The following is a 49,772-nucleotide window of genomic DNA, read 5'->3' as shown; positions in this document are numbered from 1 at the left end:
TAAGCGCTATCAGCGCCGATGGTACTACATTAGGGGAGCGTAGAGTCGTTGCCTTTTTTAATCCTCAACATTTATTTGTTGAGGATTTTTTTTTGACCTATATTTAAGTTGAAATGGAATAACTTAGGCTAAACACTAACTCTGGCAGATAGCTGCGGGAGCGATAGAAACGGCATCCTTTTTATGGTTGGCGTGGTAATTTGCCTGGTGTATAACCAAAAGTTGTCTAGGGGAACGACGTTTTAATTCTAAATGAAACTAATAAAAAGATATAGTGGATAGCGCGGTTTTAATTTTTCTTTAAAACCCGCCATAATAATAATTCAATATTAGTATCTTAAACCTTTAAAATTTTAATTGTTTGATGAGTGAAAATAAGGAATTAGATTTGGCTTGGTCGTTTGTTAACGATACTAACCGATCCATTTTTTTAACGGGTAAGGCGGGTACTGGTAAAACTACGTTTTTACATCGTTTAAAAATGAGTTGCCTAAAGCGTTTAGTAGTAGTTGCGCCTACAGGTGTTGCGGCTATAAATGCAAAAGGTGTTACTATACATTCTTTTTTTCAGATGCCTTTTGGTCCTATTTTGCCAAACGAAGATTTAAATGCTGGTAAAGGTTTTAATAGGCGCTTTAACAAAACTAAAATTAATATTATTAAATCGATGGACCTTTTGGTGATTGATGAGATTAGTATGGTTCGCGCCGATTTGTTAGATGGTATTGATAAAACGTTACGTAGGTTTAGGGATCGTAATAGGGTTTTTGGTGGTGTTCAAGTTTTAATGATTGGAGATTTACAACAATTATCGCCTGTGATAAAGGAGCAAGAATGGGAGTTGTTAAAACCGTTTTATGCTAATGGTTTCTTTTTTAGTAGTTTGGCTTATAGGCAGTGTAACGCCGTAACCATTGAGTTGAAGCATATATATAGACAGGAAAACCCCAAGTTTATTGAAATTTTAAATGAAATTAGAAACAATAGGCTAAGTGAAGCTGCTGCGGCGGAGCTGAATAAACGTTTTGTTCCTGATTTTATGCCAAAACCGGATGCTGGGTACATTGCTTTAACAACACATAATAATAAGGCTGAAGCAACAAATAGGGCGGAGTTAGCTAAATTAACCACTAAAATCCATACTTATAATGCTGTGGTTGATGGTAAATTTCCGGAATATGCTTATCCTAATAATGTGGCATTAGAGTTAAAGGTTGGGGCTCAAGTTATGTTTGTAAAGAATGATAGCAGCCCCGAAAAGCGTTATTTTAATGGTAAAATAGGTAAGGTTATTTTGTTGGATAAGGATGAAGTGGTTGTGCATTGTCCGGATGATGATTTTAACATAAATGTTACTCCAGAGATTTGGGAGAATATTAATTATACTGTTGATGCCGAAACTAAAGCTATAACAGAAGAAAAGATAGGGAGTTATACCCAAATGCCTTTGCGTTTAGCTTGGAGTATAACCATACATAAAAGCCAAGGGTTAACTTTTGAAAAGGCCATTATTGATGCCCAGGGTGCTTTTGCACATGGGCAAACTTATGTAGCGCTTAGTAGGTGTAAATCGTTAGAGGGTTTAGTGCTTAAAAGCAAAATTAACTCAAGCCAAATTATAAGCGATGGTAATGTTACCACATTTAATGAAAATGCAGAGCAGAATGCGCCAGATGATCTTGTTTTAGTTGATTCTCAAAAGAGTTTTCAGTTAGATTTAATTGCTGAAGTTTTTGGGTTTTACCCATTTCTATATCCTATAAATAGGATACTAGATATTTTTTATAAAAATAGAACTGTTATAAAAGGTGCTATTGATGATGCTTTTGTACCTATAAAAGACACCGTTACTAATTTTTTAAAAGTAGCAAATGGGTTTAATGCGCAATTAAAAACACTTGCAGAATCTGACACTTTACCGGAGCAGAGTGCTATTATACAAGAACGATTTAAAAAGGGTGTGCACTATTTTTTAGATATTTCGGAATCAAAAATAGCTAAGCCTTTACAGAGTTTTACTTTTACTACCGATAACCAAGCTGTAGGCAGCGAAATTACAAAGCATCTAGATGCTTTAGAGGATTTATTGGCTGTAAAATTGTATTACTTTAAAGGGCTGTCGTCTGGTTTTACCGCAAAAGAAATTTTAGAGCTTCGGGCTAAATCGGTATTTATTGGTAAAGAGAAGCCCAAGAAGGCTAGAAAATCGGTTGTTGAAGGGACTAGTAATGTTGCGCTTTTTGAGAAATTACGAATCCTTAGAAATGATATTGCTAAAGAGAAAGACTTAATTCATTACCAAATATTTGCTCAAAAAACATTGTACGAAATGTGTGAAGTTTTGCCTACTAATACTGCAGAATTATTGAAGGTTAACGGCATGGGTAAAACCCGTGTTGATAAATATGGAGCTGCTATTTTAAAGGTTATTAAAGCCTATTGTGATGAGCATGATATTGAAACTTCTGAGGAAGTAGATTTGTTTGAGGAATCGAAACCAAAGCGAGTAAAGGGCGATACCAAAAAGGAATCTTTACAGCTTTTTAAATCGGGTAAAACCATTACTGAAATTGCTAATAGTCGTGAATTGAATGAGAACACTGTTTTTGGACATTTAGCGAGTTTTATTGATACCGGTGAAATTAAGGTAACCGATTTAATGTCGATAGAATTTTATAACGAACTAAAAGCAATAATCCCCAAAACTAAATTTGAAAACCTATCTGATTTAAAACATCAGTTAGATGATAAATATAGTTATGGAGAGTTGCGATTGGTTATTAACGATATATCTAAGTAACAGATTTTATTTTTGCAAACTGAATGTTTCTGGTGGTTTTGATTTTTACCGCTTAATTATTAATTTTTTTGAGATTTCTCCTTTATTAGAAATGATATTTAAAAGATAAACACCATCTGATAAGTGACTAACATTAATAGTATTATCGTTATTTAGGCTAATCTCTATTTCTTGTCCTGATACATTATACAAAGTAATAGAAGTAATACTAGTCTGCTTATTGGGCTTAATATTTACAATGTTACTAGCTGGGTTAGGGTAGAGTAGTACATCCATCTCTATAAGTTTCTCAATGATATCGAGAGTGAGTGCAGAGGTTAATTTGTTTACTGCAAAGCCATCTCCGTTACCACCATTGTAAAGTGTTAGCATAAGCCCAGATAGATAATTGTTAGAACTTAATAGGTTAGCAAAACCATCGCCGTTGCCACCATTAAAAATTTGTAGCATAAACCCTTTTAGGAATAGATTTTCTTTAACCAAAAATGTTGAGCCATCCCCACTATTTCCTGTGTATAGAATACTTAAATCGTTACCATTTAATATGGTTTGATATCGTTTATTGGAAAATCCATCGCCGTTATTTCCTGTGTATAGACTTGCAATTAAGCTTCCTTTTAATACCAAAGCAGCTGTTTTACTAGAAAATCCATCGCCTGTATTACCATTGTAAATTCGGAAATTTGAACTTGATAGTACCATTTGATTCCGTTGACTATCAAAGCCATCTCCCGAACTTCCTTGGTACAGCACCGAAAAAGAGGCGATTTCTCCGGAAAGCTTACTACCAATAAGGTAAGAGTAGTCACTGCCATCATCTATTCCACCTGTATATTGAGCGTTAAGTTGATGCCCTAGTAGTAGCAATGCGGTTATTGCAAATAATTTTTGAATTGTCATGTTTCCAATGAATTAATCTTCTGTTCTTACCCCACGAAATCCAAGTCTATTATTAGACCCTGTAAGTGATGAAGCTGCATCATATCGATCGGATACTCTAATAATTGCAATACCATTAAAAGATGAACCACCTCTATATCCTATACCTGTATTGTCTGTGGGCCAAGAGGTAACATTGGCTAGTCCGTTTACTAATATTTCGCCATCTCCGTGTACGGATGTAAAAGCCCTACCTTCTGGGTTACCAACCGTTATACAACGCTCGTATAAATTTCCGGTTAATTCCATTATACCGTAATAACTACCACCTGTCTCTTCTCTTGTTTTATTTAAAGCACTTGCAGCTAAAGCTCCCACTCTTTTAGGGCCAGATGTAGTACCATTGGTACTACTATAATGAGCATTTCCGGTGTTTACTGCTGGATTTGTAACTAATTCATTGGGCTGAGATATATTAACTATATTATAAGCAGTGTCTGCAATATTACTATTTCCCCAAGCAAATTCATCGGCTTTTGGGGTAATAGGGCCTCTACAGGATTTTTCATATTCTAATTCTGTCATTGGTCTAAGTCCAGACCAATCTAAATAAGCATATAATATATAATTGTTTACATAATTAAGTGGTAGGTCTGGCGATGTTGTTGTTGCCGTAGTACTGCCTTCTTCCCAAGCAATTGTATTCCGGTAAACCTCAGTGTCTTGGTTTTTACCGGAAGCTCCCGTAATATCATTTTCAATTTTCTGTGCAGGGGTTAACGTGTTAAAAAAACTAACATATTGGCCTTGAGTCATTTCATATTTCATGCAATAAAAGGATTGGTAACCTTTTGGGAATGCTGCCGGAATAGGACTTAATTGGTCACCAGGATTTGATCCACCTGCAGGATTGTTATAATAAAGGTTCCCTAAGCCTCCATTTACTGTTATTGCATTTTCGGATTCTACTCGATATGGATTATTGGTGGTCCATGAATAAAATTTGCCAACCTCTGTTCCTGGGCTTCCTAGAGAAAATGGTCCTTCTGGTACGTATACCATCTCTAGAGCAAAAACTTGTATGTCTATTATATCGTTCGGGTCTATTGAACCGTAGTCCCAACGCAGTCTTATGCCTTGTAAATCTAAATCGCCACTACCATCGCTATCTCTATAAATAAAGGCACCAACACCATCTTCGGTGATATCAATAGTACTGCCGGATGCAGCCACAAAATCTGTTTGTGCTAATTGGGCGTGCTGCCAATCTCCACTATTTACTCGGTATTTAATAAATACCCATGCGGCATCCCAATTAGAAGGTCCTGCACTTAGGCGCCAAGAGTTCTCCCAACTTAAATCGAACTCGATTTGCACCCATTCAGGTTCGTTAAGATTTTCCAAAGAAATATTACTTACTGTAATATTGTTAGCATTACTTAAAAAGCAAAAAAGCAATGCTAATGTTAATGTAAATTTTAATTTCATTTTAATAAATTTATTTGATTAATTTATATTTGAATATTAAAAAGTAGACTAGGGAGAGATTTGGAGCAAAAAAAGTGTTGTTGGTTTTAATTTTAAAAAAGGGAATAAATCCAACGGTTACATCTTCATTATCCCCAATTTCCTCACTTGATTAATAGCATCTTTATTTCTTCAATTTTATCGATTTTATAATTTTATTGTTAAGCATGATATTTAATAAATATTGTCCTTTTTTTAAATGATCTATACTTAAATAGATGTTTTGGTTGTCATCTGTATTTAAATCATTGGATTTATTAGTCATCACTATTATTAATTCATTTGTAAAAAAGCAATGATGTTAAAGACATCTTGATTGTAAAATTATAAGGAAAGTAAATGTTTGGATATCAAATATGTAACAAAGTATGCTACATATGTAACATGGTCTTAAAACCTTTGTTATTGCTGGCTTGAAACGTATTCTGAAGGTGTACAATTATACGTATCTTTAAAACATTTTATAAAATACGACGGTGTATTAAAACCAATTTGATAGCCAATTTCTGAAATAGATAGGTCTGAATTTAGTAGTAATTCTTTACCAAGTTTTAAGCGTTCGGTTCTAATTAGTTCGGTGGTTGATTGTCCTGTGAGCGCTTTTAATTTTCTATGAAGTTGCATTCTACTCATAAGCATTTTGTCGCTAAAAACTGCCGATGTAAATGCTGGATCTGTAATGTTTTCGTTTAAAACGTTTTTAAGTTTAATTAAAAATTTTTCTTCAATTGTTGTGGTTGCAATATCTTTTAACTCTAAACTTTTGGTATAGCGTTGTTGCAGTTGTTGCCTTAACGTAATAAGGTTTTTTACTTTAATTTTAAGGGTTTCGGTGTTAAAGGGTTTTACAACATAATCGTCTGCTCCAGTTTTTAAACCTTCAATTTCATTGTCGTTTCCACTTTTGGCGGTTAGTAGAATTATTGGAATATGGCTTGTGCGTTCGTCTTGCTTTAAGGTATTACATAATTCTATACCGTTTGTTTTAGGCATCATAATATCACTAATAATAATGTCTGGTACAAATTTAATAGCTTTTTTAATTCCAGATTCGCCATGTATAGCATCTTCAATGGTATATAAATCGTTAAATATGGATTTTAGAAATATGCGGATATCTTCATCATCTTCAACAATTAGCATTAATGGTTTGTTAGATGGTTTGGTTACATTATTTAAATGAGAGGTTGGTAATGTTTCATTTTTAGAAGGAAGACTATCGTCTACAATTTCAGAAGAATTAAAGAAAGAACGCTCTACCGGAAGGGTGATTGTAAATTGAATGTCGTCTTTGTTTAAAGCATTTGCAACAATGTTACCGTGCGATAGTACAATGAGTTCCTTTACCAAAGATAAACCAATACCAATGCCATCGGAAGATTTACTATTTTGGTAGTACCGCTGAAAAAGTTTGGCAATGTCTTCAGTCTTTATAGTATTCCCATTATTTATAACTGTAATAATAATTTGTCCTTTTTGAATAGAAACATCAAAATTAATAGTGCCTTCCTTTGGTGTATATTTTATGGCGTTTGCTAATAAGTTAGTTACTATTTTTTCGATAACATCCTTATCATACCAAGCATTTTCGATGGGCATTATATTATAGGAGAAATTAATATTTTTTTCTTTGGCTTTAAATTGAAATGCTTTTACTAATTGTTTTAGAAAAACACCTAAATTACCTTGACTTACCGATAAGGTTAAGTTGCCTGTTTCTAGTTTAGATAAATCGAGTAGCTGGTTAACTAGGTTTAAAAGACGTTTAGAGTTTCGTTGTACTAATTCTAATTCTGTTTTATCGGACTTTGATAGTTTTGGATTGCCTAATTGTTTTTCAATAGGGCCAGTTATTAAGGTAAGCGGTGTTCTAAACTCATGAGAAATATTTGTATAAAGTTTAGTTTTAAAGCCGTTTAATTGTTTTAAGCGTGCGGTTTCTTTATGTTCAAATTGCAATTGCATTTTAATAAGCCAGCGCCATTTAAGATATTTATAAACTGCAAACGCTATTAAAACACCTAAAACAACATATGCTATAATGGCTAAGTTGCTTAAATACCAAGGTTTATTTATGGTGAATGAATAGGTTGCAGGTTCGTAATTCCAAATGCCATCATAATTACTCGAAATCACTTGAAAGGTATACGTGTTAGGAGGTAAATTGGTATAATGCGCTATATTAGTGTTTCCTGAAGCTATCCAGTTTTTATCATGATTTACGAGTTTGTATTTAAAGGCATTTCGTTCGGGTTGCGAAAAATGCAGGCTAGAAAAAGTAAACGTTATGGTATTATCGTTATGTTTTAATTTTAAACTTTCAGTGAGGTCTCTAGGTTTAGAGAAGATTTCTAATTTAGAAATTATAGTTTTAGGTTTTACCGTGTTAAAAGTTAGTTGCCCAGGGTGAAACCAATTAATGCCTTCTAAGCCACCAAACATTAAAGTACCTTTTTTGTCTAAATAGTAAGCACCTGTATTAAATTCTTTAGCCTGTAAGCCATCATAAGAACTAAAGTTTTCGAATTGTACTTTACCATTAATTGTTTTTAATTGGCTTAGGCCATTATTTGTACTTAACCACAAATTTTGGTGTTTATCGGGTAGAATTCCGTAAATAACATCGTTAGGTAGTCCTTCTTTTTCAGTATAAGTGGTAACGGTATTTTTTAAGATATTATATTTTTTTAATCCATCTCCAAATGTGCCTACCCAAAGTATACTACTGTTGCTGTAAAGTGATTTTATTTTGTTAGATACAATTGGTATTTTATTAATTTCATCTGTTTTGGTGTTCAGTTTATATAAGCCTTTGTCATCTGTTCCAATCCAAATATTTTTTTTATCATCGATAGTTAAAGCTCTTATATTGTTGGATTGTAATTTTGAGTTTTTAGTGTTGTATTGTTTTAAAATGCCTCTGTTTTTATCAAATAATAAAACACCATGACGTTCTGTACATAACCAAGCTTGGTTGTTAGTTGTTTTAATAATACGCCAAATTGTAAAATCTGAAATTTCGGGGTAGTATTTATAGTTCCCGTTACTTTCAATAATATTTAGTCCGTATCCTTGATGCCCAATCCAGAAATTTTTATCTATAAAATTTAGGCTAATAATTCTGTTACTTGCCAAAGGAGTGTTAGCTGTTGTATAGGTTTTATAAGTGTCCGTTTTTAGGTTTACTACGGTTAAACCTTTACCCGAAGTTCCAATCCAGATGTTATCAAGACTATCCGTGGTTATAGATCTAACCATATTTACGTTTACGGTTTTTGGAACTTGGTTATTAGTTAAAATATTAAATTTTATTAAGTGCGTATCGTAATAACTAGCCCCTGTACCATCGGACCCAAACCAAATAATTCCTGTAGCATCTTCGTATAAACATAGCATATCGTTGTAATGAATTGCAAACGGATTGTTTTTATTAGCTTTAAAGTTTTTAATGGTATTCGTTTTAAAATCTATAAGATATACGCCGTTGCCGTAGGTAACAATCCATAGCCTATTTCTGCTATCAATTAATAAGTCTTCAATATTTAGGTTATTGGGAAGCTCTGGCGATGTATATTGGGTAAATGAGTCACTGTCTTTAGATTTAAAAAATAGACCTGAGCCAAAGGAACCCAGCCAAATGTCGTTCTTTTCGTTTGTTTTTAAAACGCTAAAGTTTGTAGATCGAGTGGTTGTAACCTTTATGTTGTTATAGGTGTTATCTTTATTTAATTTATATACACTACCAGAGGTGGCAACATATAAGCTGTTTTCATGCTCGAGGATGTTGTAAACGGTTTTGTGTACTTCTTCATTTTTAAAAACTTGAATGGTATCTTTAGTTTTTGCATCAATTTTATAAAGACCTTTATCATAAGAGCCAATAAATAAATTTAAGTCTTTATCTTGAAAAACGATACTCGCTTCAAATGGTAGTTTTATAGGTTTAAAATCGTCGGTTTTAGGTTGGTAAAGTTCTAATTTACCTGAGTGTGTAATAATCCAGAGTCTGTTTTGCTTGTCTATGTAAATTTTACCAAGCCTGCTAAATGTCGCTCTGGTAATATCTTCAAACTGTTTGTTGTAATGTTTAAAATCTCTACCATTGTATTTATTTAAACCATCTTGGGTAGCCATCCATAAATATCCAATACTATCTTGTGCGATACTTATAACGCTATTTTGTGATAAACCATTATTAATAGATAAGGTTTTAAACGAAAATTGCTTTTGAGGGTAAACAGGATCTATATAAGAGCTAATACTATCTTGTGCATTTAGAAAACAGTAGTAAAACAATAAATATACAAAGGGAATATAAAAGGTTTTATAATAACGACGTACCAAACTAGAGTTATAATTAGAATATTATTATATTATTTAAATTAAAACAAGGTAGTGATATTTTTTATCTAATTAAAATTCAGGGTTTTAAAATTTTGTTGTAAGGAAATCGTAGAATCAAGACTAAAAATCCTTAGTTTATTTAAATTTTTTTTAACTATTTTAGTGTTTATGAACGTTATTATTGACTCTACTTTAAAAACCCTTCAAAAATCTAGGATTTTATTAGATAACTTGTCTAATTTACAGCTCTGTGATGCTTCAGTACCACCTTATCATTCTAGTATAGGTACACATATTAGGCATATTTTAGATTTTTATGATTGTATTTTTAATGAAAATCCTGAAAACGGGATAGATTTAACATCAAGAAGTAGAAATAAATCTGTGGAGTCCGATTGTTGTTGTGCACGAGATTACCATAGTTTTATTGTTGATAAATTGAATACTATAGCTTTTAATATAACGGATAATGTTATTGTAATTGATGATTTAGGACTAGGAAAAACAGAAATAGCTTATACTTACGGCGCATTATTAGCACAAGCTAACAGCCATACTATACACCATTATGCTATTATAAACTATATTTTGGATAATTTAGGAATTGTTTTAAATGATAAGGATTTTGGATATAACCCAACAACCCCTAAACAGGAAACCTTGAAATAATTTATAGAAAAAGTATGTTTTTTAAACGTATTAATCCAAACCAGATTATAAATCGAGATTATTTCTTCTTGAACATACTGTTCATTATTAATTTGATGCCTTTAAAAATTAGAAAAATAGCAAAGGCACAAATTAAACACCCCACAATTAAAAGCGGCATGTAAAGTTTATCATCCGGTTTACTAAAAGCAAAACTTAGTAAAACAGGTCCCATAAGCAGACTTAATGCTGCAAACACTAATGTTTTTATTCCTTGAAACAATACGGTTTTATCTGTTTTATGCTCTTCCATCATTATAATATTTTACTGCGTTTCTTACGCTTTTATGTTCGTTTAATAGTTTTAAAGCTTCGGCTTTAGACACGTTAATTTCTTTCATAATCATTCTAGCACCTCTGTCCACAAGCTTGTTATTGCTTAGTTGCATATCTACCATTTTGTTGCCTTTTACATGACCTAATTGAATCATGGTTGAAGTGGTAATCATGTTAAGTACCAATTTTTGTGCTGTTCCGGCTTTCATTCTAGAACTGCCTGTTACAAATTCTGGACCGACAACCACATCTATAGGGAATTTTGAAACATTAGAAAGTGGACTATTTTTATTACAAGAAATACAACCAGTAATAATGTTGTTTTCATTACATTTTTCTAAAGCAGAAATAACATAGGGTGTTGTTCCTGAGGCAGCAATACCAATTACTACATCTTTAGAGTTTATTCGATGTTCCTGTAAATCTTTCCAACCTTGAGTTTTGGAATCTTCAGCAAATTCTACCGCTTTTCTTATTGCCAAATCGCCGCCAGCAATAAGCCCGATAACTAAGTCGTAAGGCACTCCAAATGTAGGAGGACATTCTGATGCATCAACAACCCCAAGTCTGCCACTTGTTCCGGCGCCCATATAGAATAAGCGTCCGCCATTTTTTAGTTTATCTACAATTTGAACAACAAGGGCTTCTATTTGCGGTAATGCTTGCTCAACAGCATACGGTACGGTTTTGTCTTCTTTGTTGATATTAATTAGCAATTCCGAAACACTCATTTTTTCTAAATGGTTGTGGTTGGAATCTTGCTCGGTGGTTTTTATGAAATTCATGGGTTAAAAATACATAAAAATTTAGTGGACTAAATAGGAAATGGTTATAGTTTTATACAAGGTTATTGAACAACGTAGTTGAATGTATCGACTCTTGAAACTCTAAAATAACCCAATGGATAGTTATCCGGATTGGTTTGATTTATGCAATTACCTCTTACAGTTGCAGGTTGGGTTTGAAAAGGATCTCCAGAATCATCATCGGTTTGTTGTAATAGTATATTAAAAAACTCGTAGGTACGTTGAGAAATACCGGAATTTCTAATAACAAGGGTATCCCCGGCTTTTAAATCTTCATTAGAATAAAAAGCGAAAATTTCATTACCATCTGTAAACTCGTCATCATAAACTTCAATAGACGCTGTTTCTCTATCTACAACAAAAAAGTCGAATAGGTAGTAGTTTTGTACCTCTGCCGGATCTTGATAATAGGCTTTTATTTCTATTTCTTCTCCAGAAAAACCACCATCGTTTTTTTGCTCTACATATTCAATAGGCACAACCGAGGTCATGGTTTCTGTGGCCGTGTAAGTTTCGTTGTTATAAAGGATGGTTAGGGTATAGTCTTCGTTTTCTTTGGGCGTAAATTCAATATTTATATATTTTCCAGTGGCGTCTTCTTCGGTAAAATTAAATACTTCATTGCTTGAATCTGTAACTGTTACTGTGGCTCCGGTTGCAGGAGGAATAGTGTCGCTAAAATAAGGCGCTGTTAGGCTAAGTTGTATTAACTGTGTACTTCCTGTTGTTTCAGTATTCCAGAGTATGGACGCATCAATTACTAATCTTGGGTCGGCTGTATTTAAATTAACATCAATTACATCTTCACAGGATGTAACTAGTAAACTAATAATGAATATTATAACTATTTTTCGCATATTCTTAAAGTTTAAAATTATATGATATTGATGGAACAATACCAAAAATGGATAATCTGGTTGCTTCATTAGCATTTGTAGTCTCGTTTTGTCCAAATGAAATGGAAGCCGCATTTCTTCGGTTATAAATATTATAAAAGCCAAATACCCATTCGCCTTGCCAACCTTTAGTTTTATTAGGTTTAGGTTTGTAATTTAGAGCTATATCAAGTCTGTGGTATGCCGGAAGACGATCTGAATTTCTGTTACTGTAATTGGGGATGCTTAATCCGTTGTAACTATATTGGCCATTCGGAAATGTTGCAGGCTGTCCTGTTTGAAACAGAAAATTACTACTTATTTTCCATTTTTCATTCCATTGATAATTACCAGTTATGGAAATATCATGGGTTTTATCAAAAGGTGTTTTGTACCAATTTCCGTTATTTATACCTATTTCGTTAGCTGTTCTTCCTGGAGTTTGTTGCTCAGACCTAGATAGTGTATAGGCCAACCAACCTTTAAATCGACCTTCGTTTTTTCTAAGTAAAAGTTCCAACCCGTAGGCTCTAGATTTTCCATTTAGTATAACCTGCTCAATAGCATTATTAGCTATTAAATTTGCGCCATCAATGTAGTCTATTCTATTTTTAACATCTTTATAGAAGCTTTCCAGTTCTAAAGAATAGGCGTTATCGTTAAAATTTTTAAAGTACCCAATGGCATATTGGTCAAGTAATTGCGGTTTTACATATTTACCACTTGGTGTCCAAATATCCAAAGGAGTAGGCGAGCTGGTGTTAGAAAGCAGGTGTATATATTGAGCCATACGGTTATAGCTCAGTTTTACCGAACTTTTAGTATTTAGTTGGTAGGATAAAGACCCTCTAGGTTCAAGATTATAGAAGCTTTCAATAACATCGCTACGTTCATAAGTTTCTGTTGCTATAGGTTCTGCTTTTTCATAAATTTTAAAATCGTCATTAAATAAAACAGCTTGGTCATTCTCGTATATATTTAATTCATCCTGTCCTAAACGCGTAAAACTACTAAGTCTTAGGCCGTATGATAGGGCTAATTTATCTGAAACCTTATGTTCGGCATCTAAATAAAGCGCATTTTCAAAGGCGTATTTGTCTGTTAGCTTAAAAGGATTAATTCCTGAAGATTCTACTGTTGGAGTAATTTCACCTGGATTAAAACGGTAATAAATACTGTTTAAACCATATTGTAGTTTAATTTTATTGCTTAGGTAATGCTTAAAATCATATTTTAAATTGAAATTCTGAATGCCAGAAACCCAATCGAATTCAACAAAATTCAATCTTAAATTATAGTCGTAATCCGAATAAATTAACGAAAGGTTTGAAAATAATTTATTAGAAAATAAATGATTCCAACGAAAGTTTATAACCGCATTACCGTATGTATTCTCAAAAGTATCTTCAATTTTAAAAACATCTCTTCCAAAGTATCCAGAAAGGTAAATGTTATTATTATCGTTTAATTTATAGCTAAGTTTTGTGTTAAGGTCATAAAAGTAGGCTTTGTTATCAATATCGAAAAGTGGTAAAAATAAGTGTGCGTAACTAGAGCGTCCGCCTAAAAGAAAGGAGCCTTTATCTTTTTCTATAGGACCTTCAACAAGTAATCTGCTAGATACAATACCAATACCACCGTTTGCATGAAACTCTTTGCTGTTACCTTCTTTTTGATAAATATCTAAAACCGATGAAACCCTACCGCCATAACGCGCAGGAATACCACCTTTATAAAGTTTTAAATCTTTAATAGCATCCGGATTAAAAACAGAAAAGAAGCCAAATAAATGGGAAGAGTTGTAAATGATAGCCTCGTCTAATAGAATTAAGTTTTGATCGGCTGCACCACCACGAACATTAAAGCCAGAGGCACCTTCGCCGGCAGAAGTAACTCCGGGTAGTAAGGTAATGGCTTTTATAATATCGGATTCGCCAAGAACAACTGGAATTTCTTTAATGGTACCAGAAGTGAGCTTGTTAACACTCATTTGTGGCGTTCTAATATTTAGTTTTTCAATGTTTTCTGTAATAACAATTTCGTCTAAGCTCTCTAAGGCATCAGCAAGATTAAAATTTTTAGTAATGTCTTCTGTTAAGGTTATGGTTTCAGATATTGTTGTATAGCCAAGGTAACTAATGACTATAGTGTAGGTACCTTCGGGAACGGTAATGGAGTAAAATCCATACTCGTTTGTGGTTGTTCCAGCAGAAATTTCGGGAAAAATAATATTTACACCAATTAGGGTTTCATTGCTTTTTTCTTCGGAAATGGTTCCGCTTAAGGTATATTTTGATTGCGCATTAAGAGGATTGATAGCTAAACTTAGTGCGCAAATACACCAACAAAAGAAGTATTTCATTTAACAGCTTTTTTTATAAAAGTATAAAAAAAGCTCCTAAAAGGAGCTTTTTTGAAATTTCATTAAGATTAAATTAACTTAAGATAGCATTAAATGTCTTGCTAGGTCTCATTACATTGTTAATTAAATCTTCATTTGGTTCGTAATAACCACCAATATCGGCAGGTTTACCTTGAATACCGTTTAGTTCTTTAACTATTGTATTTTCGTTTTCTACCAGTTGTTTAGCAATAGGTGTAAACTCAGCTTTTAAATCGGCATCATCGTTTTGATTTGCTAATTCTTGAGCCCAATACATCGCAATGTAAAAATGACTCCCTCTATTATCTAACTCGCCTGCCTTTCTTGATGGGCCTTTGCTGTTTTCTAATAATTTATCGGTAGCATCATCTAATGTTTTACCTAAAACTTTAGCTTTTGCGTTGTTGTTTACTAAACTAAAATGCTCTAAAGAAACGGCTAATGCTAAAAACTCCCCTAAAGAATCCCAACGTAAATGATTTTCTTCTACTAACTGTTGTACGTGTTTTGGAGCAGATCCACCAGCACCAGTTTCAAATAAACCACCACCATTCATTAAAGGCACAATAGATAACATTTTTGCACTAGTACCTACTTCTAATATTGGAAATAAATCTGTTAAGTAATCGCGTAATACGTTTCCAGAAACAGATATAGTATCTTGTCCTTTTATTAATCTTTCGCAAGTAAACTTAGTTGCTTCAATAGGTGTTAAGATTCTTAAATCTAAACCAGAAGTATCATGGTCTTTTAAGTATGTGTTTACTTTTTTAATAATTTCTGCATCATGAGCTCTTTTTTCGTCTAACCAAAATACAGCTGGAGTTTCAGAAGCTCTTGCACGAGTAACTGCTAATTTTACCCAGTCTTGAATTGGTGCATCTTTAGTTTGGCACATTCTCCAAATATCACCTTCTTCAACAGTATGTTCTAACAGAGTATTTCCAGAAGCATCAATTACTTTAACAGTTCCATTTGCTGGAATTTCGAAAGTTTTATCGTGAGAACCATATTCTTCGGCCTTTTGCGCCATAAGACCAACATTAGGAACAGTTCCCATGGTTGTAGGATCGAAAGCACCATTCTTTTTACAGAAATCTATAGTTGCCGAGTAAATACCAGCATAACTACTATCTGGGATTACAGCTTTGGTATCTTGAAGTTTACCATCGGCATTCCACATTTGCCCAGAAGTACGAATCATTGCCGGCATAGAGGCATCAATAATAACATCGCTAGGTACATGCAGGTTTGTTATACCTTTGTCTGAGTTAACCATGGCTAAATCTGCTCCATGATCTAAAGCATATCTTATATCTGTTCTTATTTCGTCGCGTTTATCTTCAGGTAAATCGCTTAATTTTTCAAGTAAGTTGCCAAAACCATTATTAACATCTACTCCAATTTCATCGAAAGTTTTTCCATGCTTTTCAAATAAATCCTTGAAGAAAACACGAACGGCATGACCAAAAATAATTGGATCACTAACCTTCATCATGGTTGCTTTCATGTGTAATGAAAACAATACACCTTTATCTAGAGCATCTTCTACTTGCTCTTCTAAAAAATTAAGTAATGCTTTTTTATTCATTACTGTTGCATCAATAATTTCTCCTTTTAGTAAGGTAAAACTATCTTTTAAAACAGTAGTGTTTCCTTTAGCATCGGTATGCTCTATAGTAATGCTAGTGGCATCGTTTAATGTAACCGACTTTTCGTTATGTGCAAAGTCACCTTCGCTCATAGTTGCAACATGGGTTTTAGAATCGCTGGTCCAAGCTCCCATAGAGTGTGGATTTCTTTTAGCGTAATTTTTTACAGCTTTAGGAGCACGCCTGTCACTATTACCCTCACGCAATACAGGGTTTACAGCACTTCCTTTAATTTTGTCGTAACGCGATTTAATATCCTTTTCTGCATCGGTATTAGCCTCGTTAGGATAATCAGGAATGTTAAATCCTTTATCTTGTAATTCTTTTATTGCTGCTTTTAATTGCGGGATAGACGCACTAATATTTGGTAATTTTATAATATTAGCCTCTGGTTTTTTGGCAAGATCGCCTAGTATGGCTAGATCGTCCGGAACACGCTGGTCTTCATTTAAAAAATCTGGAAACACAGCTAAAATTCGTGCTGCTAAAGAGATATCTTTAGTTTCAATATTAATACCCGAAGATTTAGCAAACGCTTGAACAATAGGTAATAAAGAGCGGGTTGCTAAAGCTGGAGCTTCATCAGTTTTTGTGTAAATGATTTTAGACATTGGTGTCGCTTTTTTTTGAATTATTATTTTAGTTAAGTCTCGAAAACGTCCTACGATAACGTTTTCGCGTGCGAATATACAAAAAATGACCTTTTAAAATGGTCAATTTTAAGTTGAAAAATAAAGAAAGTAATAACTTTTAGAGTAAAATCAATATAGCGTAGTGTGAGTGCTAATTTAATAAAAAACAAAAGCCATATCACTGCAGAAGTTAATCTCCTTTGATATGGCTTTTTAGAAATAACTTTATAAGTCCTATTAAGTATTACTACTTAAGTGTGTTTAAAATATTCATCTAAACCCCTTCGGTACAAATAATTGTTATTTCAATGAAACACAATTGTAATTTTCAAAATGTATTGATCTATTACTACTATGTTTCTGTAATTGTTTTCTTGATGCTATTAACCTATTCTTCACTTTCGTGTTAAATCTGCTATTAGCATTGCTTGCATTACAGTAATCACTTTCGGTTTTACTGCTTTTTAAGCTTTCCATTATACTAGTTTGCATCTGCTTGTACGAATGCCACTTTTTATAATGTCATGGTTTTTTTTACAGTCTCACGCATACACGTGGTATAATTAAACCTCAAAAACAATTTTATAAGAACGTTACCTTATTTAGAAAGTTATGCAAATTCGTTGTTGAAGCGAAACCAACCAAGGTTGTCATTTATTTCTGTAGTAAATATACCATCACAATGCAATAAAAACAAATTATTAAGGGTTTAGATATCAACTAGTTATCAACCGTAGTTATTAACAATAGTTAATAAAAAAAGCCTTGAGAGGTCTCAAGGCTTTTAAATACTGCTAATGCAGGTAAACTGTTATTAACGTCTACGCTCTGTAATTCTAGCTTTTTTACCTGTAAGGCCTCTAAAGTAGAATATACGTGCTCTACGTACTTTACCACGTTTGTTAACTTCTATTTTTTGTAATGCAGGTAAATTAACTGGGAAGATACGCTCTACACCAATAGATCCTGACATTTTTCTAATTGTAAAAGTTTCTGAACTTCCAGATCCTCTTCTTTGTATAACTGTTCCTCTAAAAAACTGAGTACGCGTTTTGCTACCCTCTTTAATTTCGTAGAATACCGTTATTGTATCACCAGCCGAAAATTCTGGTAAATCTTTTCTTGTTACAAACTCGTCTTGTACAAATTTTACTAAAGATTCCATATCTTTAAATTTAATTATAATTAATTCAGAACAACATTCACGATTCTCGCCAGAGGTTAACCCGAAATTGGGTGCAAAAATAACTATTAATTAGTAACCTGCAACGTTTTATTTATATTTTTTTTGGGGTGTTTCTTTTTGCTTCATAATAGGTGTAAACTTTATGTTTGGTAAAAGCAAAAAGTCAGGCTATCCGCTATATCTTTTGGTTTTTTAGTAAACCAAAAGGATGCCGCTACTATCCTTAACACAGTGTAGTACATAAAAAAAAAGCCTTTAGGTGCTTAGATAAGCCTGTCTGTACTCTGCTTAACAAAATGATTTAAAGCTAACAGTAATAAACCAACGCCAAAAATAAAAATAGAAAAGGCGTTAAAAAAATGCAGGGTAACTTGGGCATTAAGTATGGCTTCTGTTCCGTTTTGGGCGGCAATTGCATTATAAATGTATCCGCCAACAAAACCAATAATATTAAGTAAACTTCCAACACATAACAGTACCGTTGCTATACTCTTTTTTTTAACTAGTATAATTATGCTTGCTACTAGTATAATAAATTGTACAAGACCATTAATTATGCCTGCTATAGCAAATTGCGTTTGTATATTATCCATGGTTTCTGGTTGGTTTAATCGTCCAATAAATCTGGTCTGCGCTCCTTAGTTCTTAGGTAGGCTTGTTCTTCCCGCCATTTTTCAATTTTTGGTAAGTTACCGCCAAACAATAATTCGGGTACTTTCCAACCTTTATAGTCTCTAGGTTTTGTATAAATAGGTGGTGCTAATAATCCATCTTGAAACGAATCGGTTAGGGCAGAGGTTTCATTACCCAATACACCCGGTATTAAACGTATAATAGAATCGCACAATACAGCAGCTCCTAACTCGCCACCAGATAACACATAATCGCCTATAGAAATTTCGCGTGTTATAAAATGATCGCGCACGCGTTGGTCCACACCTTTATAATGACCACATAAAATAATTATGTTTTCTTTCATCGATAAATGGTTGGCAATACCTTGTTTTAAAGTTTCGCCATCTGGAGTCATATAAATCACTTCGTCGTAATGGCGTTCTGCTTGTAAAGCCGAAATACATTTATCAATAGGCTCCACCATCATTACCATACCAGCGCCACCACCAAATTGTGTGTCGTCTATAGATTTATAGTTGTCTGATGCGTAATCCCTTAAGTTGTGAAAATGGACTTCTACCAAACCAGCATCAATAGCACGTTTTAAAATAGAAGCTTCAAACGGACTTTTTAGTAATTCTGGTAAAACGGTTATAATATCTATGCGCATGTTTGCTTTTTAAAAAGGCAAAGATAATTTAATTGTTCTATACCTATTATAATTTGAATTGAGATTACTCGAAAAAGTACGTTTTATTGGGCTTTAGTTTACTCTAAAATTTCATAATCTATATCTAATTTTCGTAAAGCTCTTAACGCAGACCCCGAGTTTTTATCCTTCACCTCGATATCAACTGCGTCGCCTTCTAAAAGGATGTCTGTAAGTTCATGTGATAAAGACGCACCTATACTTAATGAAATCTCTTCAATACATTTGGCTATTGCTCTTTTATCTGGCCTTAGCGCATCGCATGACAGTAAGTTTAATTTCATAAGAATAGTTTATTTGTTAGTCTTTTATTTAGTATGAATCAGAGATTCTTACCACGTTTTTGTATAACATAATTTTAATTATTTAAAGGGAATGTAATCCCAAGAGCAAATGCTCCAACAAACTGTTTAACGTTTGGCTGAAAGTAGTATGTAAATCCTAAATCAACATTATTTTCTTTTCCTAACTCCAGTCCTATTGCAAAGGGGATGTGATAATCAATACCGCTTTTTTCAATATTATCAAAAGCTGTAAATGTTTCAAACTTCCCAATGGAAGCCCCCATTCCTAATTCAAAATATGGCGCTACCCATGGAATAGGAGCGCGTACTCTTACTTTTCCACCAAGTAAAAAGGCTTTTGTTTCTGCTTTTTCATTAGTAGGGTTGTTATTTAGGTCTTTTCCGTTTGAACTTGTAGAAATGAAACCTGCATAGGGTCTAATTTCAACCCACGATTTAATCTTTAGTACCAATTCTCCTTGCGCGAAAAAGCCATCATCAGCTATGTCGTCAATACTATTGTAGGGAACACTAATACCGTATCCAATTTGAGCATTTATTGATTTTTCTTTTATAAATTGTGCTTCAGCTAAGTTAGACGTTAAAACTAGTATTAATACTATAAGAGTATTTCTCATGCTTTGGTAATGTGTATTATGTGTTTGAAATGGCTTTGGGTTTTTTTATATTTCAGATTAAAGGATGGGATTGTTTCATTTTACAAAACCAAGTTATCCTATTATTTGATGGGTTTCAAAGCCACCAATTCTGCAATTTTACAAATCACTTCGGTTGCTTTTATCATACTTTCTACTGGTACATACTCAAAACGTCCATGAAAATTATGTCCGCCAGCAAAAATATTAGGACAAGGTAAACCCATATAACTTAGTTGAGAACCATCGGTACCACCACGAATGGCTTTAATTAAAGGCTCAATGTCTAGTTGTTTCATGGCTTCTTCGGCAATATCAACAATATGCATTACAGGTTCTACCTTTTCGCGCATATTAAAGTATTGGTCTTTAATTTCGGTAAAAATAACTTCTCTGCCATATTGGGTATTTAGCTCGGTGGTGAGTTTTACCATAACCTCTTTACGTGCCTCAAAATGTTCCATATCATGGTCGCGAATAATATAATGTAAGGTGGTTTCTTCAACATCACCTTCAATATTATGCAAATGGAAAAACCCTTGGTAGCCTTCGGTATGTTCTGGGGTTTCCAAGCGAGGTAAGGAATTTATAAACTCGGTAGCAATATACATGGAGTTTATCATTTTATCTTTGGCATAACCAGGATGCACAATTTTACCTTTTATTTTTACAACCGCTCCTGCGGCGTTAAAATTTTCGTATTCTAATTCACCAATTTGACTACCATCCATGGTGTAAGCCCAATCTGCGCCAAATTTTTCAACATCAAATTTATGTGCACCTCTACCAATTTCTTCATCTGGAGTAAAACCAACTTTAATGGTACCGTGTTTTATTTCTGGATGCTGAATTAAATATTCCATAGCCGAAACTATTTCGCAAATACCAGCTTTATCATCGGCACCCAATAGCGTAGTCCCATCGGTAGTTATTAAGGTTTGTCCTTTATATTGTAGTAAGTCTTCAAAATAATCTGGCGATAGTACTATATTTTCAGCTTCATTTAAAATAATATCTTTTCCATCATAAGTTTCAATAATCTGAGGGTTTACATTTGCCCCGGTAAAATCTGGCGACGTATCGAAATGAGAAATAAAACCAATTGTTGGCACATCGTGGTCTACATTACTTGGTAAAGTAGCCATTATATAGGCGTTCTCATCTATATTTACATCTTGCATGCCAATAGCCTTAAGCTCTTCGGCAAGTTTGTTTGCTAAATCCCATTGCTTTTCTGTGCTTGGTGTTGTTTGGGAATTTGGATCGGATTCTGTATCAATTGTAACGTAACTTATAAAACGTTTTATAATGTGTGCTTTCGAAATCATGTACATGAATTTTTTAGTAAGAAAAGAGTTGTTTTTCAAGCAACTAATTTACAATTATTACGGTTGATTAACTTCGTGTTGTCTAATTTTTTATTTAGAAGATTTCAACCTATTTTTGCATGAAATTATCTTGGTTTTTGTGTTTCTGCAAAAGGAAGATACCTTCAAATAAATACATTGATGTACAAATTATTACTTCGCCCTCTGTTTTTTGCTTTCGATCCAGAAAAAATTCATCATTTCACATTCGATTTAGTAAAGTTTACGTCTAAAATTCCGGGTTTTAAAAGTCTTTTTAGACGCTTATATGTGGTTGAAGACGAAAGATTAGAGCGAAAATTATTGGGACTTACTTTTAAAAATCCAGTAGGACTAGCAGCAGGATTCGATAAAAACGCAGTTTTGTACAACGAATTAGCCAATTTTGGTTTTGGTTTTATTGAAATTGGTACGGTAACCCCAAAAGGACAAGCCGGAAACCCGAAAAAACGATTATTTAGATTAAAAGACGATCAAGGTATTATAAACCGTATGGGTTTTAATAATGAAGGTCTTGATGCCGCTATTGTTCAGCTTAAAAAAAATAAAGGCAAGCTTATTATTGGAGGTAATATTGGTAAAAATACCGATACCAAACCAGAAGATTACACCAAAGATTACTTAACGTGTTTTAACGCCCTGCATCCTTATGTAGATTATTTTGTGTTGAATGTTAGTTGCCCAAATGTTGGCAGTCATGCTAAACTTAACGATAAAGATTATTTACTAGAGTTAATTGGTGCTGTGCAAAACGCAAATAAAACGTTTAGTAAACAAAAGCCAATTGTGTTAAAAATAGCTCCAGATTTAAATAATATTCAGCTAGACGAAATTATCGATTTAGTAAAAGAAACGAGTCTTGATGGTGTTATAGCAAGTAACACATCTACCGATAGAAGTGGGTTAAAAGCATCAAAAGAAAGATTAGATGAAATTGGAAACGGTGGTTTAAGTGGACAACCGGTAAAAGAAAAAAATACTCGAGTAATAAAATATCTTTCAGAAAAAAGTAATAAGGCTTTCCCAATTATAGGTGTTGGTGGTATTCATTCGGCAAAAGATGCGCTTGAAAAAATTGATGCTGGTGCAGATTTAGTTCAGGTTTATACAGGCTTTATCTACGAAGGACCAAGTCTTATTAAATCAATTAACAAAGCACTACTTAATAGATAATTATTTAATAAATCTTTTAATTACTCTAGATTTAGAATCCTCTAAAATTATCAAATAAGCTCCTGCAGCTAGTTCGTTTACATTAATGGCTTTATTAGACGTGATGCCCTTAGCAAGGATTTGTCCTTGATAATTACTAATTTGATATTGGAGTGCATTATCATTAAGAGCCCCTTTTATAAAAATAGAGCCGTTAGCCACTGGGTTTGGGTATAATGTAACTTCCGATAATGCATTTATAGTGGCATCGTTAACAGGGTTTAAATCTGTTATAGGTGTTGTAATTCTATCTTTAATAAGCTTGTAATAGGCATGCATTCTGGCAAATTGCTGTTCGGTAAAATGATTTCTGCAACCTCTTCGTGAATAGGACATAATGTTTCCCGTATCTGGTTTATAATAATCACCATTTGCATCGGTAAGGTTGCCGGTGTACTCACAAAAATTATTAATAGTGTTACTAGAGAGTTTTGGGTCTGCAGGTGTGTCGCATATACCATCGCCATCGGTATCACAGTTGCTACCATCCACTAATTCGGTAGTTTGTTTGCTATTACTAGTACCATGTGTATGCTCTAAAGAGAAAAAATGTCCCATTTCATGAGCCAAAGTAGAATTGTTGCTGGCACAACTGTTTTTAATAACAATTACGTTGTTTTTTCCAATACTATTGGTGTAACCACAAAGACTTTCTTCTATCTCGTTTTCAACATAGTCAATAAAATATATATTAATAATGTTAGAAACATAATTTGCTTCTATTAAGCTTTTCTCATTTTTCTTATTAAAATGTTCTAATGCATTGTTATTAATAAAATTAATGTCTTCATATAAATAGAACTGCATGTATGCTTTTGCATAGATGTTGTTAAGATTAGCAATTGTATTTTCAAGACTAGAACTATCTAGTCCGCCAGAACCATCAGAATTTCTAATAATATGGACTTTTATGGGAATTAAGTTTAAGAGCTCTTTTGAAGATTCTTTTTTACTTAATTTCTTTTGAATGAAATCTTGTTCTAATGCCTTTAGTTGAGGTTTTATACTGTTATAAAAGTTTATAGATTCTGTTGTAGAAACAGTTCCACATTGATTTTCTATCTCATTTTGAGTGTATGCAATAGACGTAAGCAGAACTATTGAAAGGAATACGAGGTAATTTCTATGGACTAAAAGTTTCATTGGGGCAAAACATTTAAATCAAATGTATGTGCTCCTTCCGTTACCAAAGAATAAAAACGGTGAACGCTAATTTATAATCGTTTAGGTTAATAAAAACTACAAAAGATATTAGTTAATTATCAATTTTCGAGTTGTATGGTTACCATTAATATTAGTTACTCGTACTAAATAGATACCTTTTTTTAAGTTTGATAAGTCGAATTCTAGTTTTGATGGACTATTTTCAACTGTCACGTTCTGTATTATACTTCCCAAAACACTGTAAATTTTTACCGTACTAATTTCTAAATTTTGAATATTAGAAATGGTGATTTTTCCTTTGGAAGGATTTGGGTATATTTTTATGTTTTCAGGTAAAGCTTTTTGTGTACTGCTTAAAGTGGATGTATTATATTGAAACGTTATACTAGCCATTCTATTACCATTAATAGGATAACCCGAAAGCATAGAGATTGGCTCTCTTGGGTTTGTAATGCTATTATTTGATGTGTATTCTGTTCCAGAATCGGTACCAGCATCGTAGGCAAAAACATCTAAGGTAAACGTGTCTTTCCAACCATTATTAATACTGTTGTTCCCAGAGCGCAAGTTTAAACTGTTAATAGCAATAAACCAATCGGGACTAGGTGCAACCATAGATGCTAAGGTAATTAACGGGAAATCTTCACTAATTTCAATATTACTTAAAGAAGCCGTACTAGTATTACCAGCAAAAGGAGCAAAAGCCTGTTCTATATATTGATTAGCATTTCCGGCGGAAATTAAGGTGTTTATTTCATTTTCAAAATTAGTGTTTACTCCAATTTCGGCAACATCTTTTATACCGTTTGTTGAAGGCGCAGGAATTCCAAACTCTATAATAGCATTGGGGTTTTTATGGGTAGCACCAACCAAAGGCGACCAATGCGCATTATTGGGTAATGTGGTATGTTCGGTAGTATTCCAAATGGTGGTTATGGAAATATTAAAATTTGCTACCGACTGCCCAAAGGCATCATGTAGGGTAATTAAAAAAGGTATTAGTAAGAGTATAGTATTTCTCATAAAATGAGATTTTAGTTGGTGTAACATAATATTGAGTCGTATTTATAGTTTAAAACTTGCATTCTTAAAAATAATAGTATTTTTAACCGTTGAATTCTGATAGTAAATAATGAAAAAACCAGTAAAAATAATTGAATGTCCTAGAGATGCTATGCAAGGTATAAAGCAATTTATACCCACAGCTAAAAAGGTGCAGTATATTCAATCGTTATTGCGAGTAGGTTTTGATACTATCGATTTTGGCAGTTTTGTTTCGCCAAAAGCCATTCCGCAAATGGTCGATACGGCTGAGGTTTTGGCACAATTAGATTTAAGTAAAACAACCAGTAAATTACTTTCAATTATAGCGAATACGCGTGGTGCTAATGATGCTTGTAAACATCCTGAAATCGACTTTTTAGGGTATCCGTTTTCCATTTCCGAAAATTTTCAGATGCGTAATACCCATAAAACCATTGCCGAATCTGTACATACGCTTCAAGAGATCTTAAACATTGCAGATGCTTCAAATAAGCAAGTGGTTGTGTATATTTCTATGGGATTTGGAAATCCTTATGGCGATCCATGGAATGTAGACATAGTAGGCGAGTGGACCGAAAAATTAGCAACTATGGGTGTTAAAATTTTGTCTTTAAGTGATACTGTTGGCACCTCTAACCCAGAAAGTATCGATTATTTATTCTCTAATTTAATTCCTAAATATCCAAACATAGAATTTGGGGCACACTTGCATACAACGCCAACAACATGGTTTGAAAAAGTTGATTCCGCCTACAATTCCGGTTGTTATCGTTTTGATGGTGCTGTGCAAGGGTTTGGTGGCTGCCCAATGGCAACCGATGAGTTAACTGGTAATATGCCAACCGAAAAACTACTTTCCTATTTTACGTCAAAACATAACAATAGTTTAAATGCTATGAGTTTTGAAAGTGCCTATAACGAAGCTTCTAAAATTTTCAAGAATTACCATTAATTAAAAAAAACATTACAAATAAGTTTAATTTACTGATAATTAGTAAGATACTTATAATTTTGAATTCTTATTTTAATTTATTCTAAATAAAATTTGATTAATTGTATTTTGAGATTTATATTTGCAGCTGTAAAATAAAATTATTTATAATTAGTCTAAATTAAATAGGACGATAAATTACATAAAATGAAAAAAGTATTATTAAGTCTATTTGTAGTGTCAGCTTTATTTCAATCATGCTCAAATGACGATGATGGAAATGTAGAAACTAAAGTAACAGCGCCTTCAACTTACGAGTTTACAAGAGAAGGTAATTCAACGGTAAGTTATAGTGGTCAAACTACTAGAATTAAAATGGCAGAAGAAGTAGTAACTGCATTAAAAGTAGAAACTAATACCGAAGCAACAATAGATGCTATGTTTGCTCACATTGAAAATGCAAACGATTTTAGCGATGCAGATTTAAACGCTTCAGATAAAAGTGTAAGAAGTAAAGTAGCAGCTTCAACCGATTATTTTTCAGCAAATACAACAGAGGCAAATGAAATTAAAGCCGATTTTGATACTTGGATTGAAGAACAAGTAAACGATGTTTTTCCTAGCTGGAGTGTAACTGCCGAAGTTGGAGTTGCAGGAGCTTTACAGCAATCAGGTGGTGGAACAGTACGTTATATAAATGCGAAAGGATTAGAATATAATCAAGCTTTTGCCAAAGGTTTAATAGGTGGTTTAATGATCGATCAAATAGTAAATAACTATTTAAGTCCAGCGGTTTTAGATGCAGGCTCGAATGTTGAAAATAATACTAATGGTGTTTTAGAGGAAGGTAAATCATACACCACAATGGAGCATAAGTGGGATGAAGCTTTTGGATATTTATATGGAGCTGAAGCCGTTGCAACAAACCCGGTTTTAGGTGTCGATCAATTTTTAAACGAATATTTAGATCGTGTTGAAGCCGATGAAGATTTTACAGGAATTGCATCTACTATTTACGACGCCTTTAAATTAGGTCGTGCTGCCATTGTTGCCGGAGAATATGATGTTCGTGATGCACAAGCAGAAATTATTAAAGGAAATATTTCGGTAATACCAGCTGTAAGAGCCGTGTATTACTTGCAATCTGGAAAAAATAAATTAGGTGTAGATGATGCTTCTGCATTTCACGCTTTATCTGAAGCTTACGGATTTATTTATAGCTTACAGTTTACAAGAAAACCAAATACAACTGTACCATATTTTACAAAAACAGAAGTAGATGCTTATTTAGCTCAACTTATGGAAGGTAACGGTTTTTGGGATATAACAGAGGAGACTTTAGATACCATGTCCGATGAGATTTCTGAAGCATTTGGATTTACAACAGAAGCAGCGGCTAATTAATATTCCTTATTTTTACAACCGTTTTTAATTTAAAGCAAAACAAAATGATTAAAAAACTTTTTTTAGCAACAGTAGTTCTTGCGCTTGTAGTAGCTTGTAGTTCATCGTCGTCTGATGATAGCCCTACGGTAACAGATAATTTTAATCGTGGTGCCTTATTAACCAATTTGGCCGATAATATTATTATTCCAGCGTTTCAAGACTTATCACTAAAACTAGAAACTTTAAAAACGGATAAAGATGCTTTTATAGCAGATGCAAATCAAACGAATCTGGATGAATTAAGAGCATCGTGGCTAGAGGCTTACAAAGTTTGGCAACATGTTGAAATGTTCAATATTGGTAAGGCTGAAGAGCTTTTGTATGGTTTTCAAATGAATATTTACCCAGTTTCAACAACCGATGTTGAAACCAATATTTCTAATGGCTCTTACGATTTAACACATGCTAATAATAATGATGCCGTAGGTTTCCCTGCAGTAGATTATATGATAAATGGTGTTGCCGGTAATGATGCAGATATTTTAGCTAAATATGAAGATGAAAAGTACAAAATGTATTTATCAGATTTAGTTAATCAAATGGAAAGCTTAACGAATATCGTTTTAACCGATTGGACGTCTACATATCGTTCAACCTTTATTAGTCAAACGTCTAATACAACAACAAGTGCTGTAAATAAGTTTGTTAACGATTTTATTTTTTATTTTGAAAAAGGACTAAGAGCTAATAAATTTGGAATTCCAGCAGGTGTATTTTCTACAGATCCTTTAGCGGAAAAAGTGGAGGCTTTTTATAATCAAGAGGTTTCAAAAACACTGGCTTTAGAAGCTTTATTGGCAACTCAAAATACATTTAATGGAACATACTATTCCTCAAGTGTAAAAGGTGAAAGCTTTAGCTCTTATTTAAATGAGTTAGATAGAAGTGATTTAGCCGCCCTAATAAATACTAGGTTTGATAATGCTAGAGAAAAAATTAATCTCTTAGATAATAATTTTTATAGTCAAGTTACTACAGATAACACTAAAATGACTGAAGCTTATGATGCACTTCAATTAGCAGTTGTATCTTTAAAGGTTGATATGCTGCAAGCATTTAACATTAGTGTTGATTACGTTGATGCCGATGGCGATTAAATAAAACATATACATTATTAAAAAGGTTGTCTATTAAAAAAGGCAACCTTTTTTTCTAATTTCATAACCTGTAAGGCTTCTAAAATCTTGTAGGCTTCATTTTATAAAAGCGTGTTAAACATAAAAACATATCTAAACAAAACTACAAATGCAGCTCCATTGGCTGTATTTCGTGTTTTATTTGGTGTTATGATGTGTTTTAGCATAATTCGTTTTTGGTATCATGGCTGGATAGAAACACTTTACATCCAACCAAAATTTCACTTTACGTATTATGGTTTCGAATGGGTTAAGCCACTAGGTTTTTACACTTATGTGGTTTTTATTATTTGTGGACTTTCGGCTTGTTTTGTGGCACTTGGTTTAAAGTATAGGTGGGCTATAATCACGTTTTTTTTGAGTTTTACTTATATCGAGTTAATGGATAAAACCACGTATCTAAATCACTATTACTTTATATCTTTATTAAGCTTTTTAATGATTTTTTTACCGGCCAATGCCTACTTTTCGGTAGATAGTTTGTTACGTAAAAAGAGCTATAACAATATCCCTAAATGGACAATTGATAGTATAAAACTCTTATTAGGCATAGTCTATTTTTATGCAGGTTTAGCCAAATTAAATAGCGATTGGTTGCTAAAAGCACAGCCTTTAAAAATCTGGTTGCCATCAAAATACGATTTACCTTTAATTGGCGATACTTTAATGCATCAAAATTGGTTTCATTATGCCATGAGTTGGAGTGGTGCTTTATACGATTTAAGTATTCCGTTTTTATTACTTTACAGAAAAACACGCGTTTTTGCCTTTGCTTTAGTGGTTATATTTCATGTGTTTACTCGGGTGTTATTTCCAATTGGCATGTTTCCGTTTATTATGATTGTGTCTACTTTAATTTTTTTCGATGCCGGTTTACATCGTAAAATTATCAGCTTTATAAAACGTATTGTGCCGTTTAAAAATTCTAAATATTCAATTGTACAACACAGTGTTTATAATTATAATTTCAGAAAACCCATAACTGCAGTTTTAGGTTTGTTTTTTATTGTGCAGTTAGTGCTCCCTTTTAGGTATGCGCTATACCCAAACGAATTGTTTTGGAGTGAGGAAGGCTATCGCTTTTCATGGCGTGTTATGCTTATGGAAAAAATGGGTATTTCAACATTTAAAATTGTAAACTCAGAAACGGGCGAGTCCTTCTACGTGAATAACAAAGATTTTTTAACTCCATTTCAAGAAAAGCAAATGAGTGCCCAACCCGATTTTATATTGGAGTACGCACACTACTTAGGCGATCATTTTACGGCGCAAGGGCATAAAAATGTACAGGTGTTTGTAGAAAGTTATGTGGCTTTAAATGGCAGATTAAGCGCGCCTTTAATAGATAAAATCGTAAATTTGTACGCCGAAAAAGAATCATTTAAACCAAAACATTGGATTTTACCATTTAAGGATGACATTAAAGGACTTTAAAATTATAATAGCACTACTTTTTAGTGTTTCTGTGTTTTCTCAACAAGAAGTTTCAGGAACGGTAATTTTTTCAGAAACAAAGCAACCCATTACCGATGTTAAGGTTTACGATAAGGCTTCAGGTGTGTTAGCAACAACCAATGCTTCAGGCTATTTTCAGTTTCAAACCAATAAAAAAGAATTAACTCTAGTGTTTTTTTCTTTTGAATATGAGGTTGAAGAAATTACAATTACTCCCGAAACCACTTCAGAATTACAAATAATATTAAAGGATTTAACCCAAAGTTTATCCGAAGTTGAAATTACTGCAAGAAAGCAACGTGTTTTCGAATTACAACGCTTAAAGGATGTTGAAGGAACGGCTATTTACGCAGGTAAAAAAACCGAGGTGGTTTTGGTAGAGCAATCTATGGCTAATTTGGCGGCAAATAATGCGCGACAAATATACAGTCAGGTAGCAGGTTTAAATATTTATCAAAACGACGATGCCGGTTTACAACTTAATATTGGTGGCCGTGGGTTGGATCCTAACCGAACTGCAAATTTTAATACCCGCCAAAATGGATACGATATTAGTGCCGATGTTTTAGGGTATCCAGAAAGTTATTATACACCAGCTTCTGAGGGGTTATCGGAAATTCAAGTTATTCGTGGTGCAGCATCTTTGCAATACGGTACCCAGTTTGGTGGCTTAATAAACTTTAAAATGAAATCGCCTAACCCAAACAAACCTTTAGAGGTTATTACCCGAAACACACTAGGGAGTTTTGGGTTGTACACTAATTTTACGAGCTTTAGTGGTACACAAGATAAATTGAGTTATTACGCCTTTGTTAATTATAAGAAAGGTGATGGTTTTAGACCTAATTCAGAATTCGAGTCGGTAAATACCTATGCGCATATTGGCTATCAATTTAACGAGAAAACAAAATTAGAAGGCGAAATTACTTATTTAGATTACTTAGCGCAGCAAGCAGGTGGTTTAACCGATGCTATGTTTAATGAAAATCCTTTACAAAGTAACCGCGAGCGTAATTGGTTTCAGGTAAATTGGCTACTTTATAATTTAAAATTTGCCCACGAATTCTCAGAACAAACAAACTTTACCTTTAACTTTTTTGGTTTAAATGCGTCTAGAGATGCATTAGGTTTTAGAACCAATAGAGTAAGTCAAGTAGATTCTGGTACCGAACGCGATTTAATAAAAGGCGATTTTAATAATTTTGGTTTCGAGTCTCGGTTACTTACCAAATACAAAGCGTTTAATAAGGATGCCACCTTTTTAATTGGTGCTAAATTTTACAAAGCCAACAACTATCAGCAGCAAGGTCCAGGAACAGATGGTAGTGATGCTAATTTTTCGTTTGCTTCAGATGAGTTTCCTAATTACCCAAGCCAATCGCAATTCGATTTACCTAACTTGAATACCTCTGTTTTTGGTGAAAACATTTTTTATGTAACCGATAAGTTTTCGGTAACCCCAGGTTTTAGATTCGAATATATAAAAACGCAAAGTGAAGGCTTTTATAAAAACATAAATACCGATGCGCCTGGCAATGTTATTTTTGAGGAAACGGTTGAAGATAATCAAAACTTCGAGCGTTCCTTTGTTTTATTAGGCCTAGGACTAAGCTACAAGCCTAATACCAATCTTGAAGTCTATGGTAACGTGTCTCAAAATTACCGTTCGGTAACCTTTTCAGATATAAACATTGATAATCCTGCATTTTTAATTAGTCCAGATATTACAGATGAAGAAGGGTTTACCGCAGATTTGGGCATTCGTGGAAACTATAAAAATACTGTGTCTTACGATTTGGGTGTTTTCGGACTTTTCTATAAACAAAGAATAGGTTTTGTAACTATTGTTGATACCGATGATAGGATAAAAAACGAGCGTGGTAATATTGGAGATGCTGTTATGTATGGTTTAGAATCTTTATTTGATTTTAATTTGAAGAAAATTATAGGTTTAAATAACCATTTTAAACTTAATTATTTTGTGAACACCTCGGTTATAAACTCGGAATATACAGCTTCAGAAAAAGGAGGCATTAAAGGAAATAAAGTAGAATTTGTTCCAGATTTAAATTTAAAAATGGGACTTAACGGTGGCTATAAAAATATCTTAGCCAATATTCAATACAGCTATTTAGGTAGCCAATTTACCGATGCTACAAACTCGGTAACGGCTAGTGAAAGTGGCGTAGTAGGCGAAATTCCAGAATACGATATTTTAGATGCATCGGTGTCTTACAGCTACAAAAATTTCAAACTAGAAACGGGAATAAATAACCTGTTAGATAATAGTTATTTTACAAGACGAGCAACCGGTTATCCAGGTCCTGGAATTATTCCTTCGGCACCAAGAAACTGGTATACTACTTTGCAAATAAAATTCTAAATCGCTTTAAGTTTTTTTTAACATAATTAAGGTTAAACCTTTACTTTCTGTTTTGGTCTAAAATTACTAACCATTACAACTAAACCAGCTTGAAGAATTTTTTAATTTTATCAGTATTATTCTTTTCCACCACTTTATTTGCTCAAAAATTTACGGCCGAAGGTATTGTTAAAGATCAATCGGACTATGTACTTGAGGGCGCAACCGTATACTTTCAAAGTATAAAAGATAGTGTGCCTATAGCTTATGGTATTACTAATAAAGACGAAAAGTTTTCCATAAATGTAAATACCTAAGAGGACACTAAAACAATTTTTAATATTGCATATTTAGGTTATAAACCCTATAAGACGGATATTAATGTTCCTACAGAAGATGCTTTAAATATGGCTATTAGAACTCTAGAAGATCAAGCCGAAAGTTTAAATGCCGTTTCCATAATTACACTTAAAAACAATAATAATTTTAGTTAAGAAAATGGTTAAACAGTACTCTTATTTTAAATAAAATTATAATTTTTAGTTGACATGTATTTGGAAGAAAGCGAGGTAATAAAGGGGGTAAAACGAGCTTGAAAAAACTCATGTAAAACTTAACATAATTTCTTATTATTTAGTCGTATATTTGCATGCAATTATAACTATAATTGCAACATGACTGCACACGAAAACAAAATTGTCGGAGAAGGTTTAACTTATGACGACGTACTATTAGTTCCAGCTTTTTCTGAAGTACTTCCAAGAGAAGTAAATATACAAGCAAAATTTACACGAAACATTACTATTAATGTACCAATTATATCGGCTGCTATGGATACAGTAACCGAAAGTAAAATGGCTATTGCTATGGCGCAAGAAGGTGGTATTGGTGTATTACATAAAAATATGTCTATTGAGGCTCAAGCACAAAAAGTTAGAAAAGTAAAGCGTGCAGAAAGCGGAATGATTATAGACCCTGTTACTTTACCGCTTACAGCAAAGGTAAAGCATGCCAAAAAGTATATGGCAGAATATAGTATTGGTGGTATTCCTATTGTGGATGAAGACGGGACTTTAAAAGGTATTGTTACCAATAGAGATTTACGTTTCGAGCACGATAACAAAAGACCAATTGTTGAGGTAATGACAAGTGAAAACTTAGTGACTGCATCCGTTGGGACTTCTTTACAAGATGCCGAATTAATTCTACAAAAACATAAAATTGAAAAGTTATTAATTGTCGACGATAGCTTTAAATTATCAGGTTTAATTACCTTTAGAGATATTACAAAATTAAGTCAGAAACCAAATGCTAATAAAGATCAATTTGGTCGTTTACGTGTTGCAGCAGCATTAGGTGTTACAGCAGATGCAGTTGAAAGAGCTGAAGCCTTAGTAAATGCAGGTGTAGATGCTGTTATTATCGATACAGCACACGGACATACCAAAGGTGTGGTTGATGTTTTAAAGGCCGTTAAAGCGAAGTTTCCTAAATTGGATGTTATAGTTGGAAATATAGCAACAGGTGCAGCAGCTAAATATTTAGTTGAAGCAGGTGCCGATGCGGTTAAAGTTGGTATTGGGCCAGGATCTATCTGTACAACTCGTGTAGTTGCAGGTGTTGGATTCCCGCAGTTTTCTGCAGTGTTAGAGGTTGCTGCAGCTATAAAAGGCAGTGGTGTTCCGGTAATTGCAGATGGAGGTATTCGTTATACAGGAGATATTCCTAAGGCTATTGCAGCGGGTGCAGATACCGTTATGTTAGGATCGTTATTAGCAGGAACAAAAGAATCTCCTGGAGAAACTATTATTTACGAAGGTAGAAAGTTTAAGTCGTATCGTGGAATGGGATCGGTTGAAGCTATGAAAAAAGGTAGTAAAGACCGTTATTTCCAAGATGTTGAAGATGATATTAAAAAACTAGTACCAGAAGGTATTGTAGGACGTGTACCTTATAAAGGTGAATTGAACGAAAGTATTCACCAATTTGTTGGCGGCTTACGTGCCGGAATGGGTTACTGTGGTGCAAAAGATATTGAAACTCTTAAAGAAAAAGGACAGTTTGTAAAAATTACTTCTAGTGGAATTAATGAAAGTCACCCGCACGACGTTACTATTACAAATGAATCGCCTAATTATTCTAGATAAGGTATTATATTTATATGAAAATAAAAAAAAGCTACACCAAATGGTGTAGCTTTTTTTTTGAAAAATGTTTTCTATTTATATAGAAATAGGAATCTGAATTTTACTCTACTGCGATGTTAAATACAGCTTGAATATCTGTTTCTCCTCCTGCATTTGTAATATCGCCATCACTAACGCCTGAAGCACTTTTATTAGGTTCGTGTCTTAAGGTAATAGTTAAGGTTCCTGTTCCTGGTGTTGCACTAGTTGTTAAAGTAAACGCTAAACCAACAGGGTTGCTATCTTCATCAAAATCTTCATAATCAAAGGTAGCAAGGCTATTAGTTGTTTCGAAGAAAAACTGGTGTTCTTCATCTTCTTCTTCAATTTCTTCAGTTATCGATTCGGCAGGAGATTCTGTCTCATTTAACAAAGCAAGTGTTCCGTTATAAGTAGTATTAACTGCAAAAGTTCCAGATACAGTTACCACAGGGGCGTTTGGTCCGTCGCCATCTAAATCTCTTGTTTGTAATGTAATAGTAGAACCATCTGTAGTTGGAACTAAAGTAGCTGTTAGGGTTGTTATTACCTCTTCTTCGTTTACTGGTTCTGGGTTGTCATCGTCGTTAGAACATGCAGTAAATACTAATACTGAGATAAATAATACTGATAAATTTTTTAAAGTTTTCATTCTTGTGTTTTTTAATTATTAATAATTTATTTTTAATTGTAACATAAAATTTCTTCCTAAATCATCGGCAAAATATCTTAATCTGTTAAGGTATTCTCTATAAGAAGTGTTAAAAATATTTGTAATATTAAGACCTATATTTAAATCTGTTTTCTCAGAAAGTTTTACTGTAATATCACTTTCAAAATGCATTAAATGATAGGTAGGAGGTGGTGTGCTTATATCTAATAATACAAATTCTTCGGTGGGTGGAATAAACACCTCAAAATTATTATCAGGATAATCGTTTTGCTTTAAAACCAACTCGCTTTGTAATTGGGCATTAAAATTCAGCCATTTTTTATTTGAGTAGCCTAGGGTATTAACCGTTTTAAAAGAAGGCATATCAATTAAGGCTTCTTTTTCGGTAACATCTCTACCTTTTATAAAAGCAGTTTTGTTATTTAAAAACCAGTCATCATTAAATTTATAATTAGCACTTACATCTAAGCCATATAACAAGGCATTAGTTTGTTCGTACTCCCAAACAGGAAAAGCACCTCTTATGGTTAACTCTGTGCCTGTAGGTTTTATAAAAATATAATCGTTAATTTGATTTAAATAGCTTTCTATATTTAAGGACAGTGTCTCATTTTTAAATAAATACGACGCACCAATACGGTTAGATGTTTCTTGTTTTACACGCAAGTCGCCTAATTCAATTCGTGCAGCAGAGTGGTGTAAACCATCGCTAAACAACTCGGAAGGGTTTGGCGCTCTGTTTGCTAATCCGTAATTAAAAATCACAGAGTTATTAGCATTAAATTGATGCGTAATTCCGGCGGAAGCCGAAACATTATGATACGTAAGCACAGGGTTTGCTAAGAGTTGTGTACCTAAATCGTCAATAACAATATCGGCAAAATCCTCATCGTAACCACGTTCTTCCCAACGGCTTGTTATGTAAAACTTTTTGGCGTCTATTTTACTAAAGTCGTAACGTAAGCCAAAATCTAAATTGGTATTATCGCCTAGTTTAAAATCTGTAATAGCATAAACTCCAAAATCATATTTGTCATAATCTGGGATTAATCGTCTCACACCAGTTTCTGGGTTTGCAAAGTTGTTTTGAAAACCAACGTTTATACCAAACTTATAAATAGCATTAGTGTTAGAATCTATTTTTAAATCAGATTTTAAGGTGTGCGTTTTTAACGTTAAATCTAAAGCAGCTTTATCTCTATCGTCGCCAACACGAATATCATACTCAAACCTTTGGTTGTTTTGGAAATCGTATTGCACCTCTAAGCGTCCAAATGTTTTGAAACGTTTAAAAAAATCAGCTTTAACAACCTGATGCGTTATCTCTTGTCTGGGTGCGCTAATAGCATAACTAAAATCGTCTTGAACTAGTGGTTGTTGGTTGTTTATAGCATTTACCAAATCTTCTACACTACCAATATGCGAGGCTCTTAAAATGCCTATTTCATTATTTAAGTAACTGTAAAAAATATTGAATCCTTTTTCGAAAGTTTTAAACCCTGTATTTAAGGATAACCCTTTTGAGTTCATACCTGTATTGGTTAAGTAATAATCTGGAGCTTTAAAATCGCCAAAGCGTTTGTACGATGCTTGCCCTGTTGCATACCATCCTTTTTTCCATGATTTAGTTAACGAGGAGGATACATTATAACCGCGACCATTACTTTGGGCGCCCAAAATTGTTTTTCCGAAAAGAGAATCTTTTAAACTAATGTTTTTAGGTTTTAGCACAATAACACCGCCAATAGCATCGCCACCATAGGCTAAAGCATTGGCGCCTTTAATAACGTTTATTTGTCCTGCCGAATTTAAATCGATGTTTGGTGCATGTTCAATACCCCATTCTTGATCTTGTAGGCGTACATTATTAGTCATAACAACAATGCGACTACTATGCAAACCATTAATAACGGGCTTTACAATGGTATTACCAGTATTAATAGACGATACACCACTTACTTGTTTTAAGGCATCACCAAGACTAAAAGCACTAAAGCGTTCAAGCGTTTTTGCTTTTAACTGTGTTTCTTGAGACGTTTTTGTTAACCTAGAGCTTCCACTGGCATCAATTTTAATTTCATTGAGTTCCTCAATATGGTGTTCCATATTAATTTCATATTGTGTATCGCCATTAATTTGAACCTCTATTCTTTTAGTTTCGCATCCAAGATGGGATATTTCGAGCGTTAAAATTCCGTTACAAAGATTGTCAATACTATAGTTCCCCTCAATATCAGATGTTGTATATCTGTCTAGGGTTTCAATATATATGGCAGCACCAGTTATTGCAGAACCATCATGGAAATCGTGCACGTTACCAGAAAGCTTGTAATTACAATTTTGACCATAAGCAATGCCGAATAAACAACAGGCTATAATCAGTATATAGTGTTTCATTACTAAATTTTAGTTTAAAATAAATGCTATCGCCATGTCTTATTTTATAAGTTTTTAAAATGAGACATGATATGATTTTTAAACTAAAGCTGGTGGACCTCTAAGGGAGAAAGATAAAGGCCGATAATTATTAAGAAATTTATATGTTACGTTGAAATTGCAAGTAGGAGTTAGCGTTTTAAAAAACTCAATAAATTCTACCGTTAATTTAAAGTGGTGGGTGATACTAAATTTTTGAAACTCACAATCTAAATCTACCTCATGAATGTGTGTGCTATTTTCACCTAAACAAACTTTGTGGTTATGGTGTTCAAAAACGTGAGCAAATTTTACAGCAGCCGGAATCAATAGCGTTAGTACCAACACAACGGTTAGTAATTTAAAAACGATATGTTCCTTAAAAAGTTTCATTAATCTACAAAACGTTTTAAGCCCAATCTGCGTAGCATTTTCTTTTCGAAATTCCAGAAAAATTTATACTGGCCAAACACCCAACCAAAAAATACAAGTAAAAATTGATAGACTATAAAAAGTAAAACAATACGAATAACCCAATAGCCAATGCTACCATAACTTTCGGTAGTTATATTAAGAAGGCTTAAAACGGGCTTGCCAATATAGGACGCTGTTGATCCGGTAATAGCAAATACACAAAAAATGACAACAACTTGCCAATTATGCTCAATACCCCAACGTTCTTTTAATTTTTCCAAGTTTGCAATTTTACGCAAAAATATTAAAACGGATTTAAATACGAGGAACAAATACGCCTAATCTTTGGTTATAGGTTAATTGAAAGTAAATAAAATAGTTATATAGCATGTAATTAACCTCGTAGCCGTAATCTATATTAGACTGATAATCGATTTGTAATTCGTATAGGCTAGTATCGAACCTTTGCGGCTGTGTTACGCGCTGGTTCCATTCTAATACATATTGGTAGTTGCGGGTTTCTAAATAGGTTTGTGAGTAGTACCCACGCTGTCTCGCTCTGCTAGCTAACCAAAAGTTAAATCCGGGTTCTATTATTATGATTTCGTATTCTATATCGTCGTTAGCAATTTTTACGGTATCGTTGGTTTTAAGGTTTTCCAAACGCTCGTCGGTATTTGAAGATGCAGTTTTAGAGCTGTTACAAGCGCAAACGAAAACGGTTGCTAGTAATACAAAGATTATATTTTTCATAATGGACACTTAGTTTTAATGATTAAAGTAAAAGTAGTACCGATTACTTTTTAATAAAAACCAGAATGAGTTAACACGAGGTTTCACATAGTATTATTGGTATTTAATATTATAAACTTACAAAAATGGATAAGGAGTAATGCAGGTTTTTTTACTATTTAACAAAAAAAGAGCCAAACATAAGGTTTGGCTCTTTTACTATTTTATATGTATTAGGAAACTTATTTTCCAAAAAGACCTCCTAAAAGACCTCCAATACCACCTTTTTTGCTGGCATTTCCAAGAACCATTCCTGCAACATCATCAACAACACTACCATCGCCATCTGCATCAAGAATTTTTTCTAAGAAACTTTGTTCTTGAGTCGCTGCGCTTCCGCCTAACATACCACCTAATAAATCGCCAATACCGTTTGAAGCACTTACGTTTTGTTGTTTGGCTTGGTTACCTAAAACACCCATTAAAATTGGTGCAGCAACTTTTAATATGTTAGCAACAGAACCTGCATCTAATCCGGATTTTTCACCTATTATTTTTTCTACACCTTGTTGTTTTGCTCCTAAAACGTGTCCTAATATTTTTTCGCCGTCTTGTTTAACGTTATCGTCAACTCCACCACCAAATAATCCACCTAGATTATTTAAAATACTACCATCGTGTTTTCCTTGAAGTGCCCCCATAAGTCCTGCTGCACCTTCTGGTGTAGAAGCATTACGTTCCATAGCTTTCATTAATACAGGCAACGCCATTGTTAATACACTACTTGTTTTACTTGAGTCGTTTCCTGTAGAACCCGCTACTCCGCTAATAATAGTTTTTCCTAGGTCGCTGTTTAATAAATCTAAAATTCCTGCCATGATGTTTTGTTATATTATGTTAATTGTTAATTCTGAATAAAAATTGGAAGCTTAATGTACAAAAAAAGTCCCAACTTATACAGTTAGGACTCTAATATTATGTTTTGGTCACAATTTGTTTATTACTAACCTAAGATGCTAATAATTTGTGAAGCTAATTCTGTACCAATTCTATCTTGAGCTTCGTTAGTTGCAGCACCAGTGTGTGGTGTTAACGATAACGCAGGATTCATTAATAATTGCATTTCTGGCTTTGGTTCTTTTTCAAAAACATCTAAAGCAGCTCTGGCAACTTTTCCGCTTTCAATAGCTTTTACTAATGCTACTTCATTAAGAACACCACCACGAGCAGCGTTAGCAATAATAACACCATCTTTCATCATGTTAAATTCTGCTTCGTCAATAACGTATTCTTTTTGAGCAGGCACGTGAAGTGTAATAAAGTCAGATTGTTTTAAAACTTCTTCTTTTGAAATGGTTTTAATTTCGAAACTTACTTTTTGTCCATCAAAGAACTCTAATTCTAAATCTGTTTTTTCTAAAAACGGATCGAAAGCTATAACTTTCATTCCAGCACCTAAAGCTACTTTTGCAGTAGCTTGACCAATACGACCAAAACCTAAAACACCTAAAGTTTTTCCTTTAAGTTCGGTTCCTTTAGCATAAGCTTTTTTAAGCCCTTTAAAGTTGTTATCTCCTTCTAGTGGCATATCTCTGTTAGAGTTATGTAAAAAACGTGATAAACCGTAAAGGTGTCCAAAAACTAATTCGGCAACAGAGTGAGAAGATGCTGCAGGCGTATTAATAACACTTAAACCTTTTTCGCGAGCATATTCAACATCAATATTATCCATACCAACACCACCACGACCAATAATTTTTAATCCTGGACATGCATCAATTAAATCTTTACGTACTGTTGTTGCACTACGTACTAATAATACAGCAATGTCTTTTTCGTTAATGTAGTTAATTAATTGTTCTTGCGCTACGGTTGTTGTAATCACTTCGTATCCACCTTTGGTTAAGGCATCGATACCGCTTTGTGAAATCCCGTCGTTTGCTAATACTTTCATTTATCTAAGTTAAAAGTTAAAAGTTAAAAATTAAAAGTTCTGTGAACAATTAATAAATCAACTTATAATTAAATTTTATGTTTTGGTTTGAGTAAGCACTTAAAACTGCTATTGCTTACTGCAAACTATCTTTAAGCCTTACTTTCTAATTCGCTCATTACTTCTACCAATGCTTTTACACTATCAATAGGCATAGCATTATACATAGAGGCTCTGTAACCACCAACACTTCTGTGTCCGTTTACACCACTAATACCAGCTTCTTTAAGCATTGTTTCGAAAGTGTCTTTTAAGTTTTCGTTTTCAAGCGTGAATGTTGCATTCATGTTAGAACGATCTTCTTTACTAGCAAAACCTTTAAATAATGGGTTTAAATCTATTTCAGAGTACATTAAACGTGCTTTCTTTTCGTTTTCCTTTTCGATAGCTTGAATACCACCTAAACCTTTTAACCACTCTAAAGTTAACATGGTTGTGTATATTGGAAATACAGGAGGTGTGTTAAACATACTTCCTTTATCAATATGTACTTTATAATCCATCATTGATGGTATTTTACGAGATACTTTTCCTAAAATATCTTCTCTAACAACAACTAAAGTAGTTCCAGAAGGGCCCATGTTTTTTTGCGCTCCAGCGTATATTAAACCAAATTGAGTAAAATCTAAAGTACGAGAAAAAATATCGCTACTCATGTCGCAAACTAAAGGAATATTAGCTTTTGGAAACGATTTCATTTGTGTACCATAGATGGTGTTGTTTGATGTACAATGGAAATAATCATAATCATCAGGTATTTCGTAACCTTTAGGTATATAATTGTAATTAGCCTCTTTAGAAGATCCTACTTCATAAACATCGTCGTAAATTTTTGCTTCTTTAATTGCTTTTGCTGCCCAAGCTCCAGAATTTAAATAACCCGCTCTTTTTTCTAAAAGATTCAAAGCGACCATTAAAAATTGTGTGCTTGCTCCACCTTGTAAAAACAAAGCTTTGTATCCTTTACCTTCTAAACCTAAAAGTTCTAAAACTAACGATCTAGCATTCTCCATAATATCAACAAAAGCTTTACTTCTGTGTGATATTTCTATTAAAGACAACCCGCTATTGTCTAAATCGACAACGGCTTGAGAAGCTTTAAGTAATACTTCTGGTGGTAAAATACTTGGTCCGGCACTAAAGTTATGTTTTTTCATTTTTTTTCTACCCCTAAACTTTCTTGTAATGGAAAGTGAATTTTCGGGCTAAATTTAATTAATACTCCGTTTTTACTATGAATCCTTATTTTTTAAAAAGGATGAAAATCATGTAATTTTTAAAGAAACAAAGGTGCTAATTAATTGGGTAAATTTTGTTAAATATTCAATAATTTTTTCGTCAAATTGCTAACAAAAATTCAACAGAATCAACGTCATCCGCATAATCCCAAAGTTGAGGTTTTTGAGTAGCTCCAAATGCGATTTCATTTTTATCAAATCCTTTTGAAACTATACATTGAATTTGATCTTTTTTAGAATCTAAATATGTTTTTAATTTTGAAGCGTCTTCGTAATATTCATAAAATAGTGTTGCAATAGGCGAAGCAAAACTTTCATCTTCTTTAATCATGAAGAATCCGTTTTCTAGCATATCAAACTCGCTCATTAAATAAACAGCCTTGTTATAGTCGTAATTGTTTGCATATTTTGCTTTCTCAATAATAGAATGCCAATGGTAAATAGACTCGAAAAAGCCTTTAAAATCGTAGTTTTTAGGTACAAATAGTTTAGAAACATTTCTGCAACCCAAACCGTAATATCTAAATATATCTTCCGAGAGGTTTTTTAGATCTTCTGGGGTTTCATTTCCTGTTAAAACCGCTATAGAGTTTCTGTTTTTTCTAATTATTGAAGGCTTATCTTTAAAATAAAACTCGAAATAGCGGGCCGTATTATTGCTTCCTGTAGCTATTACAGCATCGAAGTTTTCAATTTTAGCCTCTGTAAACGTTATGCTGCCTTTAAACTCAGGTTCTGCATACTCCAAATACTTCGCTAAATAAGGTAATAAGTGTTTATCGTTTGAAGACTGCTTAACTAAAACCTGATGCCCTGTTATTAAAACCGATAAAAAATCATGAAAGCCCACCAAAGGAATATTTCCCGCCATGATAATAGCCACTTGTTTTGGGGTCCTATTTTCAATTTTGTACGCCGATAGCCAAGTGGTTAGGTTCTCTGTGGTTAATGCATCAGACCACGATTTAATAGCGAAACTCATGTTTTCTTCGGTAAACCAGCCATTGTTTTCTTTGGCTAATTTTAGTTGATGCTTAAAACCATCAAAGAATAATTCGTTATGTTCAATATTTTCGGCTTTATGGAATACTTCATTAGAAAATTGTCTTAAAAAATCTCCTAACTTTACAAAAGCATTAATTCTTTCCTGTAATTGCATCCTTTATTTGGTTATGAATAGTTTTGGCTTTATTTTTGCAACTGCAAATTTAAGGAAACTCAAATAGAGTTCTTTAATTTTAAAAGATAAAAAATTACTATGGCAATTATAATAACAGACGAGTGTATAAATTGTGGAGCGTGTGAACCTGAATGTCCTAATACGGCAATTTATGAAGGTGCTGACGACTGGCGCTATAAAGACGGTACTAGTTTAGATGGTACAGTAGTTTTAACTAATGGAAAAGAGGTTGATGCTGATGAACCGCAAGAACCTATTAGCGATGAGCTTTACTACATTGTACCAGATAAGTGTACAGAATGTAAAGGATTTCATGATGAACCTCAGTGTGCTGCTGTTTGTCCGGTAGACTGTTGTGTACCTGATGAAGATGTTGTGGAAACTGAAGAAGAATTATTAGCGAAACAAAAATTTATGCATCCAGAAGGATAGAGTAATAAATTTCTAGATATATAAGAATCCTGAGCTTGATGTTTAGGATTTTTTTATGCTATTTTTTTTTGAGTTCAATTAAACCTTTACACAGTAGCTTAGTCCAACCCCATTAAAAAAAACAGATATGACAAGAAAATGGATGCGTATAATACATCGTTATTTAGGATTTTTTCTAATAGGAGTAATGATTGTATACTCATTAAGCGGCATTGTTTTAATTTTTAGAAATACCGACTTTTTAAAAAGTGAAACCGCAGTAGAAAAAACAATTAAACCAAATTTAAGTGGAGAAGCGCTTGGTCGTGCTTTAAAAATTAGACGTTTTAAAGCAGAAAAAACAGAAGGAGATCTAGTGTTGTTTAAAAACGGGCAATACAATAAAACGACTGGTTTAGCTAAATACACTACCAAGGAGTTGCCCTATGTATTGGATAGAATGACGCATTTACATAAAGCTACATCTGCCCAACCTTTATTTTATTTAAACGTGTTTTCTGGGGTGTCGTTATTTTTCTTTTCAATTTCTTCGTTTTGGATGTTTATGCCTAAAACCAAAATCTTTAAAAAAGGATTATATTTTACAGCATTTGGTTTGGTGTTAACCCTTATTATGTTGTTTATATAAAGGTGTGTTTTTTAAAGGAACTAAAAGTCCTTTAACTTTCCTATTTTTGTTTAGATGAATACAAAGCAAGTATGTTTATTTTTAAATGGAGAGCCGCCTAAGTGTATTCCAGATTTAAAAAGCTATAACACGGTTTGCGCCACAGATGGTGCGTACACCTTTTTAAAGGCTAATAATGTTGTACCTCATTTTATTAGCGGCGATTTCGATTCTATTAAAACCATACCAGATAGTATAGAGGTAATACATACTCCAAATCAAGATTTTACAGATTTTGATAAAATTTTACAAATTCTATTTGATCGAGGTTTTAGCGATATTCATGTTTATGGCGCTAGTGGGCAAGAGCAGGATCACTTTTTAGGTAATTTGCATACCGCGCTACAATGGAAAACAAAGTTGAATATTACTTTTTTTGATAATTATGGCTTTTATTTTCTTGCAGACACCAAGGTTACATTAACGGGTTGTTTAGGTAAACATGTGTCTTTATTTCCTTTTCCAGAGACCAATGGTATTATTACAAAAGGTTTGGAATATGGGCTTAATAATGAATCTTTATATTTTGGCGGACGTATTGGTACACGCAATAAGGCTATTGATGATACTATTGAAATTAGCTTTAAAACAGGTAATATGTTTCTGTTTATAAACGATTAGTTTTATTCGGCTTTAAAAGCTTTCATCTCTAAAGTAGGTTCTATAATTTGTTCGTTTTTCCAAAGGGTTTTTTCAAACTTATTTAGCTGTTGGTAGGGCACAACAGAATCTTGGGTGATGCTCTTAAATTCTTCCAAGTTTAACTTGCTATGCGATGTAAATAATAGTTCTTCCTTATTACTATTATTGCCTTCAATTTTAAAGCTAAAGTTTACTTTACTTTTTTGGTTACTGTTTTCAATAAATTTCACATCTCTTTTTACATAAAAATAGCTGCCGTAAGTTCGTTTTATATATTTGGGTAAGTATATATTGTTGCTGTCTTTTTCAAACAACAGGGTGCCTTCGCTAACATTTTCTATATATTTTACCCCTAAAACAAATTTTAAATTTACCTTTTGCCCATGTCTATTTTTATAATATTTATAATGCATTTGTGTAATGGCATAAGTGTTGTCGCTAATATACAATTGCCCCGTATATTTTGCTTTTCCTTTTTTTGGAGTAAATGAGATAATGTGTGTTAGTTCATTGGAGTTAAATACTGCGTCAATATAGTTGTATTCGTATAAGTTAAAATCTAAAAGGGTGTTTAAAAACGAATCTTCGAAAAATTGAGCATGCTTAACTAAAGAGCGTGTACTTTTATTAAGCGTAGCAATGTTATATTCTTGTTTGTGTTTTTCTTCTTGATCTCCATTTTTTAAAGACAAAGAATCTTCTATTTTAAATAGCCCAGATTTGAGTTTGTATGTTTTGGTAGTGTCTAGATATTTTAGAACAATATTTTGAGCTTTTTCCTGTATTTGCTCTAACGAAAAATCGTTTTTAGCGTCTAATAACGACGTTGCTTTTTGTACCACTAATTTGGTGCTGTCTTGGTTTAAGGTGTAAAAGGTGCCTTTAAAATCTCTAAAATTAACAATATCACTTTCTTTAATAGTTTTAGAGAGGATTTTAAAACTAGCGTTTGCCGATTCTAGGTTGCCTTTTTTAACATGCGATGCTTTTTCAATTTCGAAATCTAAATTTGTAAAATCTACATTATCGGTATCGCGTTTAAAAATATGGTGTTTATATAAGTTATTGCTGTAGTTGGTGTTTAATTGTTGCTTTACTTTATTAATAATGCTATCGGCATTAGGGTTTTTGTTACTAATATAAACCTCACCAAGTTGGTTTAAAGCTTCATGGAGTGCAATGGTATAGTTAAGTGCTTTTATGTCTTGCAGTGTAAGGTTTTTACTTTGGTAACCCATACAAGAAATGGTAAGATTTTGGCTTTTTGAGCTAATAGTAAAATAGCCTTCGTCGTTAGAAATCGTCCCAGAGTTATTGCCCGTTTTTATAGTAGCATAGGGTATTGGTGTCTTAGTGTTTTTATCTATTAGCTGTGCGGTAATATTTTGAGATATCGCATTTAAGCCTGCTAGTAAAATAATTAAAGTAATTTTTAATTGCATATATTACTGGTGTTATACAAAGTAAACGACTGAAATTAGAAATTGTAACAATACTATAAAGTTAATGACTTGTTATTTAACTTTTAATTAGCTGAAAAGTGCTGTAATTGTGAATGTTGCGTTAAATAATTTTGATGTTATTTTATCTTGTTGAATGAAATTTTAAATTATGAGTGGAGAGAAGAATTTAGAAAAGTTAGTAAGAAGCATGAGCCCAAAGCTGAATGAAGGCGAATATGTTTTTGTAACCGTGAAGCATTTTGGCGAAATTAAAAGAGAAGATACTATTTGTGAGTTTAAAGAAGCAGAGGGTATAACCCTTGTAATGGATAAAACAAAGGCCGATGGCTTAGGTCTTGCATATAGTTTTATAGCGAGTTGGATAACTTTAGAGGTGCATTCTGCTCTAGATGCGGTTGGTTTAACTGCGTTATTTGCCCAGGAGTTAACTAAACATAATATAAGTAGCAATATTATAGCTGGGTTTTACCACGATCATATTTTTGTTGATAAAAACGATGCGGAACAAGCCGTTAAAGCGTTAACCGCACTTTCTAAAAGTTATTAGTATTTTGCTTTTAAGATTCGCTTTTTTTTAGGGCATAAAAAAATCCTGATAATTGCCTATCAGGATTTTTAAATTATATAAGTTAATGTTATGCCTTACGCTCCAACAAAGCCATATAAAAACCATCGAATCCAGATTTATGAGACAGTAGTTTTTTGTCTTTTAATAATTCGAAGTTTGCTCCAGCTTCCGAAGCTAAAAAGGTTTTAACTTGATTTTGATTTTCTGAAGGTAATACAGAACAAGTAGCGTAAACTAGTTGCCCGCCTACTTTTACCATTCTAGAGTATTGTTGTAAAATATCTTGTTGAGTTTCTTTTATTTTATCTATAAACTCGGGTTGTAATTTCCATTTAGCATCTGGGTTACGGCGTAACACTCCTAAACCAGAACATGGCGCATCAATTAACACACGATCTGCTTTGTCGTATAACTTTTTAATTGGTTTTGTAGATTCTATAACGCGGTTTTCAATATTATGAGCACCGTTTCGCTTAGCACGACGTTTTAATTCGTTTAATTTATTGCCGTAAATATCCATGGCAATAATTTGTCCTTTGTTTTCCATTAAGGAGGCTAGGTGCAAGGTTTTTCCGCCGGCACCAGCACAGGTATCTACAACACGCATACCCGGTTGCACATTTAAAAATTCGGCTACTAACTGCGAGTTGGCATCTTGAACTTCAAAATGACCATTTTTAAAGTTTTCGGTAGCAAAAACATTTGCGCGTTCGCGTAATTTAAGTGCGCTTGGGTGACCGTCTATAAATTCGGTTTCAATATCTAGATCGAATAATTCGGTTTGTAATTTTTCTTTGGTTGTTTTAAGGGTGTTTACTCTTAAAATAACATCGGCTTGCTCGTTTAAGGCTGCTATTTCTTTACCCCAAACGGCATCGCCTAATTCTTTACGTGCAATCTCGTCCATCCAGTCTGGAATAGATTCTTTTAGGCGTCTCACTTTAGAAAGCTCGTCGTAACGTCCTTTAATTTTGCGTAGTGGTGTGCCTTCAAAATATTTCCAGTCTGGTAATTTTATTCCTTTTAAGGTTGCCCAAACGGCAAACATGCGCCATAGGTTATCACGATCAAAAGGCTCTTTTACTTCGGCAATTTCGGCATACAGGCGTTTCCAGCGTACCATGTCGTATGTGGTTTCGGCAACAAAGCCTCTATCGCGAGAGCCCCAACGTTTATCGCGTTTTAATAGTTGTTGTATAACTTTATCGGCGTATTTACCTTCGTTGAAGATTAATGTTAGGCCGTCTATAACTGCAAAGCAGAGGTTTCTATGTAATCGCATGGTATTTAAATAAGGCTGCAAAGGTACGTTTTTAAATGGTTAATTTTTAACTTGTTTACAGGTTTTAAAGTGCTTTGTTTTATACCATAGGTGTTTTTGTATTACATTTAGAAATTACGGCTATTTTTATATATGTTTTAAGGAGTTTATGGGAATGTTTTATGTTAAGCTTCTATGCATTTATGATTGAAGTGGAATGCTAAAAGATTGAATGAACGATGAATTATAATTCTTAACATCACTAAAGAAAGGCTTCTGATCTAACACTAAATAGGATGGTTATTAGCTATATATAGCTTTAAGTTTTTATATCACTCGACTTAATTAATAATCAGAAAGAACAAAAGTAAACACTAAGATTACTATATGTGTTGAAGTATTAGGCTCCGGAAACATAGATAATACGCTCTATGTTACTACTTAAACTTCGGTTGGTTTCCTACCTGTCGGGCGGAAGGTGTGAGATCTAGATCCCATTTTCAAGTTGTTTAAATATGAGTAGTATTGTTCTTTCCAAATTTCAAGTTGTTATGACTAAATATTTAAAAATTTACGGTATTTACATTAGTTAATCTGTGTTTACTATTTACAATCAAAGTAACGGAGATAATCAATTAATTAATGATGAAAAGGGGTTTAATAAACTACTAAAAAGGCTGTCAAAAGATGCTTAGGTAGTTATGTATACTAAAAGAGGTTGTTATTAAAGACTGTTACACTTTTTATATAAAAGTGTAGTGTTTTCTATTGTAAATCCATTATCAGTAAATTGTTTTATTCATATTTTTTAACATAGCTATTTGTTAATAATTTATAGGTGTTATACTATATAAGCGTAATGGGTTGTTATTTAAATAGCGAAATACTTTTGTTTTTTTTGAGTAAGTGTTATTGGGGGTGAAAATATAAGTTTTTTAGTGGTGCTTTTTAATAGCTAAATTTATTGTAGTGGTAATAAATTTATTCTTCAAATTTAGCGCTGTAATTTAGCGTTAAAGATGGATTTATATAAACAATTTATAAAGTGTAAAATTATTTATATTATGGATTGTGTTTATAAAGTTTACGATATAGAATTTTTTCTTAGCGTATAAAAAGAGGATTATTTATGATCCTCTTTTTTGCGTTTTTTATATTCTTCTAACATTTTCCTTTTAAAATCGGCTTCAGCTATTTTTAAAAGTATTATTTTTTTTGGCGATAATATTTTGGTAAGCTGTTTCGAGAATTCCATTTTGGCGTTGTGTTTATCTATTTCTGCCTTTTCAAGTCTCGCTAATAAGGTGTTCGCTTTTTTATCGTTTAGGGTATCTATGCTTTCTCGTATTTCTTTTCGAATTTCTTTAGATTCAATATATCTAATGGCATAATATTGCTTTTCGTAGGCATTATAAACTGGCCAAAATTGTTGTGCTTCCTGTTCGGTTAAATCTAATTTATCGGTAATAAAAGATACCTT

General features: G+C 33.2%; 43 protein-coding genes (1 of these 43 cut by a window edge). 14 read left to right on the top strand and 29 right to left on the bottom strand.

Annotated features, from left to right (window positions below; genetic code table 11):
- Nucleotides 1–364 precede the first annotated feature (364 nt).
- Nucleotides 365–2,800: a helix-turn-helix domain-containing protein gene (locus BMY96_RS14705; protein WP_092853541.1), complete on the top strand. Its 2,436-nt coding sequence runs from the start codon at nucleotides 365–367 to the stop codon at nucleotides 2,798–2,800.
- A gap of 45 nt (nucleotides 2,801–2,845) precedes the next feature.
- Here BMY96_RS14705 and BMY96_RS14700 read toward each other — a convergent pair whose 3' ends face one another.
- The 4 genes from BMY96_RS14700 to BMY96_RS14690 all read right to left on the bottom strand — a co-directional run bounded on the left by BMY96_RS14700 (nucleotide 2,846) and on the right by BMY96_RS14690 (nucleotide 9,550).
- Complete coding sequence (locus tag BMY96_RS14700; RefSeq protein WP_092853539.1) at nucleotides 2,846–3,700, bottom strand: T9SS type A sorting domain-containing protein; 855 nt, start codon at nucleotides 3,698–3,700, stop codon at nucleotides 2,846–2,848.
- 12 nt (nucleotides 3,701–3,712) lie between these two features.
- On the bottom strand, nucleotides 3,713–5,167 hold the full coding sequence (locus tag BMY96_RS14695) for an SUMF1/EgtB/PvdO family nonheme iron enzyme (protein ID WP_092853537.1): 1,455 nt from the start codon (nucleotides 5,165–5,167) through the stop codon (nucleotides 3,713–3,715).
- A gap of 163 nt (nucleotides 5,168–5,330) precedes the next feature.
- Nucleotides 5,331–5,471, bottom strand: a complete 141-nt coding sequence (locus tag BMY96_RS16050) for a hypothetical protein (protein WP_175473588.1) — start codon at nucleotides 5,469–5,471, stop codon at nucleotides 5,331–5,333.
- A gap of 137 nt (nucleotides 5,472–5,608) precedes the next feature.
- Nucleotides 5,609–9,550, bottom strand: coding sequence for a hybrid sensor histidine kinase/response regulator transcription factor (locus BMY96_RS14690; RefSeq protein ID WP_245750663.1), 3,942 nt, complete (start codon nucleotides 9,548–9,550; stop codon nucleotides 5,609–5,611).
- A gap of 168 nt (nucleotides 9,551–9,718) precedes the next feature.
- On the opposite strand from BMY96_RS14690, the gene BMY96_RS14685 reads away from it, so the two are divergent.
- Complete coding sequence (locus BMY96_RS14685; protein ID WP_092853535.1) at nucleotides 9,719–10,219, top strand: DinB family protein; 501 nt, start codon at nucleotides 9,719–9,721, stop codon at nucleotides 10,217–10,219.
- A 58-nt stretch (nucleotides 10,220–10,277) separates the two neighbouring features.
- Here BMY96_RS14685 and BMY96_RS14680 read toward each other — a convergent pair whose 3' ends face one another.
- The 11 genes from BMY96_RS14680 to pepT all read right to left on the bottom strand — a co-directional run bounded on the left by BMY96_RS14680 (nucleotide 10,278) and on the right by pepT (nucleotide 21,660).
- Nucleotides 10,278–10,514 carry a DUF6095 family protein gene (locus tag BMY96_RS14680; RefSeq protein ID WP_139205270.1) on the bottom strand — a complete coding sequence of 79 codons (237 nt, stop codon included), beginning with the start codon at nucleotides 10,512–10,514 and terminating at the stop codon, nucleotides 10,278–10,280.
- On the bottom strand, nucleotides 10,498–11,319 hold the full coding sequence (gene murQ / locus BMY96_RS14675) for an N-acetylmuramic acid 6-phosphate etherase (RefSeq protein ID WP_092853531.1): 822 nt from the start codon (nucleotides 11,317–11,319) through the stop codon (nucleotides 10,498–10,500). The genes BMY96_RS14680 and murQ overlap by 17 nt, the downstream gene beginning before the upstream one ends.
- 62 nt (nucleotides 11,320–11,381) lie before the next feature.
- Nucleotides 11,382–12,197, bottom strand: a complete 816-nt coding sequence (locus BMY96_RS14670) for a DUF4249 domain-containing protein (protein WP_092853547.1) — start codon at nucleotides 12,195–12,197, stop codon at nucleotides 11,382–11,384.
- A 4-nt stretch (nucleotides 12,198–12,201) separates the two neighbouring features.
- Complete coding sequence (locus BMY96_RS14665) at nucleotides 12,202–14,577, bottom strand: TonB-dependent receptor (protein ID WP_092853529.1); 2,376 nt, start codon at nucleotides 14,575–14,577, stop codon at nucleotides 12,202–12,204.
- A gap of 73 nt (nucleotides 14,578–14,650) precedes the next feature.
- Entirely contained in the window at nucleotides 14,651–16,861 is a 2,211-nt protein-coding gene (locus BMY96_RS14660) for an NADP-dependent isocitrate dehydrogenase (protein WP_092853527.1), read from the bottom strand.
- 835 nt (nucleotides 16,862–17,696) lie between these two features.
- The gene (gene rplS / locus BMY96_RS14655) at nucleotides 17,697–18,047 is read right to left on the bottom strand and encodes a 50S ribosomal protein L19 (RefSeq protein WP_092853525.1); all 351 of its coding nucleotides are present in this window, start codon (nucleotides 18,045–18,047) and stop codon (nucleotides 17,697–17,699) included.
- 284 nt (nucleotides 18,048–18,331) lie between these two features.
- Nucleotides 18,332–18,661 (bottom strand): hypothetical protein, encoded by a 330-nt coding sequence (locus BMY96_RS14650; RefSeq protein WP_092853523.1) that lies wholly within the window; start codon nucleotides 18,659–18,661, stop codon nucleotides 18,332–18,334.
- Nucleotides 18,662–18,675: 14 nt separating this feature from the next.
- Nucleotides 18,676–19,353 (bottom strand): tRNA (guanosine(37)-N1)-methyltransferase TrmD, encoded by a 678-nt coding sequence (gene trmD, locus BMY96_RS14645; protein ID WP_092853521.1) that lies wholly within the window; start codon nucleotides 19,351–19,353, stop codon nucleotides 18,676–18,678.
- Between the two features lie 98 nt (nucleotides 19,354–19,451).
- A complete protein-coding gene (locus BMY96_RS14640; RefSeq protein ID WP_092853519.1) occupies nucleotides 19,452–19,676 on the bottom strand; it encodes a hypothetical protein in 225 nt (74 codons plus the stop codon).
- A gap of 74 nt (nucleotides 19,677–19,750) precedes the next feature.
- Nucleotides 19,751–20,314: an outer membrane beta-barrel protein gene (locus tag BMY96_RS14635; protein WP_092853517.1), complete on the bottom strand. Its 564-nt coding sequence runs from the start codon at nucleotides 20,312–20,314 to the stop codon at nucleotides 19,751–19,753.
- Nucleotides 20,315–20,415: 101 nt separating this feature from the next.
- A complete protein-coding gene (gene pepT, locus BMY96_RS14630; RefSeq protein WP_092853515.1) occupies nucleotides 20,416–21,660 on the bottom strand; it encodes a peptidase T in 1,245 nt (414 codons plus the stop codon).
- A gap of 180 nt (nucleotides 21,661–21,840) precedes the next feature.
- Between pepT and BMY96_RS14625 the strand changes: the two genes are divergently transcribed.
- Entirely contained in the window at nucleotides 21,841–22,872 is a 1,032-nt protein-coding gene (locus BMY96_RS14625) for a quinone-dependent dihydroorotate dehydrogenase (RefSeq protein ID WP_092853512.1), read from the top strand.
- Here the strand turns inward: BMY96_RS14625 and BMY96_RS14620 are convergent, their stop codons facing one another.
- Together BMY96_RS14620 and BMY96_RS14615 are read right to left on the bottom strand one after the other, a co-directional pair.
- Entirely contained in the window at nucleotides 22,873–24,054 is a 1,182-nt protein-coding gene (locus tag BMY96_RS14620; RefSeq protein ID WP_092853510.1) for a zinc-dependent metalloprotease, read from the bottom strand.
- 108 nt (nucleotides 24,055–24,162) lie between these two features.
- The gene (locus BMY96_RS14615; RefSeq protein WP_175473587.1) at nucleotides 24,163–25,098 is read right to left on the bottom strand and encodes a T9SS type A sorting domain-containing protein; all 936 of its coding nucleotides are present in this window, start codon (nucleotides 25,096–25,098) and stop codon (nucleotides 24,163–24,165) included.
- A 109-nt stretch (nucleotides 25,099–25,207) separates the two neighbouring features.
- Here BMY96_RS14615 and BMY96_RS14610 point away from each other — a divergent pair, with 109 nt between their 5' ends.
- The 7 genes from BMY96_RS14610 to guaB all read left to right on the top strand — a co-directional run bounded on the left by BMY96_RS14610 (nucleotide 25,208) and on the right by guaB (nucleotide 34,596).
- On the top strand, nucleotides 25,208–26,071 hold the full coding sequence (locus BMY96_RS14610) for a hydroxymethylglutaryl-CoA lyase (RefSeq protein ID WP_092853505.1): 864 nt from the start codon (nucleotides 25,208–25,210) through the stop codon (nucleotides 26,069–26,071).
- A 186-nt stretch (nucleotides 26,072–26,257) separates the two neighbouring features.
- Nucleotides 26,258–27,454 carry a DUF4856 domain-containing protein gene (locus tag BMY96_RS14605; RefSeq protein WP_092853503.1) on the top strand — a complete coding sequence of 399 codons (1,197 nt, stop codon included), beginning with the start codon at nucleotides 26,258–26,260 and terminating at the stop codon, nucleotides 27,452–27,454.
- A gap of 44 nt (nucleotides 27,455–27,498) precedes the next feature.
- Nucleotides 27,499–28,593 (top strand): imelysin family protein, encoded by a 1,095-nt coding sequence (locus BMY96_RS14600; protein WP_092853501.1) that lies wholly within the window; start codon nucleotides 27,499–27,501, stop codon nucleotides 28,591–28,593.
- Nucleotides 28,594–28,704: 111 nt separating this feature from the next.
- Nucleotides 28,705–30,066 (top strand): HTTM domain-containing protein, encoded by a 1,362-nt coding sequence (locus tag BMY96_RS14595; protein ID WP_092853499.1) that lies wholly within the window; start codon nucleotides 28,705–28,707, stop codon nucleotides 30,064–30,066.
- Complete coding sequence (locus tag BMY96_RS14590) at nucleotides 30,047–32,470, top strand: TonB-dependent receptor domain-containing protein (protein WP_092853497.1); 2,424 nt, start codon at nucleotides 30,047–30,049, stop codon at nucleotides 32,468–32,470. The genes BMY96_RS14595 and BMY96_RS14590 overlap by 20 nt, the downstream gene beginning before the upstream one ends.
- 89 nt (nucleotides 32,471–32,559) lie before the next feature.
- On the top strand, nucleotides 32,560–32,766 hold the full coding sequence (locus BMY96_RS14585) for a hypothetical protein (RefSeq protein ID WP_092853495.1): 207 nt from the start codon (nucleotides 32,560–32,562) through the stop codon (nucleotides 32,764–32,766).
- Between the two features lie 357 nt (nucleotides 32,767–33,123).
- Entirely contained in the window at nucleotides 33,124–34,596 is a 1,473-nt protein-coding gene (gene guaB / locus BMY96_RS14580) for an IMP dehydrogenase (RefSeq protein ID WP_092853493.1), read from the top strand.
- A gap of 100 nt (nucleotides 34,597–34,696) precedes the next feature.
- On the opposite strand, the gene BMY96_RS14575 is transcribed toward guaB, so the two are convergent.
- From BMY96_RS14575 to BMY96_RS14535, 9 genes are all read right to left on the bottom strand, one after another.
- Complete coding sequence (locus tag BMY96_RS14575) at nucleotides 34,697–35,266, bottom strand: type 1 periplasmic binding fold superfamily protein (RefSeq protein WP_092853491.1); 570 nt, start codon at nucleotides 35,264–35,266, stop codon at nucleotides 34,697–34,699.
- 18 nt (nucleotides 35,267–35,284) lie between these two features.
- The gene (locus BMY96_RS14570; RefSeq protein WP_092853489.1) at nucleotides 35,285–37,684 is read right to left on the bottom strand and encodes a TonB-dependent receptor; all 2,400 of its coding nucleotides are present in this window, start codon (nucleotides 37,682–37,684) and stop codon (nucleotides 35,285–35,287) included.
- 78 nt (nucleotides 37,685–37,762) lie between these two features.
- Nucleotides 37,763–38,095 (bottom strand): hypothetical protein, encoded by a 333-nt coding sequence (locus BMY96_RS14565; protein ID WP_092853487.1) that lies wholly within the window; start codon nucleotides 38,093–38,095, stop codon nucleotides 37,763–37,765.
- On the bottom strand, nucleotides 38,095–38,397 hold the full coding sequence (locus tag BMY96_RS14560) for a DUF6787 family protein (RefSeq protein ID WP_092853545.1): 303 nt from the start codon (nucleotides 38,395–38,397) through the stop codon (nucleotides 38,095–38,097). The genes BMY96_RS14565 and BMY96_RS14560 overlap by 1 nt, the downstream gene beginning before the upstream one ends.
- A 34-nt stretch (nucleotides 38,398–38,431) precedes the next feature.
- Nucleotides 38,432–38,869 carry a DUF6146 family protein gene (locus BMY96_RS14555; RefSeq protein ID WP_092853485.1) on the bottom strand — a complete coding sequence of 146 codons (438 nt, stop codon included), beginning with the start codon at nucleotides 38,867–38,869 and terminating at the stop codon, nucleotides 38,432–38,434.
- Between the two features lie 221 nt (nucleotides 38,870–39,090).
- Nucleotides 39,091–39,726 carry a DUF937 domain-containing protein gene (locus tag BMY96_RS14550; RefSeq protein ID WP_092853483.1) on the bottom strand — a complete coding sequence of 212 codons (636 nt, stop codon included), beginning with the start codon at nucleotides 39,724–39,726 and terminating at the stop codon, nucleotides 39,091–39,093.
- 125 nt (nucleotides 39,727–39,851) lie between these two features.
- A complete protein-coding gene (locus BMY96_RS14545; protein ID WP_092853481.1) occupies nucleotides 39,852–40,802 on the bottom strand; it encodes a D-2-hydroxyacid dehydrogenase in 951 nt (316 codons plus the stop codon).
- 131 nt (nucleotides 40,803–40,933) lie between these two features.
- On the bottom strand, nucleotides 40,934–41,998 hold the full coding sequence (gene serC, locus BMY96_RS14540; protein WP_092853479.1) for a 3-phosphoserine/phosphohydroxythreonine transaminase: 1,065 nt from the start codon (nucleotides 41,996–41,998) through the stop codon (nucleotides 40,934–40,936).
- Between the two features lie 181 nt (nucleotides 41,999–42,179).
- The gene (locus BMY96_RS14535; protein ID WP_092853477.1) at nucleotides 42,180–43,238 is read right to left on the bottom strand and encodes an acyl-CoA reductase; all 1,059 of its coding nucleotides are present in this window, start codon (nucleotides 43,236–43,238) and stop codon (nucleotides 42,180–42,182) included.
- 99 nt (nucleotides 43,239–43,337) lie between these two features.
- Here BMY96_RS14535 and BMY96_RS14530 point away from each other — a divergent pair, with 99 nt between their 5' ends.
- The 3 genes from BMY96_RS14530 to BMY96_RS14520 all read left to right on the top strand — a co-directional run bounded on the left by BMY96_RS14530 (nucleotide 43,338) and on the right by BMY96_RS14520 (nucleotide 44,979).
- Complete coding sequence (locus BMY96_RS14530; protein ID WP_092853475.1) at nucleotides 43,338–43,691, top strand: 4Fe-4S dicluster domain-containing protein; 354 nt, start codon at nucleotides 43,338–43,340, stop codon at nucleotides 43,689–43,691.
- Between the two features lie 127 nt (nucleotides 43,692–43,818).
- Nucleotides 43,819–44,319 carry a hypothetical protein gene (locus BMY96_RS14525; protein ID WP_092853473.1) on the top strand — a complete coding sequence of 167 codons (501 nt, stop codon included), beginning with the start codon at nucleotides 43,819–43,821 and terminating at the stop codon, nucleotides 44,317–44,319.
- A gap of 54 nt (nucleotides 44,320–44,373) precedes the next feature.
- Complete coding sequence (locus tag BMY96_RS14520; RefSeq protein WP_092853471.1) at nucleotides 44,374–44,979, top strand: thiamine diphosphokinase; 606 nt, start codon at nucleotides 44,374–44,376, stop codon at nucleotides 44,977–44,979.
- A 2-nt stretch (nucleotides 44,980–44,981) separates the two neighbouring features.
- On the opposite strand, the gene BMY96_RS14515 is transcribed toward BMY96_RS14520, so the two are convergent.
- The gene (locus BMY96_RS14515) at nucleotides 44,982–46,442 is read right to left on the bottom strand and encodes a carboxypeptidase-like regulatory domain-containing protein (protein WP_092853469.1); all 1,461 of its coding nucleotides are present in this window, start codon (nucleotides 46,440–46,442) and stop codon (nucleotides 44,982–44,984) included.
- Nucleotides 46,443–46,611: 169 nt separating this feature from the next.
- On the opposite strand from BMY96_RS14515, the gene BMY96_RS14510 reads away from it, so the two are divergent.
- Nucleotides 46,612–47,010 carry an ACT domain-containing protein gene (locus BMY96_RS14510; RefSeq protein ID WP_092853467.1) on the top strand — a complete coding sequence of 133 codons (399 nt, stop codon included), beginning with the start codon at nucleotides 46,612–46,614 and terminating at the stop codon, nucleotides 47,008–47,010.
- An 88-nt stretch (nucleotides 47,011–47,098) separates the two neighbouring features.
- Here the strand turns inward: BMY96_RS14510 and BMY96_RS14505 are convergent, their stop codons facing one another.
- Both BMY96_RS14505 and BMY96_RS14500 read right to left on the bottom strand, forming a co-directional pair.
- Complete coding sequence (locus tag BMY96_RS14505) at nucleotides 47,099–48,313, bottom strand: RsmB/NOP family class I SAM-dependent RNA methyltransferase (protein WP_092853465.1); 1,215 nt, start codon at nucleotides 48,311–48,313, stop codon at nucleotides 47,099–47,101.
- A 1,102-nt stretch (nucleotides 48,314–49,415) separates the two neighbouring features.
- Nucleotides 49,416–49,772, bottom strand: the 3' portion of a protein-coding gene (locus BMY96_RS14500) for a hypothetical protein (RefSeq protein ID WP_092853463.1). 87 nt of this gene lie beyond the right edge of the window; 357 of the gene's 444 nt are visible here — the last part of the coding sequence; the start codon falls outside the window, past its right edge; its stop codon occupies nucleotides 49,416–49,418.

Origin of the sequence: Algibacter pectinivorans, assembly GCF_900112595.1 — a bacterium.
GTDB classification, from domain to species: Bacteria; Bacteroidota; Bacteroidia; order Flavobacteriales; family Flavobacteriaceae; genus Algibacter_B; species Algibacter_B pectinivorans.
The sequence above is the reverse complement of the archived record's forward strand: the minus strand, read 5'-3'. Positions and strand labels throughout refer to the sequence as shown.

Coding starts and splice junctions, on each gene's coding strand:
- BMY96_RS14705 (WP_092853541.1), top strand. CDS start 365: ATGAGTGAAAATAAGGAATTAGATTTGGCTTGGTCGTTTGTTAACGAT.
- BMY96_RS14700 (WP_092853539.1), bottom strand. CDS start 3,700: ATGACAATTCAAAAATTATTTGCAATAACCGCATTGCTACTACTAGGG.
- BMY96_RS14695 (WP_092853537.1), bottom strand. CDS start 5,167: ATGAAATTAAAATTTACATTAACATTAGCATTGCTTTTTTGCTTTTTA.
- BMY96_RS16050 (WP_175473588.1), bottom strand. CDS start 5,471: ATGACTAATAAATCCAATGATTTAAATACAGATGACAACCAAAACATC.
- BMY96_RS14685 (WP_092853535.1), top strand. CDS start 9,719: ATGAACGTTATTATTGACTCTACTTTAAAAACCCTTCAAAAATCTAGG.
- BMY96_RS14680 (WP_139205270.1), bottom strand. CDS start 10,514: ATGATGGAAGAGCATAAAACAGATAAAACCGTATTGTTTCAAGGAATA.
- murQ (WP_092853531.1), bottom strand. CDS start 11,319: ATGAATTTCATAAAAACCACCGAGCAAGATTCCAACCACAACCATTTA.
- BMY96_RS14670 (WP_092853547.1), bottom strand. CDS start 12,197: ATGCGAAAAATAGTTATAATATTCATTATTAGTTTACTAGTTACATCC.
- BMY96_RS14665 (WP_092853529.1), bottom strand. CDS start 14,577: ATGAAATACTTCTTTTGTTGGTGTATTTGCGCACTAAGTTTAGCTATC.
- BMY96_RS14660 (WP_092853527.1), bottom strand. CDS start 16,861: ATGTCTAAAATCATTTACACAAAAACTGATGAAGCTCCAGCTTTAGCA.
- rplS (WP_092853525.1), bottom strand. CDS start 18,047: ATGGAATCTTTAGTAAAATTTGTACAAGACGAGTTTGTAACAAGAAAA.
- BMY96_RS14650 (WP_092853523.1), bottom strand. CDS start 18,661: ATGGATAATATACAAACGCAATTTGCTATAGCAGGCATAATTAATGGT.
- trmD (WP_092853521.1), bottom strand. CDS start 19,353: ATGCGCATAGATATTATAACCGTTTTACCAGAATTACTAAAAAGTCCG.
- BMY96_RS14640 (WP_092853519.1), bottom strand. CDS start 19,676: ATGAAATTAAACTTACTGTCATGCGATGCGCTAAGGCCAGATAAAAGA.
- BMY96_RS14635 (WP_092853517.1), bottom strand. CDS start 20,314: ATGAGAAATACTCTTATAGTATTAATACTAGTTTTAACGTCTAACTTA.
- pepT (WP_092853515.1), bottom strand. CDS start 21,660: ATGATTTCGAAAGCACACATTATAAAACGTTTTATAAGTTACGTTACA.
- BMY96_RS14625 (WP_092853512.1), top strand. CDS start 21,841: ATGTACAAATTATTACTTCGCCCTCTGTTTTTTGCTTTCGATCCAGAA.
- BMY96_RS14620 (WP_092853510.1), bottom strand. CDS start 24,054: ATGAAACTTTTAGTCCATAGAAATTACCTCGTATTCCTTTCAATAGTT.
- BMY96_RS14615 (WP_175473587.1), bottom strand. CDS start 25,098: ATGAGAAATACTATACTCTTACTAATACCTTTTTTAATTACCCTACAT.
- BMY96_RS14610 (WP_092853505.1), top strand. CDS start 25,208: ATGAAAAAACCAGTAAAAATAATTGAATGTCCTAGAGATGCTATGCAA.
- BMY96_RS14605 (WP_092853503.1), top strand. CDS start 26,258: ATGAAAAAAGTATTATTAAGTCTATTTGTAGTGTCAGCTTTATTTCAA.
- BMY96_RS14600 (WP_092853501.1), top strand. CDS start 27,499: ATGATTAAAAAACTTTTTTTAGCAACAGTAGTTCTTGCGCTTGTAGTA.
- BMY96_RS14590 (WP_092853497.1), top strand. CDS start 30,047: ATGACATTAAAGGACTTTAAAATTATAATAGCACTACTTTTTAGTGTT.
- guaB (WP_092853493.1), top strand. CDS start 33,124: ATGACTGCACACGAAAACAAAATTGTCGGAGAAGGTTTAACTTATGAC.
- BMY96_RS14575 (WP_092853491.1), bottom strand. CDS start 35,266: ATGAAAACTTTAAAAAATTTATCAGTATTATTTATCTCAGTATTAGTA.
- BMY96_RS14570 (WP_092853489.1), bottom strand. CDS start 37,684: ATGAAACACTATATACTGATTATAGCCTGTTGTTTATTCGGCATTGCT.
- BMY96_RS14565 (WP_092853487.1), bottom strand. CDS start 38,095: ATGAAACTTTTTAAGGAACATATCGTTTTTAAATTACTAACCGTTGTG.
- BMY96_RS14555 (WP_092853485.1), bottom strand. CDS start 38,869: ATGAAAAATATAATCTTTGTATTACTAGCAACCGTTTTCGTTTGCGCT.
- BMY96_RS14550 (WP_092853483.1), bottom strand. CDS start 39,726: ATGGCAGGAATTTTAGATTTATTAAACAGCGACCTAGGAAAAACTATT.
- BMY96_RS14545 (WP_092853481.1), bottom strand. CDS start 40,802: ATGAAAGTATTAGCAAACGACGGGATTTCACAAAGCGGTATCGATGCC.
- serC (WP_092853479.1), bottom strand. CDS start 41,998: ATGAAAAAACATAACTTTAGTGCCGGACCAAGTATTTTACCACCAGAA.
- BMY96_RS14535 (WP_092853477.1), bottom strand. CDS start 43,238: ATGCAATTACAGGAAAGAATTAATGCTTTTGTAAAGTTAGGAGATTTT.
- BMY96_RS14530 (WP_092853475.1), top strand. CDS start 43,338: ATGGCAATTATAATAACAGACGAGTGTATAAATTGTGGAGCGTGTGAA.
- BMY96_RS14525 (WP_092853473.1), top strand. CDS start 43,819: ATGACAAGAAAATGGATGCGTATAATACATCGTTATTTAGGATTTTTT.
- BMY96_RS14520 (WP_092853471.1), top strand. CDS start 44,374: ATGAATACAAAGCAAGTATGTTTATTTTTAAATGGAGAGCCGCCTAAG.
- BMY96_RS14515 (WP_092853469.1), bottom strand. CDS start 46,442: ATGCAATTAAAAATTACTTTAATTATTTTACTAGCAGGCTTAAATGCG.
- BMY96_RS14510 (WP_092853467.1), top strand. CDS start 46,612: ATGAGTGGAGAGAAGAATTTAGAAAAGTTAGTAAGAAGCATGAGCCCA.
- BMY96_RS14505 (WP_092853465.1), bottom strand. CDS start 48,313: ATGCGATTACATAGAAACCTCTGCTTTGCAGTTATAGACGGCCTAACA.